The organism is Niastella caeni (assembly GCF_004834005.1).
GTDB classification, from domain to species: Bacteria; Bacteroidota; Bacteroidia; order Chitinophagales; family Chitinophagaceae; genus Niastella; species Niastella caeni.
Map to the genome: position 1 here is coordinate 115,343 of NZ_STFF01000009.1, position 57,671 is coordinate 173,013.

General features: G+C 42.3%; 44 protein-coding genes (2 of these 44 running past the window's edge). 34 read left to right on the forward strand and 10 right to left on the reverse strand.

The window, feature by feature from the left end; translation table 11 throughout:
• On the reverse strand, window positions 1-698 hold the start of the coding sequence (locus FAM09_RS25405) for a M48 family metallopeptidase (RefSeq protein WP_136579978.1). 1,402 nt of this gene lie to the left of the window's left edge; the window shows 698 of its 2,100 coding nt (coding positions 1-698); the start codon lies at window positions 696-698; its stop codon lies beyond the left edge, outside the window.
• Between the two features lie 278 nt (window positions 699-976).
• Here FAM09_RS25405 and FAM09_RS25410 point away from each other — a divergent pair, with 278 nt between their 5' ends.
• Together FAM09_RS25410 and FAM09_RS25415 are read left to right on the forward strand one after the other, a co-directional pair.
• Window positions 977-2,608: a pyruvate dehydrogenase complex dihydrolipoamide acetyltransferase gene (locus tag FAM09_RS25410; RefSeq protein WP_136579979.1), complete on the forward strand. Its 1,632-nt coding sequence runs from the start codon at window positions 977-979 to the stop codon at window positions 2,606-2,608.
• Between the two features lie 259 nt (window positions 2,609-2,867).
• Entirely contained in the window at window positions 2,868-3,728 is an 861-nt protein-coding gene (locus FAM09_RS25415; RefSeq protein ID WP_136579980.1) for a hypothetical protein, read from the forward strand.
• A gap of 13 nt (window positions 3,729-3,741) precedes the next feature.
• Here the strand turns inward: FAM09_RS25415 and FAM09_RS25420 are convergent, their stop codons facing one another.
• Entirely contained in the window at window positions 3,742-5,583 is a 1,842-nt protein-coding gene (locus tag FAM09_RS25420) for an outer membrane protein assembly factor BamB family protein (protein WP_136579981.1), read from the reverse strand.
• Window positions 5,584-5,869: 286 nt separating this feature from the next.
• Between FAM09_RS25420 and FAM09_RS25425 the strand changes: the two genes are divergently transcribed.
• The 15 genes from FAM09_RS25425 to FAM09_RS25495 all read left to right on the forward strand — a co-directional run bounded on the left by FAM09_RS25425 (window position 5,870) and on the right by FAM09_RS25495 (window position 20,354).
• The gene (locus tag FAM09_RS25425) at window positions 5,870-6,478 is read left to right on the forward strand and encodes a hypothetical protein (protein WP_136579982.1); all 609 of its coding nucleotides are present in this window, start codon (window positions 5,870-5,872) and stop codon (window positions 6,476-6,478) included.
• A 33-nt stretch (window positions 6,479-6,511) separates the two neighbouring features.
• Window positions 6,512-8,101: a flotillin family protein gene (locus tag FAM09_RS25430; protein ID WP_136579983.1), complete on the forward strand. Its 1,590-nt coding sequence runs from the start codon at window positions 6,512-6,514 to the stop codon at window positions 8,099-8,101.
• A gap of 147 nt (window positions 8,102-8,248) precedes the next feature.
• Window positions 8,249-9,112 carry a UbiA family prenyltransferase gene (locus tag FAM09_RS25435; RefSeq protein ID WP_136579984.1) on the forward strand — a complete coding sequence of 288 codons (864 nt, stop codon included), beginning with the start codon at window positions 8,249-8,251 and terminating at the stop codon, window positions 9,110-9,112.
• Window positions 9,105-10,205: a type III polyketide synthase gene (locus FAM09_RS25440; protein ID WP_136579985.1), complete on the forward strand. Its 1,101-nt coding sequence runs from the start codon at window positions 9,105-9,107 to the stop codon at window positions 10,203-10,205. Before FAM09_RS25435 ends, FAM09_RS25440 begins: the two co-directional genes overlap by 8 nt.
• A 60-nt stretch (window positions 10,206-10,265) precedes the next feature.
• The gene (locus tag FAM09_RS25445) at window positions 10,266-10,982 is read left to right on the forward strand and encodes a methyltransferase domain-containing protein (RefSeq protein WP_136579986.1); all 717 of its coding nucleotides are present in this window, start codon (window positions 10,266-10,268) and stop codon (window positions 10,980-10,982) included.
• 78 nt (window positions 10,983-11,060) lie between these two features.
• Window positions 11,061-12,200, forward strand: a complete 1,140-nt coding sequence (locus FAM09_RS25450; protein WP_136579987.1) for an NAD(P)/FAD-dependent oxidoreductase — start codon at window positions 11,061-11,063, stop codon at window positions 12,198-12,200.
• Window positions 12,184-13,695 (forward strand): hypothetical protein, encoded by a 1,512-nt coding sequence (locus FAM09_RS25455; RefSeq protein ID WP_136579988.1) that lies wholly within the window; start codon window positions 12,184-12,186, stop codon window positions 13,693-13,695. The genes FAM09_RS25450 and FAM09_RS25455 overlap by 17 nt, the downstream gene beginning before the upstream one ends.
• A 93-nt stretch (window positions 13,696-13,788) precedes the next feature.
• The gene (locus FAM09_RS25460; protein ID WP_136579989.1) at window positions 13,789-14,238 is read left to right on the forward strand and encodes an energy transducer TonB; all 450 of its coding nucleotides are present in this window, start codon (window positions 13,789-13,791) and stop codon (window positions 14,236-14,238) included.
• 61 nt (window positions 14,239-14,299) lie between these two features.
• Complete coding sequence (locus tag FAM09_RS25465) at window positions 14,300-14,749, forward strand: energy transducer TonB (protein WP_136579990.1); 450 nt, start codon at window positions 14,300-14,302, stop codon at window positions 14,747-14,749.
• A 592-nt stretch (window positions 14,750-15,341) separates the two neighbouring features.
• Window positions 15,342-15,848, forward strand: a complete 507-nt coding sequence (locus tag FAM09_RS25470) for a GbsR/MarR family transcriptional regulator (protein ID WP_136579991.1) — start codon at window positions 15,342-15,344, stop codon at window positions 15,846-15,848.
• A 136-nt stretch (window positions 15,849-15,984) separates the two neighbouring features.
• The gene (locus tag FAM09_RS25475; protein WP_136579992.1) at window positions 15,985-16,821 is read left to right on the forward strand and encodes a DCC1-like thiol-disulfide oxidoreductase family protein; all 837 of its coding nucleotides are present in this window, start codon (window positions 15,985-15,987) and stop codon (window positions 16,819-16,821) included.
• A 317-nt stretch (window positions 16,822-17,138) separates the two neighbouring features.
• Window positions 17,139-17,510, forward strand: a complete 372-nt coding sequence (locus tag FAM09_RS25480) for a CoA-binding protein (protein ID WP_136579993.1) — start codon at window positions 17,139-17,141, stop codon at window positions 17,508-17,510.
• A 179-nt stretch (window positions 17,511-17,689) separates the two neighbouring features.
• Window positions 17,690-18,148, forward strand: a complete 459-nt coding sequence (locus FAM09_RS25485) for a hypothetical protein (protein ID WP_136579994.1) — start codon at window positions 17,690-17,692, stop codon at window positions 18,146-18,148.
• Window positions 18,149-18,219: 71 nt separating this feature from the next.
• Window positions 18,220-19,818, forward strand: coding sequence for a T9SS type A sorting domain-containing protein (locus FAM09_RS25490; protein WP_136579995.1), 1,599 nt, complete (start codon window positions 18,220-18,222; stop codon window positions 19,816-19,818).
• Between the two features lie 62 nt (window positions 19,819-19,880).
• The gene (locus tag FAM09_RS25495; protein ID WP_136580082.1) at window positions 19,881-20,354 is read left to right on the forward strand and encodes a ribonuclease H-like YkuK family protein; all 474 of its coding nucleotides are present in this window, start codon (window positions 19,881-19,883) and stop codon (window positions 20,352-20,354) included.
• Window positions 20,355-20,474: 120 nt separating this feature from the next.
• Here the strand turns inward: FAM09_RS25495 and FAM09_RS25500 are convergent, their stop codons facing one another.
• A complete protein-coding gene (locus FAM09_RS25500) occupies window positions 20,475-21,197 on the reverse strand; it encodes a GTP-binding protein (protein ID WP_136579996.1) in 723 nt (240 codons plus the stop codon).
• Window positions 21,198-21,343: 146 nt separating this feature from the next.
• Here FAM09_RS25500 and ubiE point away from each other — a divergent pair, with 146 nt between their 5' ends.
• The 3 genes from ubiE (at window position 21,344) to FAM09_RS25515 (ending at window position 23,113) form a co-directional block, all read left to right on the forward strand.
• Window positions 21,344-22,096 carry a bifunctional demethylmenaquinone methyltransferase/2-methoxy-6-polyprenyl-1,4-benzoquinol methylase UbiE gene (ubiE, locus tag FAM09_RS25505; RefSeq protein ID WP_136579997.1) on the forward strand — a complete coding sequence of 251 codons (753 nt, stop codon included), beginning with the start codon at window positions 21,344-21,346 and terminating at the stop codon, window positions 22,094-22,096.
• A gap of 26 nt (window positions 22,097-22,122) precedes the next feature.
• Window positions 22,123-22,809, forward strand: a complete 687-nt coding sequence (gene porT / locus FAM09_RS25510) for a type IX secretion/gliding motility protein PorT/SprT (protein ID WP_243751780.1) — start codon at window positions 22,123-22,125, stop codon at window positions 22,807-22,809.
• 64 nt (window positions 22,810-22,873) lie between these two features.
• Window positions 22,874-23,113 carry a hypothetical protein gene (locus FAM09_RS25515; RefSeq protein WP_136579999.1) on the forward strand — a complete coding sequence of 80 codons (240 nt, stop codon included), beginning with the start codon at window positions 22,874-22,876 and terminating at the stop codon, window positions 23,111-23,113.
• A 228-nt stretch (window positions 23,114-23,341) separates the two neighbouring features.
• Here FAM09_RS25515 and FAM09_RS25520 read toward each other — a convergent pair whose 3' ends face one another.
• Window positions 23,342-26,455, reverse strand: a complete 3,114-nt coding sequence (locus FAM09_RS25520) for a T9SS type A sorting domain-containing protein (RefSeq protein WP_136580000.1) — start codon at window positions 26,453-26,455, stop codon at window positions 23,342-23,344.
• A gap of 219 nt (window positions 26,456-26,674) precedes the next feature.
• Here FAM09_RS25520 and FAM09_RS25525 point away from each other — a divergent pair, with 219 nt between their 5' ends.
• Together FAM09_RS25525 and FAM09_RS25530 are read left to right on the forward strand one after the other, a co-directional pair.
• On the forward strand, window positions 26,675-28,480 hold the full coding sequence (locus FAM09_RS25525) for a tetratricopeptide repeat-containing sensor histidine kinase (protein ID WP_136580001.1): 1,806 nt from the start codon (window positions 26,675-26,677) through the stop codon (window positions 28,478-28,480).
• A 19-nt stretch (window positions 28,481-28,499) separates the two neighbouring features.
• The gene (locus FAM09_RS25530; RefSeq protein WP_136580002.1) at window positions 28,500-29,288 is read left to right on the forward strand and encodes a LytTR family transcriptional regulator DNA-binding domain-containing protein; all 789 of its coding nucleotides are present in this window, start codon (window positions 28,500-28,502) and stop codon (window positions 29,286-29,288) included.
• A gap of 358 nt (window positions 29,289-29,646) precedes the next feature.
• On the opposite strand, the gene FAM09_RS25535 is transcribed toward FAM09_RS25530, so the two are convergent.
• Window positions 29,647-31,347 (reverse strand): hypothetical protein, encoded by a 1,701-nt coding sequence (locus FAM09_RS25535; RefSeq protein ID WP_136580003.1) that lies wholly within the window; start codon window positions 31,345-31,347, stop codon window positions 29,647-29,649.
• 33 nt (window positions 31,348-31,380) lie between these two features.
• Here FAM09_RS25535 and FAM09_RS25540 point away from each other — a divergent pair, with 33 nt between their 5' ends.
• From FAM09_RS25540 to FAM09_RS25555, 4 genes are all read left to right on the forward strand, one after another.
• The gene (locus tag FAM09_RS25540) at window positions 31,381-32,721 is read left to right on the forward strand and encodes a dihydroorotase (protein ID WP_136580004.1); all 1,341 of its coding nucleotides are present in this window, start codon (window positions 31,381-31,383) and stop codon (window positions 32,719-32,721) included.
• 26 nt (window positions 32,722-32,747) lie between these two features.
• Window positions 32,748-34,061 (forward strand): MutS-related protein, encoded by a 1,314-nt coding sequence (locus FAM09_RS25545; RefSeq protein WP_136580005.1) that lies wholly within the window; start codon window positions 32,748-32,750, stop codon window positions 34,059-34,061.
• A 9-nt stretch (window positions 34,062-34,070) separates the two neighbouring features.
• Window positions 34,071-35,663 (forward strand): M1 family metallopeptidase, encoded by a 1,593-nt coding sequence (locus FAM09_RS25550; protein ID WP_136580006.1) that lies wholly within the window; start codon window positions 34,071-34,073, stop codon window positions 35,661-35,663.
• Between the two features lie 77 nt (window positions 35,664-35,740).
• Window positions 35,741-37,285, forward strand: coding sequence for a YifB family Mg chelatase-like AAA ATPase (locus tag FAM09_RS25555; RefSeq protein ID WP_136580007.1), 1,545 nt, complete (start codon window positions 35,741-35,743; stop codon window positions 37,283-37,285).
• Between the two features lie 76 nt (window positions 37,286-37,361).
• On the opposite strand, the gene FAM09_RS25560 is transcribed toward FAM09_RS25555, so the two are convergent.
• A complete protein-coding gene (locus tag FAM09_RS25560; RefSeq protein ID WP_136580008.1) occupies window positions 37,362-38,120 on the reverse strand; it encodes a sugar transferase in 759 nt (252 codons plus the stop codon).
• A gap of 467 nt (window positions 38,121-38,587) precedes the next feature.
• On the opposite strand from FAM09_RS25560, the gene FAM09_RS25565 reads away from it, so the two are divergent.
• From FAM09_RS25565 to FAM09_RS25585, 5 genes are all read left to right on the forward strand, one after another.
• Window positions 38,588-39,409, forward strand: coding sequence for a glycosyltransferase (locus FAM09_RS25565; protein WP_136580009.1), 822 nt, complete (start codon window positions 38,588-38,590; stop codon window positions 39,407-39,409).
• A 106-nt stretch (window positions 39,410-39,515) separates the two neighbouring features.
• Window positions 39,516-40,652, forward strand: a complete 1,137-nt coding sequence (locus FAM09_RS25570; protein ID WP_136580010.1) for a glycosyltransferase — start codon at window positions 39,516-39,518, stop codon at window positions 40,650-40,652.
• A gap of 16 nt (window positions 40,653-40,668) precedes the next feature.
• Window positions 40,669-41,016 carry a hypothetical protein gene (locus tag FAM09_RS25575; protein WP_136580011.1) on the forward strand — a complete coding sequence of 116 codons (348 nt, stop codon included), beginning with the start codon at window positions 40,669-40,671 and terminating at the stop codon, window positions 41,014-41,016.
• A 100-nt stretch (window positions 41,017-41,116) separates the two neighbouring features.
• Complete coding sequence (locus FAM09_RS25580; RefSeq protein WP_136580012.1) at window positions 41,117-42,106, forward strand: glycosyltransferase family 2 protein; 990 nt, start codon at window positions 41,117-41,119, stop codon at window positions 42,104-42,106.
• Between the two features lie 101 nt (window positions 42,107-42,207).
• Window positions 42,208-44,691, forward strand: coding sequence for a DUF6020 family protein (locus FAM09_RS25585; RefSeq protein ID WP_136580013.1), 2,484 nt, complete (start codon window positions 42,208-42,210; stop codon window positions 44,689-44,691).
• Between the two features lie 63 nt (window positions 44,692-44,754).
• Here FAM09_RS25585 and FAM09_RS25590 read toward each other — a convergent pair whose 3' ends face one another.
• From FAM09_RS25590 to FAM09_RS25605, 4 genes are all read right to left on the reverse strand, one after another.
• Window positions 44,755-45,639 (reverse strand): FkbM family methyltransferase, encoded by an 885-nt coding sequence (locus tag FAM09_RS25590; RefSeq protein WP_166437268.1) that lies wholly within the window; start codon window positions 45,637-45,639, stop codon window positions 44,755-44,757.
• Window positions 45,640-45,878: 239 nt separating this feature from the next.
• The gene (locus FAM09_RS25595) at window positions 45,879-46,616 is read right to left on the reverse strand and encodes a hypothetical protein (RefSeq protein ID WP_136580015.1); all 738 of its coding nucleotides are present in this window, start codon (window positions 46,614-46,616) and stop codon (window positions 45,879-45,881) included.
• Between the two features lie 49 nt (window positions 46,617-46,665).
• Window positions 46,666-50,874: a glycosyltransferase gene (locus FAM09_RS25600; RefSeq protein ID WP_136580016.1), complete on the reverse strand. Its 4,209-nt coding sequence runs from the start codon at window positions 50,872-50,874 to the stop codon at window positions 46,666-46,668.
• A 17-nt stretch (window positions 50,875-50,891) separates the two neighbouring features.
• Window positions 50,892-51,653 (reverse strand): hypothetical protein, encoded by a 762-nt coding sequence (locus FAM09_RS25605; RefSeq protein ID WP_136580017.1) that lies wholly within the window; start codon window positions 51,651-51,653, stop codon window positions 50,892-50,894.
• A gap of 105 nt (window positions 51,654-51,758) precedes the next feature.
• Here FAM09_RS25605 and FAM09_RS25610 point away from each other — a divergent pair, with 105 nt between their 5' ends.
• The 3 genes in view from FAM09_RS25610 to FAM09_RS25620 are tightly spaced (at most 56 nt apart) and all read left to right on the forward strand, a layout consistent with a single transcriptional unit that may run on beyond the window.
• Window positions 51,759-53,657 (forward strand): glycosyltransferase family 4 protein, encoded by a 1,899-nt coding sequence (locus FAM09_RS25610; RefSeq protein WP_136580018.1) that lies wholly within the window; start codon window positions 51,759-51,761, stop codon window positions 53,655-53,657.
• A 56-nt stretch (window positions 53,658-53,713) separates the two neighbouring features.
• A complete protein-coding gene (locus tag FAM09_RS25615; protein WP_136580019.1) occupies window positions 53,714-55,834 on the forward strand; it encodes a glycosyltransferase in 2,121 nt (706 codons plus the stop codon).
• Window positions 55,822-57,671: the 5' portion of a glycosyltransferase gene (locus tag FAM09_RS25620; protein WP_136580020.1), read on the forward strand. Its footprint extends 325 nt past the window's final position; 1,850 of the gene's 2,175 nt are visible here — the first part of the coding sequence; the start codon lies at window positions 55,822-55,824; the stop codon falls past the right edge of the window. Before FAM09_RS25615 ends, FAM09_RS25620 begins: the two co-directional genes overlap by 13 nt.

Consider the following 57,671-nt stretch of genomic DNA (forward strand, 5'->3'; position numbering starts at 1 on the left):
GCGAAATAGTCACTGATGCTGGCCCAGTTTTGCAATGACCGGGAATAGCTGGTATTTTCATACAGCATATTGTAAATTACCCGGTTTACATTGTATACAAAGCTGCCCAGCTTCATGCTACGCTGCGAAAAGTGGCCAAACTCATGCGCCAGAATGGCTTTGAATTCGCTCAGGTTAACAGCATTTACGAGGCCTAAACCAATCTGCAGGTTCTTTTTTACAGGAAAAAACATGCTTAAAAAGCTGGAGTCATAAAAAACACAGGCATTTACCTCGGGCGACAGGTATATACGCTTGGGAAAAGGCGTTTGCGTGTCTTTGGTTAACAGCCTGATGAAAGCAAACAATTTGGGATGGTCTTTTTCTTTGATCTCAACGATGCCCGAACGGTCGTACCGCGCCACCGAAAAAATAAACTTAACCAGGAATATAAATACCATTACACCCAAACCTACCAGGCCAATGCCCAGCATTATGGTTATGAAACGGGGTATGGCCACAATCAGGGCAAAACCAAAATAAACGCAGGCAATAGCCAACAGTACCGACAGGAAGATCAATATAAGATAAACTATAAAAAAAAGGACTATAGATCCCATTACTTTGGATACTTCTTTCTTAAAAGCCGCGGAGGGAGCTGTAACTGTCACCGGAATATTTTCCGGGGTGGCGGGGTACATTAAGGCGTTGATTGACATAAAGGTTTTTGCGAATTCAGGTTATAAAAAACCGAATTATTTTGAATAATTCAAATAGCAGGGCCTATAATTGTGAAATTTGTTGCCGGTTACCGGGTACCAGGCTCCGGTTACCGGGGAATCAAAAACACCAGCGCTAGTTCATTCATCCTCAACAAAGAACCGGGAACTGGCAACCGGTAACTGGTAACTGGCAACCAGTTTTTCCAATTGCTCATTTTGCTGTAATTTCGACCACTCAAATCGAAAAAATCAGAAATATCAAATAAGAAATATTTATGGCTGAAGTGATCTTAATGCCCCGCCTGAGCGATACCATGACAGAAGGCGTGATAGCGGCCTGGCATAAAAAGGTAGGCGACAAAGTTAAGAAAGGCGACTTACTGGCAGAGGTGGAAACCGACAAGGCCACCATGGAACTGGAAAGTTATAAAGATGGCACCCTGCTTCACATTGGTACTGAAAAAGGGGGAAAACTACAGGTAAACGATCTGCTGGCCATTATTGGTAACGCCGGTGAAGACATCAGCTCCCTTATTGGTGGCGGTGGCCAAAAAGCCGCTCCTTCAGCAGCAAAAACGGCAGCACCTGAACCCGCCAAAGCCGAGGCTAAACCCGCCGGCGAATCACTCGACCTGGCCAATATGCAGGAAGTGATCCTGATGCCCCGCTTAAGCGATACCATGACAGAAGGCGTAATTGCCGGCTGGCATAAAAAAGTGGGCGACACTGTGAAAAAAGGCGATCTGCTGGCTGATGTGGAAACCGATAAGGCTACCATGGAGCTGGAAAGCTATAAAGAAGGTAAATTATTATATATAGGCGCGCAGAAAGGTGATAAAGTTCCCGTGAATGCCCTGTTGTGCATCATCGGCGACGAAAAGAAAGTAGATGTTGAAAAGATCGTAGCTGCCGCCAAAGGTGGCGCAACCACTGCAGGCGCTGCTCAAAGCCAGCCTCAGGCCGCTGCTCAAACTGCACAAGCGGGAAGCGCTCAAACCGAAACCGCTGCACCAGCCGCAGCCGGCGGAAATGGTCGCGTAGTCGCTTCTCCCCTGGCCAAAAAATTAGCTTCTGAAAAAGGTATCGATATTTCCAAAGTGGCCGGTTCCGGCGATGGCGGACGTATTATAAAAAGAGATATTGACAATTATGTTCCTGCTGCCGGTGGCGCACAAGCTGCTTCAACAACTGCTCAACCTGGCAAAGCTCCGGCTGTTGCAGGTGAGGTAAGCTTTGAAGAAGTTCCTGTATCGCAAATGCGTAAGGTAATTGCCAAACGTTTATCTGAAAGCAAATTCACCGCTCCTGAATTCTACCTCACCATGGAAATAAACATGGATAAAGCGGTAGAAAGCAGAGCCAAAATAAATGAAATTGCTCCGGTTAAGATCTCGTTCAATGACATGGTGTTGAAAGCCTGTGCCATTGCCCTGAAACAACACCCGAAGGTTAACAGTAGCTGGCTAGGAGATAAGATCCGGGTTAACCATCATGTGAATATTGGTGTAGCCGTTGCCGTTGAAGAAGGCTTACTGGTGCCTGTTGTGCGCTTTGCTGATCTGAAATCATTATCGCAAATTGGAGCTGAAGTAAAAGACTTCGCGAAGAAAGCAAAAGATAAAAAACTGCAGCCAAGCGATTGGGAAGGCAGCACCTTCACCATCAGTAACCTGGGGATGTTTGGCATTGAAGAATTCACCGCCATCATCAACCCACCCGATTCATGTATCCTGGCTGTAGGCGCCATTAACCAGGTTCCTGTTGTAAAGAATGGTCAAATTGTAGTGGGTAACGTCATGAAAGTTACCTTAACCTGCGACCACCGTGTAGTTGACGGCGCAACCGGCGCTGCGTTCCTGCAAACCCTGCAAGGCTTGTTGGAAGAACCACTGCGCATGCTGGTTTAATTTAACAAACTCACTTTACTGTATAAAAATGCCTCACTGTTATGGTGGGGCATTTTGGTGAATGGGCAGTAGTGAGTGGTGAGTGAGTTCCCGAATTTTAAAATTTCTGACCTATAGCGAGGCTCACGAATTTTCGAAACCTTACACTTTTTTGAGGCCCGCTCACAACTCACCATTCACCACTCACCTTGTTTTATTCACCTTTGCCCTTCCCCTCATTTTAACTACTTTTAGTACGAACCCTAAACAACCAATCTCAATGAGGCTTGTATATTTCTTCCTCCTGATGATCACTATGCTTGCATCCTGTGAATCAAAAAATGCAAAAACCGGCCTGCCTTTCACAAAAGACTCCCTCATGGGCAACTGGATGGCCGTTAAAGTAACTGCCTCCCTGAAGATCATGAACAGCACAAGAAGAACAGCATTCGAAGATTACAGGGATTCGGTTATGGAACCCATATACGATAATGTAGAACTTGCCGTTTTTCAATTTCAACCGGGCGGCGTGGTTACGGTCGATGACGGGCATGTTGATAAAATAACAGGTAACTGGTTATATAACGACAAACGGGAACTTCTCCTTCGATATAAATACCTGGTAGAAAAAAACAGGTCCCTGTTCAGTGTTGAACATTACTGGCACGACAGCCTGCAACTGGAAAATGTTATTCCCAGGAACAGGGATACGATGTACGTCACGTACTTCATGCAAAAATTAAGGACCAACGATTCTGTACCCAACCTGTTCGACCCTGCCTTAAACAAATGGCGCGAAAAACCGCTTCATGCCGAAGATCCCGCTGCTATTAAAACCCGGCTTAAGCAGGTGCTTTATTATTACTCCGCTTACTTTGCCAATATTTCAGGGAACAGAATACCTGTCTTCAACATCAGGAAGATCCTTTGCCCCATCCTGTTCTACAACGGCGGCATTGGCTTACAGAAATTCAATAAAAACGATGAATGGAAAAAGGTCTTTTATGACAACAGCGATGCACAAAAAGCACATGCGATGTTAAGCGATGCTTTTTCAAAAATTACCAACTACCCCGACAAAGCCGGCGATTATGTAAAGGAATATGTTGTTGCCCTGAAGTTGGTGGCTGATGCATTATAATTTTTGTAACGAATTACTTCACCTCCAGCAACGCCACTTTCCCATCCATGGTTGATGCAACCAGGTGCTTTTTATCCAGCACCCGAACCGTGTTCACCATGGAATTATCGATCTTATGGGCCCAGGTAATTTTTTGTGTTGCCAGATCGATCGCATACACTACTCCATTACGTGTACCAAAAAATAATTGTCCGTCTTTTTCAATCAACATCGATGGCACATGTTCGTACCCAAACCCTGCATGCATTACCCAGGCCGGTCGTTGCGCCGTGCGACTGGCAGCATACGCCACAACGGTATCCTGCATTGTTTTTCCATAAACAAATTTTCCATCGGCCGACATCCCGATCGACTCCCGTACCCGCGTCTCATTATTTTGCCATAAGGTAGCGCCTGTTATTGCATTAATGGCATACAAGGTACGGTTGGGACAAACCACATATACCACACTATCATGCGCAACCGGAATACAGGCGGCCGGCGAAAAGTTGATCACCGGAAACCCAGGATTCCATTGCCAGACCAATTGCCCATTGCTTCTGCTCACGGCATACAGGTTCTTATCCCAGGCGCCAAAGATCACCATGTTGCCATATATCAACGGGGTGCTCACCACAGGTCCCTGCAGGCCGGCAAACTTCCAAAACACATATCCGTTTGTCAGGCTCAATGCCATAAAGTTGTGATCGCTGCCGCCGATAAAAACCGTATCGCCCACAATTACCGGCGAGCCCAGGACCGATGCGGCTGTTTTTACTTTCCAGTTCAATTGCCCGGTCAACACATTCAAACAATACACATGACCATCACCGGAACCCAGCACCACTTTTCCGGCTCGCACTGCCGGCGAGGAGAAAACAGCGCCATTGGTTTTATAGGTCCATTTCTTTTTCCCATCTTTCAACGATAACGCCATAACAACACCATTCTGGTTTCCCACCACTACCAGGTTGCTGGCAACTGCGGGAGTAGCAATCACATTCGCATCAGAAGAAAATATCCATTTCGGTTTTACATGTGCGTATTGCGTATTGATTGCATACGATGGCCGCTCAAAATGCTTTGCCGAATCAATACGAAGCGGAACAACTTTTGTCCAGGCCGCAAGCGGTTCACCACCCGGCCGCCGTTCTGTATAAATGATCGAATCGCTGTACACATCAACCAGGTTGTAACCACCCAGCGGCGCTTTTGCCCGCAGGTTCGAACGGCCCATCACACCGGGAATACCTTCAAAACTAAATGCTTTGTTGCCGTGACCATGCCCACAAATGATCATCAGGGTGTTGTATTGTTTTAACCGGTCAGTGATCTCGTACCAGTTATCCAGGCTATTATCAATGGGATAATGATTACAAAAAATAACAGGTTGTTGTTTGGGCGTTTTAGCCAGCAAACTATCTAACCATACAATGGCATTACGCGGAATATGTCCGTCGCTCATTCTTACATACGGACCCGAAGCGCAGCCGATAAAACGAATGCCATTATGATCGAACTGAAACTTATCGTACCCGAATGTGCTGGTAAAATGAACGCCGCCGCTTTCACTCCACCCCGTATCGTGGTTACCCGGAATGATATAATATTTCACCTGTAAACTGTCGAGGATCTGTTTGGCCAGCGCCAGTTGTGCATCCGTTCCCAATTCAGTAATGTCGCCGGTGATGATCACAAACGCTACATCATTCAGCTGGTTAATGTCCCGTACCGTCCTGCGCAGGTCCTCTTCTGCGGAGCCGTTGGGCGAACCAATATGAGTATCACTGATATGTATAAAACGAAATGACTTAATCTGTGCGTGCAGTAAACCAGTTGCCAACAGCAACATTGAAATAAAGAAAAACCGTTTCATGGCCGCCAAATTAATCTATTAATAAAGAGGAAATACCAGCAGAAAACGGCAGGCGCATTAAATTAATGTTTATATGCATCTAGCCGTGTTACGGTTCGCTTGATCCGCCAGGGTAACCGTGACACGGCTTCTCGTTCCAAAAAATGTCATTCGCACCTGTAATGTTTATTGCCCGAACCCTACCAATAATGTATAGCAGAAAACAAATAATCAGCCAACTGGTTTCATTATAGTTTCGTAAAATTGATGAACATTTATTTTTTTATCACAAAACCCCTAAACCCTTATGCTGCTCAGTGTTACTTCCTGGTGGCATCACCTGGCAACCTTTGAAAAGATCCTTTGGGGAATTGCCATCGTGTTTTCTGCTATTTACCTGCTTCAAAGTATGTTGTCGCTTTCCGGCGGAGATGTAGATCATACAGACGGCGATGCAGATAGTTACGTCGATCATGACGATGGCATCTCGTACCAGTTCTTTACCATCAAAAACATGATCGCCTTTTTCACCATGTTTGGCTGGGTGGGCATCGCTGCTTATTCCAGTGGCATAGGAAAATTTGCCACTATTCTGCTGGCGTTGGCCGGCGGAACGGCCGTAGTGTTGCTGATGGTCATTGTGTTGAAAAACATGAGCCGGCTTCGCCACAATGGCGCCCTGCAATTAACCAATGCCATCAATCAAACAGGCACCACCTATTTATTTATTCCGGCCAAACGCGGCGGCACCGGAAAAGTGCATATAAAAGTGCAGGGCACCCTGCATGAATTACCTGCCATGACAGATGATGATGAAGAAATTGCAACAGGTAAACTCATCAGGGTGAAAAACATCATCAACGACCGCATTTTACTGGTAACGCTTGCCGATCATAATCTTTCATACAAGATATAAACGCCAATTTCAAACCCTTAAATTAATGACGTTATGGATCAATTTCTGATTGTAGTGGCAGGGGCCGTGTTGTTCCTTTTCATTTTGATCATCTCCATGTTCCGCCGGTACAAGCGGTGTCCCAGCGACCGCGTGCTGGTGGTGTATGGTAAAGTAGGCCGCACCAAAGATGGTACCGACGGCAACCTCAGCGCCAAATGTATACATGGAGGCGCCGCCTTCATCTGGCCTGTTATCCAGGATTATTCATTCCTCGATCTCACGCCCATTTCCATTGAGGTAAATTTAACGAATGCGCTGAGTAAGCAAAACATTCGCGTAGATGTGCCTTCCCGGTTTACCGTTGGTATTTCAACCGAGCAGGGTGTTATGCAGAATGCAGCGGAACGTTTGCTTGGGTTACAACAACCCCAAATTAACGACCTGGCTAAAGACATCATCCTGGGACAAATGCGCCTGGTGGTTGCCATGATGGATATCGAGGAGATCAACAGCAACCGCGATAAATTCCTGGCCAATATAGCTTCCAACGTAGAAGCCGAGTTGGTTAAGATCGGTTTAAAAATGATCAACGTAAACGTAACCGATATTAAAGATGAAAGCGGTTACATTGAAGCGTTGGGTAAAGAAGCATCGGCTAAAGCGATCAACGAAGCGAAGAAAAGCGTTGCAGAGCAGGATAAAATTGGTGAAATTGGTAAAGCCATTGCCGAAAGAGAGCGCGACGTAAGCATGAAGCAAACCCAGAAAGAGCGCGACGTTCAGATTGCCGAAACACAACGCGACCGCGACTCCCTGATCGCTGTTGCCACCAAGGATAAGGAAGTATTGATCGCCGCCGCTAAAAGAGATGAACAGATCGGTAAAGTAGAAGCAGAAAGAGATACCCGTATTAAATCGGCCGAAGCGAACTCTATTGCGGTGCAGGGTGAGAACATGGCGAAAATTCAGATAGCAGATTCAGAAGCATCGAGAAGAGAAAGAGAAGCGGAAGCGTTGAAAAGAGCCATGGCTGCTGAAAAAGTACAGGCTGCCCGGGCGTTGGAAGAAGCTTACCTCGCCGAACAAAAAGCGGAAGCTGCCAGGGCCGATAGAGAACGCGCTTCGCAAAACGCCAATATCGTAGTAACGGCCGAAATACAAAAACAAAAAGCCATTATCGAAGCACAGGCGGAAGCTGAAAAGATCCGCGAAAAAGCAAAGGGTGAAGCCGACGCTATTTACGCCAAACTGGAAGCGGAAGCACGAGGTATGTACGAGATCTTAACCAAGCAGGCTGAAGGTTTAGACAGGATCGTGAAAGCCGCTGGAAATAATCCGAAAGATGCCGTACTGTTGCTTATTTCAGATAAACTGCCCGAGCTGGTGAAAATGCAAACCGAGGCTATCAAGAATATCAAGATCGATAAAGTAACGGTTTGGGAGAACGGACAAAACGGATCGGGCAAAAGCTCTACCGCCAACTTTGTATCTGGCTTGTATAAAGCAGTACCACCGTTAAAAGATATTTTTGATATGGCCGGTATGGACCTTCCTTCTTACCTGGGCAATACGAAGAAAGTAGAAGTTCCCGCCAATGGTGATACCAGTGAAGCCCTTGTCGTGAAAGATGATAAACAGTAATATGGTTTGATGGTTTGATTGTTTGATTGTTGGGGCTCCTCAAATAAGATCGAACTGACCGAATTGCGGGAACCATAACCATTAAACAATCTAACCATCAAACAATAATCATTATCTTTAAAGAGTCCCGGCAAGCCGGGACTCTTTATGTTACAACGATCTACCATACAACTGCTCCGGCTCCATTTTGCTTTTTTCCTGTTACCGGTATACCTGTTCGCATTAAGCCAGGTACCCGTTATCAATACAGGGCATGCCATATTGATCTTTTTCATCCTGCATTTACTCGTGTATCCTTCCAGCAATGGCTATAATTCATACATGGACCGTGATGAATCGTCTATCGGCGGCGTCAAACATCCACTGCAGCCTACACGGCAGCTATTTTACCTCAGTATCATCATGGATGTAGTGGCTGTTCTTTTAAGCCTTTTTATCAGTTATTGGTTTACATTTTGTATAATAGCGTACATAGCCGCATCAAGAGCATACAGTTACCGGGGGATCCGGCTTAAAAAATATCCAATCGGCGGTTATTTGACCGTAATAATTTACCAGGGCGCCGTAACCTGGTTTATGGTATATCACGGAAGCAGCATCGACAAAACAATAGCAGTGCCACCGGCCGGCATGGTAACCGCCAGCTTACTGATAGGCGGTTTTTATCCGCTCACACAGGTATACCAGCACGAGGCCGACCGGAAAGATGGCGTAGTTACCATCAGTGCATTACTGGGCTACAGAGGTACTTTTATTTTTACCGCATTGGTGTACACCGCGGCTATGAGCATCCTGGCCTGGTGGTTCTTTACCCATGGAGAACAAAAAAAGTTCATAGCATTAGCAACTATGATGCTGCCAATTCTCGTATATTTTTTTAGTTGGGCCTTTTTGGTGTGGAAAGATGTACGCACCGCCAATTTTGCCAATGCGATGCGAATGAATATACTGGCGTCCATCTGTACCAACCTGGCTTTTCTTACCATATTAATCTGGAGGGGATTTGAGTAAAATAATTGCAATCGGTACGGCAGTGCCTTCATTCAAACACCGGCAACAGGATATCCTGCAGTTCATGCAGTTGATCTATTCATTTTCCGAAGCGGATAAACGCCGGTTGCGCTTTTTGTATCATCAAAGCCATATTGATACCCGTTATTCAGTGATCCCCGATTACAGCCGAAAATTCCCGGAATGGAAGTTTTACCCGCATACTGAAAACCTGGAACCATTTCCATCGCTTGAACAACGCATGATCTGGTATCACAAATACGCGCCCCAGCTATCAGTAAACGCCATTCGCGATTGCCTCGATGGCAAATTACCCGAATCGGAGATCACCCACCTGATCACTGTTAGCTGCACCGGCATGAGCGCGCCCGGGCTCGACCTGCAGGTAATGGAATTGCTCGATCTTCCCCGGCATACCGCCCGTTCTTCCATAAACTTTATGGGTTGCTACGCCGGTATTCATGCTTTAAAAACAGCCGATGCCATTTGCCAGACTGATAAACTGGCAAAAGTATTGATCGTTTGCACGGAGCTGTGCACGTTACATTTTCAACGCGAGCCAACGATCGACAATATTGCTTCCAGCCTGCTGTTTGCCGATGGCAGCGCCGCCGCCGTGATAACAAGCGATGCACATCCGGCAAAAGGCCTGCGCCTCGATGGTTTTTATTCGGAAGTGATCCCCAAAGGCAAAAAAGACATGGCCTGGGAAATTTCCTCCACCGGTTTCCTCATGACATTGAGCAGCTATATTCCCGATCTGCTGGAAGAAGATTTCAGCCATTTTACCAACAGGGCGTTGGCCAGAACCGGGTTAACCAAACAGGACATTACCCACTGGTGCATTCACCCCGGCGGCAAAAAAATACTGGAGACCATTCACAAAACGCTGTCATTACAAAACGGCGAGCTACAAGCCTCCTACGACATACTGCAGCAGTATGGCAATATGTCGTCGCCCTCTATTCTTTTCGTGCTGAAAAAAATAGCGCCCGCCCTCTGGCATACCCACAACAAGAAAGAAAGAATTTTCGGAGCCGCCTTTGGTCCCGGCCTTACCATGGAAACGTTTGTAGCATCAACGAATTCCTAATGTTTTGTGAGAGCGGATGGCGCGTTTCGCAGGTAGATTAGAAAATCATATATTACAATCGTGAATTTTCGTCACCGATCATATCAACACGAATTGCTCGACCGCCCGGATATTCCTTTTGAGGATATTAAACGGAATATGCAGGAATTGAATTTCATCAACACCTGGTTGGGAGGCCATGCCATTACCATTACCGGCGTGGAAGCATTGGTGAACAAAAATGGTCCGGTTACTATTTGCGAGATCGGGTGTGGCGGTGGCGACAACCTGGCGGCCATTCAAAAGTGGTGCGAAAAAAGAAACATTAAGGCCGCTTTTATTGGTATTGACATCAATCCTCATTGCATTGATGTAGCCGCCAATCGCCAACTTAACAACACGCAACTGATCGCGTCTGATTATAAAGAAGTGCAACTGGAAATGCAACCGGATATTATTTTTTCATCATTATTCTGCCATCACTTCTCCGACCGGGAAATGGTAAAAATATTACAATGGATGAAAACCAATGCCCGGCTGGGGTTCTTTATAAACGATCTGCACCGGCATCGGCTTGCTTATTACTCAATAAAAGTGTTGACCGCTTTGTTTTCGAACAGTTACCTGGTGAAACATGATGCGCCTTTATCTGTAGCCCGTGGATTCACAAAAGATGAATGGTTACAATTTTTCAATATCGCCGGCATCAGCAATTTTTCAATAGAATGGAAATGGGCCTTTCGCTGGCTGATCGTATTCAGGAATACAGAAGCAGGAAGCAGTAAGCCAGAAGTATGAAAACTACACAACCTCCCGCCATTTTCGGGAAGCGGAATCGTATTACAAAACTTGTATGATTACATTGAAAACTGAATTTTGAACCCTCAACCAAAATATGATATAGCCATTGTTGGTGGAGGACTGGCCGGACTTGCGCTGGCCATTCAATGCGCCCGTGCGGGTTATAAAACCGTGTTGTTCGAAAGAGAAAAATATCCGTTTCATAAAGTTTGCGGTGAATATATAAGCCTAGAAAGCTGGAACTTTTTGCAGGACCTCGGCCTTCCGCTCAGCGATATGCAGGTACCTATCATCAACCGCCTGCTCATTACAACGCCCGATGGAAATTATATTGAATCGCCTTTGCCACTGGGTGGTTTTGGCATCAGCCGGTATACGCTCGATCATTTGCTGGCCAACATTGCCAGGCAGGAAGGCGTTACCGTGCTTGAAGAAACCAAAGTGGTAAATGTAGTGTATCGTAACAACGCTTTTCTGGTTTTCACCAATAAAGGCGACACAGAAGCAACCGTGGTTGCCGGCGCTTATGGCAAACGCGGCAACCTGGATATAAAATGGAAAAGGCAATTCACCAAAGTAAAACCCAATAAACTCAACCATTACATTGCCGTAAAGTATCACATTCAAACGCATCATCCTGCCGACCTCATTGCCCTCCACAATTTTGAAAATGGCTATTGTGGAATTTCCCAAATTGAGGAAAATAAATTTTGCCTTTGCTATTTAACTACGGCCGCTAACCTGCGCAAGTGCAGGAATGATATTAGCAGTATGGAAAGAAATATTCTTATGAAAAATCCTTTCCTGGAGAAAATCTTTTCCAATGCTGAAATACTATACGAAGAACCATTGACCATTTCCCGGATCTCCTTCAACCAAAAATCACAAATTGAAAACCATGTTTTAATGATTGGCGATACGGCCGGCCTGATTGCCCCATTATGTGGCAATGGCATGAGCATGGCCCTGCACAGCAGTAAACTGGCTTTTGAAGAGATCAATTCGTTCCTGCAGGGACGAATTAACCGGTATGAAATGGAGATCCAATATACCCAGCAATGGGAAAAACAATTTGGCCGCCGATTACAGGCCGGACGATTGTTACAAAGTTTTTTTGGCAGCAGCTTCCTATCCAACGTACTCATAAAACTGGTAAAACCATTTCCAAAGTTTGTAGCGTTCCTAATACAACAAACGCATGGAAAGCCATTTTAACAAAGGGAAATTTATTTTGCTTGCTTTCTTATTGCTCCTGGTTTACTTACATGGTTATACGCAAAACTATTACGCCATCCAGGGCAGTAACTATGCAGGTAGCCTGGGTATTGGCAATAACCCGGCCTCTATTGTAAATACACCTTACAAATGGGATCTCGATATACTGTCGGTACAGGTGAAGAATGCTACCAATGGCGTTGTCATTGAAAACTATTCCCTGCTCAGCGATCCCGGTAAATCACAATACAGGTTCCGCGAAGGCGATTACCGGCGGTTTGCCTATACCGATTTCAACATCAACCTGTTAAACGCCCGGTATGCGCTCAACCGCCGGCAGGCTATTGGCGCTGGCATCAACCTGCGTAGTTATGCGCAATTAAGTACAGGCCCCATCAACTTTATTGATACGTTAAAAACTACCCGCGACTTTCTTGATCTGGGCAATTATAACCGGAAATTATATGGTGATTTCGTTCATAGCAGTTGGCTTGAATTTTTTGTTACCTGGGCGCAAACCATCTGGGACCGTGCCGACAGACGGCTCAATGCCGGCATCACAGCAAAGATCTCCCGCGGTCTTTCAGGCGCATATATTAACGTATTGAATGGAAGCACAACTCAAACAGTACATGGCAATTCGTATGCCTATACAATGCAGGATGTATATGCAGAATATGGTTACTCGCATAACTATGATACATGGCAGAAGGGAAGAAGCCGCAATCAAAACGTACGTGATTTTTTAAATTATTCCCGGGCCGGCTTATCGCTCGACCTGGGCGTTGAATACCTCATAAAACCCGGAGTGGTCTCTTCTGTTTTTGATGAGGACGACTATTACGATTACGACTGGAAAATTGGTTTGTCATTATTAGATATAGGTTTTAATCAATTCCAGTATGGCCGCAACAGCCGAATTGTTACCGGGTTCCAGGATAATATAATCGATACAGTGCTTGATGTACGATTTACTGATATAAGCAACCTGCAGGAATTTAACGACCGGCTGGAAGGCATAGCAGGGAACATACAACAACCTAACGGCCCGTTTAAGGTGGTAAATCCTGCCCGGTTGGTGTTGAATGTTGACCGTTATTTATTTGGCGCCTGGTACGTGAATGGTAACGCATCGCTCAACCTTTCTTCATTAAGCGGCAGCCAATGGCGGTTAACCGAATTAAATATGTTAACCATTACACCGCGTTGGGAAACCAAACTGTGGGGATTTTATCTTCCGGTACAGTTCAATACAAAAGAACAATTTTGGGTGGGCGGCGCTTTTAAAATTGGACCATTGCTGCTAGGTGTTCATAACTGGGCCAACGTGTTTGCCAAAAACAAAATGCAAAATGGCGGCGGATATATTGCGCTGGTCATACGGCCGGGAAAAAGTACCACCAACCGGCTCGACAAAAGACTGGATTGCCCAAAAGTTGGTACCAAGTTTTCCAAAAATCGTTTGGGCCAGAAGTTAAGTTGCCCGCCTAATTAAGTCAGGTAAACCCCACAGCTTTTGTTTATCGGTAATTATTTTTATTTTACAGGTCTGTAACTGATATAAAAAAATCTCAATCTGACCTGTAAAATGAAAAAATTCACCTTAGCCATCGCGTTATTGTTTTTCATCTACCATAGTTCTGCACAAGCTGACACGTCAAAAAAGATAGGTACTGTTTCTATAGAAAACGCTCAGGTAAATACGGCTGAACCAACAGATTTTGACGACAAGGTCTTCACAAGGACAGAAATTGAACCTTCATTTCCGGGCGGAGCTGATTCATTGAAAAGCTTCCTTGCGAAAAATCTTAAATACCCCCAAAAAACAGCAATAAAAGACTTTCAGGGCGCTGTTTTACTTCAATTCATTGTAGCCCGGGATGGCGCCATACAGGATCTTGAGGCTATCTCCGGACCAGAGGAGTTTCGACAAGCAGCTATTGATGCCATGAAGAACAGTCCCAAATGGGTACCGGCCAGGCAGAATGGCAGAATTGTAAAATGTTACAAGAAGCTGCCTGTTTACTTCAAGCCGTAAATTGTTTTGAAGTATCACTACCGAAAAATCAATAAAAATTTACCCAAACCTGGTTTATAGCATGAAAAAACTAATTTCTGTAATTTCATTATTGCTTTGCATCTTCCAAGCTTCAGCACAAAACGATTCCACAAAAAAGCAAGTCATAACTACTGTTAAAAGTGATACCACCCAGAAAACAAGAAATGCTGAAGGGGCATTATTGAAAGTAGAGGTCGAATCGGAATTCCCGGGCGGAATACAAGGGTGGCAGACCTTCCTGCATAAGAATCTTACCTATCCTAAAACAGCAATCAGTAAACGTATTCAGGGCATGGTCATACTTCGGTTTATTGTATGCACAGATGGAACGGTTTGCGATATAGAAGCGATCAGCGGGCCGGAGGAATTACGACAATCGGCCATTGACGTCTTGAAGAAAACGCCTAACTGGATCCCTGCCATGCAGGATGGCAAACAGGTAAAATCGTATAAAAAGCAAGCTCTATATTATCTCCTTGACGATTTTTAACCTCTACGGCCACGTAAAATCTATACAAAACTAAGTACGGGCGTTGGCGTAGCTAACGCTCTTTTTCATTTTATAAAACGCTCATTCATCTACTAGCCCAGGTGACACTCCTTTTGATTCTACTTAACCCACATTTTTTCAATTGCGTTTTACTAAATCGATTATTATTTTCCAATTGCTTTAATTCTATTTATTTCAAATTATCAAGGTTGTTGCAATCCTAACTTGAAGGCTAAACCGGTTCTTTACTGTATCGATCGTCCTTCTCACATGGACTTCACAGGGACTTAACAGGGACCTCACAGGGACCTCACAGGGACCTTACCCGGATCTTATCCTTGTGACGTCCCTGGAAGGTTCTTGTTATATGCTTTGTATACCCGAACAAAGTGGACAAGATTTTAGGAAAAGCCGCGCCAAAGCCAGATCATATTAGAAATAAATACAATAATACATTTCACACAAGGTTGGAGCATATGACCAATTCATCCTACATCAGCTGTCTCTGGTTACAAAAGCCGCATCATCAAAATTTCACTAATTTTTGAAATTTCAGAAACACGGCCTATCTTTGTGCTGAGGAAGAAAAAATATGCAACTGGAAGAAGCCCAACAACAATTCATTGCCAACTGGGGAGCATTCGGCTCACACTGGGGTATTAACCGCACCATGGCGCAAATTCATGCCCTGCTGCTCATTAGTCCCGATCCATTGAACCAGGACGATATCATGGTGAAACTGAACATCAGTCGCGGTAATGTGAATATGAATATCCGTGACCTCATCGACTGGGGACTGGTGAACCGCATATTGATCCCCGGTGAACGAAAAGAGTTCTTCTCAGCAGAAAAAGATATCTGGAAAGTAGCCACGCAAATAGTGAAAGAACGTAAGAAAAGAGAGCTGGACCCGATGTTGCGCCTGTTAGACCAGTTAGAAGACGTGGAAGGCGATAAAAGTGATAAGCACATTAAACAATTCACAGAAACCGTGGGCAGCATCAGGCGCTTTGGCTTGCAGGCCGATAAAATGCTCGATGGGTTGGTGAAAGCCGAAGAAAACTGGTTTCTGGGCAACCTGATGAAAATGTTCAGGTAAGCCCCCACTTACCTCGTTGCTGGTTGTGTGAGTAACAACAAATATTTCTTGCCTGCTGCCAGACAAGCAGGCTCCAATATATTAACCGGTTTACCGGTTTTTATTTGCCTTCATTATTTCATTAATTTCTGAAATTATGGAAAACACAGACAAAATTCTTGTATACGATGATGAATGCCCACTTTGTGTAGCTTATACCAGCGCCTTTGTTAAAACAGGGTTGCTTACAACCGAAGGACGTAAACCCTTTTCAGCCGCCAGCCCCGAATTGTTACAAGCCATTAACTGGAAACGCAGCAAGGATGAAATTCCCCTGCTCGACCTCAATACCAAACAGGTATGGTATGGCATCGACGCGCTGTTGGAAATTTTAGGGCAAAAAATGCCGCTTATTATACCCATCGGCCGGTGCAAACCGGTGAACTGGTTCCTTAAAAGGCTGTACAGTTTTATTTCCTACAATCGTAAAGTGATTGTAGCTGCTAAATCCTCGCCTTCAAAAATTGATTGCACGCCTTCTTTCAACCTGTTTTACCGGTCGCTTTTTTTGATCATATTCCTTATCGCCAATACCCTTATGTTGTACCCCGTACATCAGCACCTGTTATCGCAAATTCCCGGGTATTCACTAACTACCGGGCAGTTAATGGCACTACATGGCGTTATAGTTGTCATCAATTGCATACTGGCGCTGTTCTTACCAAAACAAACAGCCTTTGAGTACCTGGGTCAGGTAAATATGCTCGCGCTGGTGACCCATTTATTGCTGATCCCCTTACTGATCACTGATGCTTATTTAAATCCTGGCAGTTGGGTAAACTTTATGTACTTATCACTGCTTACCATTGTCATTTTTAAAGAATACTTCAGGCGCATGGATTATGCGAATATCCTTAGCCGGTACCGGCTGATAGTCTCCATTAACCTGGCATGCATTATTGGAATGTGCTTATGCCTGTTTGTGCCTTTTTAAAAAATGAAGTGTTTGTAGCTACTTTTTATTGAAATGAAAAATAGTCATTGCAGGTGGCACTGGTTTTATTGGCCAGGCAATGGCCCGCCATTTTGGAAAAGACAATCATGTAATAACGCATTGGAATAAGCGCTGGCAAACATATTCGTAAAACCCACAGGAAGAAATACCATCTATTCTGTATATATCCGCGCTATGTTGATAGCAGTTACCAGTAGTAAAAACGCCAAAAACGATTGACACCCACTTTTTGTTTACCCGGAAATATTATAGTTTTACCAGGCAACTATTTGGGTAAACAGGTTGTTGTATAGCATATGGAAGCAGGTAATAAAAAAACACTGGTATTAGGCGCTTCGGAAAACCCTTCGCGATATAGTTTTTTGGCTATAAACAAGTTACGCAGGCATCAACACCCCGTTGCCGCTATCGGCCGTAAAACAGGCCGGGTACTGGATGTTGATATTACAACCGAAAAAAAGCCCATAGATACGGTAGATACAGTTACTTTATACCTGAACCCTACCCATCAAAAAGAATACTACGATTATATCCTATCACTGCGACCCAAACGCATTATTTTTAATCCAGGTACAGAAAACGCTGAACTCTACGACCTTGCCAAAAGCAATGGTATTCAACCATTAGAAGCCTGCACGTTAGTGATGTTAAGTACAGGCCAGTACTAAGTGGCGATGGTAAATACCCTTAGTATAAGCCATATTTAAACACTCATAACTTTCGATTATATCCCCACTGTAAAATAACCGCATATCATTTGCGTTTTATCTTTGTATTGAAAACAAGAGAACGTAGTTATACCCTAAGATCCGTACCAACTTAATCCGAATATCAAAAACCGTACATTATGAAAAACCTGAATGCTGCAGGGCTCTTAGTTGCTTGCATTTTTGCATTTCAAACACTATCCGCCCAGCAACAACCAATTACCCAGAAGCCTGCTTTGAATAAGGCTTTGTCGCTTGCACAACTTCCCGAAAAGCTGGAATGTAACCTTCCGGCGTTGAAAAAGATTTCTTCTACCCGTATATCTGAGCATGTAGCGCTGGCGCTCGGCAATTATGAATTTGCCGGTGAAGTTGTTGACAGAACACAACAGTCGGCCGGTGTTATGAGCATGAACATCCGTTCAACCAATATACCCGGTGCTTTTTGCACGGTATCGGTTATTACGGATGCCGACAATACGCAAAAGCTGGTGGGTAGAATTATTAACCCTAAGTCGGACGACGTGCTGGTGCTAACGGAAGAAAACAACCGATATTTCTGGGTAAAGCAGCCAAAACAGTTTTTCATGGTTGAATAACCATTTTGATCGCATAACCTTTTTAACCTTTGAACACTATTTAACTTAACCTTCCAAATCCATCTGATCCAATGAAAACCATTCTATCCGTCCTTTTTGGACTATCTGTTGCGATAGGGACAACTGCCCAGGTTCCCTTATTAAACAGCTACCCATCGGCCAGGGCCACCATTTTCCTGGACTTTGACGGACAATACGTAACCGGTACCTCCTGGAACTGGAGCGGTCCCATTAATGCCCAACCTTCGGGCTTTTCTGTCGATGGAATGACCCAGATCTTTAACCGGGTATCGGAAGACTACCGGATCTTCAACATTAACGTAACCACCGACTCTACCATATATGCAGCAGCGCCTGCAAGGCAACGCATACGGGTGATCATTACCCCAACTTACCAATGGTATGGCAGCGTAGGCGGTATCGCCTTCGTTGGCTCCTTTGCCTGGGGCGATAATACACCATGCTGGGTATTCAGCAGTTTATTAGGTAATAATGCCAAATATGTAGCAGAAGCTGTTTCTCACGAAGCTGGTCATACGCTGGGTTTACAACACCAAAGCGCCTACTCTCCTGCTTGCGCAAAAACAGAATACAACCCCGGGAATGGTACCGGCGAAACCAGTTGGGCGCCTATTATGGGTGTAGGTTATTATAAAAACCTTACTACCTGGCACTATGGCACCAACACGTACGCCTGTAACTATTACCAGGATGACCTGGCCATCATATCTAATGGAACAAATAACTTTGGATACCGTACCGATGATATTGGTGATCTGCATACCAATGCCACTTCCGTTGGCTTTACAACTACCGGCTTTACAACTACCGGCTTAATTAATAGTGGTGCAGACAAAGATGTTTTCAAATTCACCCTTTCCTCACCAACCTACATACACCTGAGCGCTGTTCCGCAAAATGTAGGAACCGTAGGGATCTATAGCAACGCAGGAGCCAACCTGGATATCAAATTGAGTTTACTCGACTATAAAGGAGACACAATTGCTAAATATAGTCCAGACAACATGGTAACTGCAGGGCTCGACAGCAACCTGAACAACGGCACGTATTACGTAGTTGTAGAAGGCACAGCGAATGCTAACCTCGTTGATAACAGCAGTGTGGGATATTATTCAATCGCTGCTTCACCCATAACCACTTTACCTATTCACCGATTGACCTTATCGGGTAAAGCAACTGGCGGCATGCACAACCTGAACTGGGTGTTTGAAGCAGATGAAGATGTTAAACATATTATCATCGAGAGCTCAAATGATGGTGTTCATTTTGAAACCCTGGCCCAGGTAAGTGAAGCAACAAAAACATTCTCGTGGAAGCCATTGACCGATAATGCCCCATTTTATCGCATCAGGGTAGTTACTACTGCCGATGACAGATCTTATTACTCCAATATTATTACCTTACGCGAGCGCGGTGATGCAAATGCCACTGTAAGAGTAATGAACACAATAGTTTCTAACTCAATAGTGGTGAATGCCGATAAAGAATGCAATTACCAGGTTGTGGATGGAACCGGCCGCCTGTTACAACGCGGACAACTGATTTCGGGAACAAATAACATTGATATAACAACTGCACAGAAAGGCCTGATACTGCTACGTGTACAAGGCGTTCAGGAGACTACCACCTGGAAATTAGTAAAACAATAATAACCATATGATTTGGTGAAAAACGGGTTTTTCGGTAAATTCGAAAAACCCGTTTCACTATGATGTTATGGAGAAAATTTAATGGCGACCCGATTGACTTGCCAATTATCGATGCCGTTGAAAATGCTATCAAACGCGAAACTGAAAAGGGATATCACCTTAAAGTTTGCATCGGTACCGATTCTCAGGTAAAGGGTGTTGAAACAGAATTTGCTACCGTAATTGTTTTCCTGCGCGAAGGACATGGTGGTTTTATGTTCATTCACAATGAAAAAACCAGGAAGCAGTACAGTATCAAAGAAAGAATGCTGGTAGAAGTGGCTAAAAGCATCGAGATTGCTTACGACCTCTGTCACCTGTTCAACCTGTATAATGTAGATATGGAGGTTCATGCGGACATTAATACCAATCCGCATTTCAAAAGCAATGATGCCCTTAAAGAAGCCATGGGCTACATTCTGGGGATGGGCTTTGCCTTTAAAGCCAAACCGGAAGCTTTCGCCAGCAGTAGCTGTGCCAACAAAGTAGTAAACTGATAACCCTCACGCTGTAAACGGAGGGTTTTTTAATGTTCAGTTGTGAAGTTTTCACAACTCGAGGATTTGTCGCCTTATGAAGAAAAGCTACAAGCCGCAAGCTTCAAACAGAACCACGAACTAAGAACGTTCTTCTTTCCCTGCCGCATTGAATTCTACATTACATTCATCTATAAACTGCAGCATCTTATCGCGCCCCATTTTTTTAATGGCGCTGGTTACAAAATGTCGCGGTAAGAATTGCCAGGTTTCCCGCATGGCATCTAAGAACGCCTTCACATTCTTGCTCACTTCTTTTTGTGTTTCTTTATCGGCTTTTGTAAACACCAGGCTGAACGGAATTTCCCATTCGCCCAACTGGTTTACAAAATCAAGATCTAATTTTTGCGGACTGTGCCGGCTATCGATCAGCACAAATACAGTTAACAGGTTTTCGCGTTTGCGCAGGTAATCCTCAATCATTTTCTCCCATGATTTTCGCTGCGATTGCGACACTTTGGCGAATCCATAACCTGGCAGGTCTACAAGATACCAGGCATCAACCCGGCCATCCCGATGCGATGGGGGAGAATAAGATCCTTTGCCTCCAGTGGTTGGGGAAGCAGCTTTTCCGCCTTCCGAACCCGGGCTTGGGAGGCTTTTTATATCAAAATGATTGATCATTTGAGTTTTTCCGGGTGATCCCGAAGTTTTTGCCAGCTTATGGTTATCACAAAGCATATTGATCACCGAAGATTTGCCCACATTACTGCGCCCAATAAAAGCATATTCGGGCCGGTCGGGCTTTGGACATTTGGTGTAATCCGGGCTACTGATGAGGTAGGAGGCTGATTGAATGATCATGCTGCAAGATAGAACTAGTTTGTGGTTTGAGGTTTGTGGTTTGTAGTTCTTTAAATTCAGGCTTCCAGACACCATTCGGAGTCGCTGAAAATCCGGAGGCCAACAACAAACCATAAACTACAAACTATAAACTATATTTGCCGCCCATGTCGAAATATTCACACGATGATATAGTGCCGTTCAACGAATCGAACCAGAGCAAAAAAGAGCAGGTAGCGGCCATGTTTGACCAAATTGCCTTCCGGTACGATTTCCTGAATCGCTTTTTGTCAGGCGGTATTGATGTATCCTGGCGCAAGCGGGCTATTGGCGAACTGAAAGAAATTCAACCCCGCATAGTGCTGGATGTGGCTACCGGTACGGCTGATGTTGCCATTATGACATGGAAATACCTTCGTCCGGAGAAGATCATTGGTATAGATATTTCGGAAGGAATGCTCAATTTGGGGCGTCAGAAGATTGATAAATTATTGCTATCTAAGCAAATAGAATTGTTAAAGGGCGATAGCGAGGCAATAAACTTTCCCAACGAAACGTTTGATGCAATTACCGTAGCCTTTGGTGTGCGGAACTTCGAAAACCTCGAAAAGGGACTGTCCGAAATGTTCCGCGTATTAAAGCCTGGCGGCAAAGTAGTGATCCTTGAATTTTCGAAACCCCGTAAAATGGGCTTCAAAAGTTTATATAATCTGTACATGAATATCGTTGCACCGCGTGCGGGGCAATGGCTGTCGAAAAACAAAGACGCGTACAAGTATTTAAATCAATCAGTTAAAGCATTTCCCGAAGGCGAAACATTTTTACATATTTTACAACAAGTTGGGTTTTCACATACCTCACTAAAACGGCTGAGTTTAGGAATATGTACAATTTATTGCGGCAGAAAAAAAGCCAGTTAAAAGTTTGGGCAGCAGGGCTAATGCTTATGGTCGCCTCACAACAGGTAAGCGCTCAATTAAGAGACCAGTTAAATCTTCCTGACCATGATAGTAAAAGATACTATCTGGGCATCGGGCTTATTTATAATAATTCCCGGTTCCAGGTAAGCCAACACAGTTCGTTCTTACAAAACGATAGTGTTATGGTAACAGAACCGGAAAATATCGGCGGGTTTGGTTTGGCAGGGATGCATACCTTACGCATCTCCCCCCGGTTCGAGATCCGGGCCATTTTCCCCCAGTTATTATTTGCGTACAAGAATCTCACCTACCATATAAAATATCCTGATGCGAGCAAGAACGAGCAAACCGTTATGACCAAACGGGTTGAAAGTATTTTACTCGGCCTGCCCGTGCATCTGAAATTCCGCAGCGATCGCATTGGCAATTTCAGGGTATACATGTTCGGTGGCGCCAAGTTCGAATATGACCTGGCTTCCAACTCCACCGCCCGTAAGGCCGAAGACCTGGTAAAGCTGACCAAATACGATTTTGGGGTAGAAGCCGGTATCGGGTTCAATTTTTATTTCCCGGTATTTATTCTGTCGCCAGAGATCAAGGTCAGCAATGGGATCTCGAATATCCACTCACGTGATGTAAATCTTAAATATTCCAGTGCTATTGACAAGCTGAACTCCCGGATGATCGTTTTCTCGCTGATATTTGAAGGTTAATGCAGTGCAGGCTGGGGTAACTTACAGGTTGAAGTAATTCTTCCAACGGAATGGCTTACTATTTATGGAATTTCACATTCCGTTGTATCTTACTATTCTCACAACCCCGTTATATGAAAAAACCCCTGCTCATTATGGCCTGTTGGCAACCCTTATTTATGCCTGTAACCAAAGCGGTAAAACGTTTAATTCCCTGCTCAATACCGGCAAATTACCAACGCAATTATTCAGCATCGACATAACAAAAGACACTACCCTGGTTACAAAGAACGGGGGGCCTGCAACTCAGCGACATTACCTTTAAAGTTGATGATGCCAAAAACGCAACAGAGTTAAGAACAGCCATAAAAGAATTAAAGAACGCAGAGCAGCTTAAACCGAAGAATTGCGATTGTGATTGTTTTACAAAGGAGGCTGAGGATTGGACACAAATAAAGGATAGTATACCCAACCTATACTAAATTTTTTATCCTATAAAGAAGAGGCCATAACTGTTGCTATGGCCTCTTCTTTATGTTTCAGCACTTTACTGTTATTTCGCCTTCTGTATCCGTTGGTTCCATACAACTTCATTACCGGCAATCACCTGCAACAAATACATGCCTTTTGCCAGCGCGGCAGAGGGGTTCAATGAAATCGTATTATTACCGGCAGAAAGTATCCTGTTGGTTTTGTATATCTCCCGGCCTGTCATATCTATCATTCGTATAGCTACTGGCAATACCTTACCGGAATACACCTTTACACGTATAAGACTTTCAAACGGATTAGGTGCTACCGACAACACGCTTACGTTGCCGGTGGTGTTGGCAATACGAATTACATTGCTATATCGCCACTTGCCATCTGTATCAACTGTTCGTAAACGATACCAGACATTATTGACCACAGGGTTATTATCGGTGTAGTTATATTTTATACGCGATGTACTGTTGCCGGTTGCCGCAACAGTGCCTATCTCCCTATACTGTTGTCCATCTTCGCTGCGTTCAATAGCAAAGTGATCAACCTGCTCTTCCATTATGGTTTCCCAGGTAAGCTGCGACTGGCCATCTACATAGCGTCCGGTGAAATACGAAAGCGTAACCGGTAATACTGCACTCACTGTAATGGAAGCCGCCGCGGTTGACAAACAACCTGCACCCGATAAGGAGACCGCTTTAACAAGCACATTATAGGAACCCACCGAATTGAACGTGTTGGTAGGCAATGATAAACTGCTGCCGGTTCCCCATTTAGATACTGCATAGTTAGTGGTGCCGGTGGTAGCATCGGTTAGCGCGTAAATAATGCCCGATTGAGTTGTATTCAAATTATAGGTAACGGTTTGCCCAGTTTGAATAGAAGCTGATGTGGGCGTAATAACCGGTGTGGTTGGCGTTGCGCAACTTAACGTAACACTGGAACTGCAATCGATTTTCTCAGCAGCACTGGTTGCCTGGGAAGTTACTGTTAATACCCCGCCAGCATATAAAGTATTACTATAGGTTGAATTCAATCCGGAAATCGTCCAGGCAGTGGCGCTGGTTACACTGGTAGAGCCAATGCTGGTTCCATCAAGATATAAACGGATAGTACCGGTAAAAGCAACCGGTAACGAACCGGTTACAGAAGTAGCAGCGGCCGTATACGATCCCGTTATAGATGGGCAAACAGTAGTGGCAGCTAATGCAGAAGCCGCTGTAGAAGCAGCGCTGGCTGCACAACTTCCATTCTGCTGGGTAGCTGTATAACTCCTGGTAGCTATGGGCGTATAGGTGATGCTCCACGTGCCGTTCGATTGCACGGTTGTTGTACCAATGCTGACGCCGTTTTCATAAACGGTCACTACGGTACCTGCAGGCTCGCCTGATTTACCGGCGATCGTTGTTGAACCTGTAGACAGGTTGCCATTATTATCGGTAGTGATAACAGGGGGTGTTGTAAAACACATAACTGTGCGGGAAGCCGCCGCACTTACACAACCGCCGCTTGCCTGCGCTACCACATTTACCACATCGCTTAATGACAATACCAGGTTGCTGAAGCTGTAATTACCTGAACCATCGGCCGTGGCTGTGGTTTGCAATTTTGCATTTATATACAATCTTACGGTAGCACCACTGCCGCTGGCCACATTTCCTGAAACGACAGTTGAGCTGCTATATAAATTAGTTTGTGAAATGGCAGGCGTACTGGCCTGTGTAAAGTTAAGGCAACTGAATACCGGACCTGATTCACATTTGCTGGTTTCCTGGGCCGTTACGGCATAACTGCCATCATTGATATCGTTGCTGGCGCTGGTACAGGGATCAACACCACCCCCGTTGGCGCCATCATACCCCCAGGTTGTTGATGTAGGATAAAAGATGCGATAAGTGGTAGAATTATCATCTGCCAATAAAGTAATTCCGGAAGTGGTAACCGTATATAATCTTACGGAAGCATTGGCAGGCCGGGTTCCGCTCACTCCTTTACGGGTAAGACACGTATAGGTTAAAATACCGGTTGAAGTGGTATTGGCGGCAGAGCAACTAACCACCTGCACGCTGTTCGATTGTAAACACATCGATTCACCAGTGGCTTGCGCTTTGGCATACAACACATCGCCATTGCTTACAGTAATCCCATTAATGCTCCAGGTATTACCCGTAGCAACCGTAGTAGTTCCTGCCGATACGCCATTCTTATACAAAGTAATGGTAGCAGTAGATGGTTTTGAAACATCAAGGGATGTCCAGCTACCGGTTACGGTAATGCCGCTACCTGCCTGCACCGGACTGGTTACGGTAGGCGCTGCTGTACAGGTTGCCCCTACCCCGCTGCCACTACTGGCAATATTGGTCAGAGTAATAGAAGGCGTATTATTAATAGCTACTTCCCAGCTTTTCATGGGATCGTTATAAGATGCGTCATTCACGCCATAGATATCCGATTTCGGCCCACCTATCGCGGCCGTGGGCGCCATTACTGTAGTGGCCGTCATCCGTAACGGAGTGGATGCTGTAATGCCTAATGCACTTATGGGTACATAAAAATCATAAAAGTAATCAGGGGTTGAAGATACCGTTGATAATGCCACCGATACCTGTGCATTGGAGTTGATGCCGTAGCTGTTGATCAAAGTGGGCGAACTGGTTCCATCAACATTATAAGCGGCCACGCGAAAATTGGTCTCCAGCACTATTTCCAGTTCAAAACCCGGATTGCCATTCACACCCGTAGTAGCAGCCTGGTAATTGGGATCGGCATAAGCGCCGGTGTTGCCCATTTTACCGTCGGTATCTATCAATACACTATATCCTTTTGAACCGCTCACTATGCTGCCAATCCGCAAGCGGAACAGCAGGTTGGAGCCATCGTTATATACATAAAATCCGCTGCCATCAACCTGGCGAACGAGGTCGCTGTATAATTCAGCAGGCCCGCGCATGAGGTCGGATGTAGGTTCCAAAATAGCGGGGGGAACGGTTTTATACGGAATTTCACTTTCAGTAATATCACTTGTTGCAAAACCGCTGGTGGTAGCCGAGGAAAAACCATCACCATTTGGATTAAGCGGCGTAACACCATTACCGGCCGCCGGCCGCACAATAATACCGGGCGATTGAGCCATACCGGTAATTATAGCCAGGTTGAAAAGCATAATGAGTAATGCTTGTTTCATAGTTTATTGGTTATAAAGGATAAGCGCATTTCCCCGCCAAAATATTCCATGTTTAAGCGTCATTAATACAGGATTAAATGAAATTCCCTATTCAAATACAGACGACTGCTTAATTATTTATTTATATCATATGTGAGTGTGGCAGCGGCTTTTCAGTTACATTTGCGTACAAACCCTCGTGACCTGATTTGTAACCAAACATACCTTGCTATAGTTGGCTTGCTATTGCTATGTAATGTAGGACCTGCCCACACACAGGATCGCCTGGCGAAGCAGGATAGCATAAGAAAACTGCTTGCTACCCACCCCGATGATTCATCAAAGGTGAAACTGCTAAACAGTCTTGCATCAACGTTTTACCAAACCAGTTCAGACTCAATCAGATACTATTCTTCACTGGCTGTTCAATTGGCCCAGCAACTATCCTATCGCCGTGGCGAAGCCGATGCAGAAGCACACCAGGCCGCGTATTACAGAATAAAGGGCGATTATACCACGGCCCTGAATAAGTTACTGCACGGAATAAAAATATATGAAGAGCAGCATGCCATAGCACCGGCTGCCGACAATTACCTTGATATAGCGCAGGTGTATAAAGATATGGGAGGTGATTCCAGAACCATGGAATATATCAACAAAGGGATTGACTACAGCAAGTATGCATACAACCTGTTCAACAGCATTCACGATACAGCGGGCATGGTAGAAAGCCTGAACATGTGCGGCATATTGTACCGTGATATTGGCAAAACAAACAGTCGTAAACACTATTACGATAGTGCTTTTGCCGTATATACTAAAGCGGTTACCATGGTTGAGCTATCGGGAAAAGGGAAGAAAAGCACCAGCAAATTATACAACAACATCAGCCAGGTATATAATGAATACTGGAAAAATTATGATAAGGCGCTAGAATACCTGTTTAAAGCCGAAGCGCTGAATAAACAAAACCACAACCTCTCGAGCCTGTCATATAACTATGGAAATATCTCACTCGCCTATACCCAACTGAATCAGCCAGCCCAGGCACTTGTATTTGCCCGGAAGATGTTGGAAACATCCCGCCAACTGGAGCGGCCGGAAAGAATGCGCAATGCGTATAATTCCATGCACAATGCCTTTGCCGCCGCCGGTCGTTACGACTCTGCCCTGCATTATTACAAACTGGCCGATGTGCTTGACGATTCGCTGAACAATGTGGCAAAGACCAATGAGGTTGTTGACCTGCAAACAAAATATGAAACCGGGAAAAAAAATTCAGAAATACAGCGCCTTTACACTGAAAGCCTTGCAAAAAATAAACAGATCATAATACTGGTTTCGGCCCTGGTGATATTTGCCTTACTTACCGCCTGTATGGTTTGGTTATACCATCGTATAAAGAAACAACGCCAGGAAATTACCAACCAATCGAAGAGGCTGGAAATAATGATGAAAGAACTGCACCACCGGGTAAAGAACAACCTGCAGATCGTAAGCAGTTTGTTAAGCTTGCAAACCTATAAAGTGCAGGATGAAGAAGCCGTGCTGGTTTTGAAAGAAAGCCAGCAACGGGTACAGGCCATGAGCTTTATTCATCAACGCCTGTATAAAACCGAATCGCTGACGGCAGTAAATATGAAAGAATACCTGACCGACCTGGCCGAATCACTGGTATCGTCATACGGCTTTAACCGGGATGATTTCGATCTATACATTACAGTAGAAAAAGAAATGCTTGACATAGACAAGGCATTGCCCATTGGGCTTATCATCAATGAAATTGTGACCAATGCCCTGAAGTATGCTTACAAAGAGATCAACCGCCCGGCATTGCACGTTACGCTCACCGAAGAAGATACAAAACTGGTTTGCGCAATAAAAGACAATGGCATTGGCATTGATGAGCAACAGTGGAAACAAAAGAAAAATTCTTTTGGTAAACAATTGATAACCGCCCTGTGCAAACAGCTTCGGGCGCAGCAAACGCTTGTTGTTAATGAAGGCACACAGTTTACGATCACGATACCAAAACAAGTAGCATAGTGGTGTATAAATAAAAGTTATGGCTGCAGAAAAAGTAAACATATTAATAGTAGAAGATGAAAGCATTGTAGCGCTTGACCTGGCCAATGGCCTGGAGCAGGATGGCTATAACATCGCCGGAATTGCCGATAATGCCGAAGAAGCCCAGCAATTGTTTATCGACAATGAGGTAGATATTATCCTGATGGATGTGAATATTATTGGCAAAAAAGACGGAATAGATACGGCCATCGAGATATTAAAACAAAGAGCGGTGCCCATTATTTACTTAACTGCCTTCACCGATGCAGGCACCATCAACAGAATAAAACAAACCCACCCGGCAGCCTTTTTATCAAAGCCCTACAGCCTTACCAACGTACGCATTGCCATTGACCTGGCAGTGAATAACTTTGCTGTTTCCCGCGAACAACAATCAACCGGAAAGATCATTCCGCTTGATAAAGACAGTAACCGCAACACCACTTCACCCGAGCGGGAAATGATCCTGCGCATGAACGACCACATTTTTGTAAAGAACAATTACACCTTTATAAAACTAAAGCTTTGCGATCTCTTGTATATTGAAGCTGAAAATAATTACGTTTCCATTATCACCACTGATAAAAGGTTTTTATTGCGCTTATCGCTAAACCAGTTGCTGGATAAGATCAATTACAAAGCCCTGGTGCGCATTCATCGCTCCTATGCGGTAAATATCAATGCCATTCAATCCTTTAACGAACAGGAAGTAGAAATTAACGGGAAGCACCTGCCCATCGGAAGAAATTACAAGGAAGAGTTTTTGAAGCAATTTGATTTCAGGTAATTCACCCCTCACAACCGCACTTTCACATACAAAATCGCGTCATTTACATACAAGCGGCCATTTCATGGCCTTTTGAGCAGTAGTTTAGCACCCGTTATTAATCACTGTAGTTAAAAAGGAAAAGCAACATAAACGGGGTTCTAATTTTTTTGTACTAGTAGTTCAAAAGTTTAACAGGAGTTCTAAATAGATGGTTCCAATGGTGATACCCAAAACAGGGTCGGCTTATCACCATGAAAAAAAGCAGGTGACAATTTTGCCGCCTGCTTTTTTATTGGCCTCCCCCGGCCCCCTTCCGGGATGGGAGGAGAAAGCTTTTTGTTCCGCGTTCTGCATCAAGCGTTTTGCGCTAAGCGTTCTAATAATCATATTCCCGCCTGAACATATTCATTCGAATACCGGCTGTAATGATCGAAGAATTTCTATCTGCAATGGTGGGTACACCCGTTTTATAATTGCGAATAAGCGCCGAAGCTTCCAGGAACAGGTTTTCCCTTACTTCATACGATACCAGCAATTGGGCATTTACCCCGGTTCCGCGCGGACCATTGGGTAACTTGTAACCATAATCACCGGAAGAACGACTGGTATTGACCATGAAAATATTAGAGCCTATGTTACTATCAGCTGTATCGGTACCCTGCTTCCAAACAATTAAGCGGGCAGAAGTTGTTAATTTAGGATGTGGTTGATACCTGATAATACCAATGGCCTCCACAAAATTAGCTCCCAATGGATGCGCCATGGGTTGGTTATAATGCGTATAATTAGCCAGGCTATCGTAATGGGAATAGGTAAATGGCCTTACCATGTTGATCTCACCCTGCAGGTCAAGATTTTTAATGCTAAAGGCATTGATGTATTTGGCGCCCATTTGAATGCCGAATTTATTGGCCCACCATCCTTTTCCGCCACGCACTTCTTTCAGTACAAACTCATCGAGCAACCATTGGCCATATAATTGCAAACGTTTCGCTATATTGGCTTTAACATCAATTCCCACAAACGCATTATCCGCGCTGCCATTTTGTTGCTCGGCCAACCGCAGGAAGATCACCGGGTTCAGGTAAGTAAAATCAAAATGATTTTTCCGGTCAAATACAACGGCTTCAAAAACACCCACGTTTAACCAGGGAGTAACGTCCATGCTTAAATGGTGCATGGAAGTATATTTTTTATCGAGTAATTTATTGCCGGAATTGATATTAATGGTTTTCGGTGTTAATTCGGTGAACAGGTTCAGGTAGTTGAACTTCCAAATACGGGTATTGATCTTTAAGAACAGGTAGCTATTGCCAAAGTCGCTCAGGAACAAACTGCGGTAGCCGTTGCCAATAAAATTTTTATCATACCCAAATTGAAAATCCAGGTATTTGGCAGCGGTAAAATTGATAGAACCACGTGCATCAATATAATCGGTACCTGTTTGTTTAAATCTTTTATAAAAGCCATAACCCTGCACAGCATTAAACTGGCTTATTCTATCCTGTACAAAAAGCGGAGCCCTTTCCTGGTTATCGGTTATATAAGCCGAAAAGCCGAGCTTTTTGGAAATTAATCCGCGTACAGTAACGCCTTTTGTATTTAGAAATAACTGATCGCCTGAATTATTGCTTTCAAAGGATAACTGTTGCTGAAGTACGGGGTTAACAGTAAAGAAGAAATCCTTTACATTCACTTCCAGTAAATTGGCCTTTGTTTTATAAAAGGTATTCCAGATGTTTTTCCTGCTATAAAAATCACTGGTATCGCCACTGGTCACCCATTCAGAATTATTCATCAATAAACTGCGCAGATTATATTCATCTACCTTCGACAACAACTGGCCGCTGGATTTTTGTATTGAATCGGCCTGCTCCGCAATGCGTACAGCTATTTTACGGCTCAATGGTTTCACTGTAGAAAGGTTCAGATCATCATTTCTTTGCAACAAGATCTCAAGGCGGTTCAGCAAAGCCTGGTGCTTGGTACCCTGTGGTAAATACGTTGACTGCGCAAACAACCCAAATGGAAATAATAAAAACAATAAGGGGACAATGGTTTTTATAATATATTGCATGGCCAGTATTTAAAAATATTATTTTTTCAAGATATGCAAAATTACCTGATTAAAAATATAATGGTCGTGAATGAAGGTGTTTCGGCCGTGCAGGACGTACTTATTAAAAACGGCCGCATTGAAAAGTTAGGTCGCAGCATTCAACCAGATATTTTAGTTACAGAAATAAACGGCGAGGGTTTGCATTTATTACCCGGCGCCATTGACGACCAGGTGCATTTTCGCGAGCCCGGCCTTACACACAAAGCTACCATTTATACCGAATCGAAAGCTGCGGTAGCCGGAGGCGTTACTTCGTTTATGGAAATGCCCAATACCATGCCGCCGGTATTTACACATGAGTTGCTGGAAGAAAAGTATTCCATCGCCGCCAATAGCGCATTGGCCAATTACTCATTTTACATGGGCACTTCCAATGAAAATGCCGATGAAGCCCTTAAAACAAATATTCGTAAAAAAGATATTTGCGGCATCAAGATCTTCATGGGGTCTTCAACCGGCGGATTGCTGGTTGACAACTACCTTACGCTTGATAAAATTTTCCAGGAAAGCGAGGTGCTTATTGCCACCCATTGTGAAGATGAAAAGATCATTAAAGCCAATTTTGAAAGATTAAAAAAAGAAAAAGGTGTTCTGGAACCCGCCGATCATCCACTAATACGCGATGAACACGGTTGTTTTGAAAGCTCCCTGGCAGCCATTCAGTTTGCCCAGAAGTATAACACCCGGCTTCACATACTGCATATAAGCACAGAAAAAGAACTGGCTTTATTTTCGAATATGAAACCGCTCGGGCAAAAAAATATAACGGCTGAAGTGTGTGTACACCACCTGCATTTCACCAGCAACGATTATGCACGCCTGGGTAATCTTATAAAATGTAACCCCGCCATAAAAGCACCCAATAACCGCGAAGCTTTATGGCAGGCACTGCTCGATGACAGATTGGATGTGATTGCCACAGACCATGCGCCGCATACCTTCGAAGAAAAAGGCGGGGGATATGAAAAATCTCATGCAGGCTTACCCCTGGTTCAGCACAGCCTGTTACTCATGTTGCACTACGTAAAAGAAGGGCGGATCTCGCTGGAAAAAGTGGTAGAAAAAATGAGCCATGCCGTTGCCACCTGTTACCAGGTGGCCGACAGAGGCTACATCAGGGAAGGATACAAGGCAGATCTGGTTATTGTTAATATGAATGCAACCACCACAGCTACAAAAGAAAATATATTGTATAAATGCGGCTGGAGCCCGCTGGAGCAGTTTACCTTCCCGGCGGCCATTACCCACACGTTTGTAAATGGCAATTTGGTTTATGGAAATGGTCAGTGGAATGAATCTAATAAGGGAGAACGATTGTTATTTAATCGGTAACTTACGAAAACATAGGAGAAGGATTCATGGAACTAGACAACACCACCTATAACGACCTTTCAGTATTTCAGCATGAGGAAGAGTTTTCCATTTTTCACCGGCTTTGCTTTACCCGCACTTCGCAGGGCCGGGACTGGCTGTTAAAATATTTCAGCAATCCGTTCAGCGATCTGCGGCCAATATTGGAAACCCAGCAGATCCTTCGGTCGATACTCGTTAGTATTGACCAATGGCCTAATGAAATAAGCAATGGAACATTGATGGTCATTGAAAAGTTCTATGATAGCAATGTAGATGCAATTCCCAATGCGAACCTTTTACATGCCTTTACCTATAAAGTTTTCAATGGCGCCGATTTTTCATTGGTACGCTATTCCATTTCGCATTTCTCAGATTTTTTAAAAGGAATGCATCAGTTGATACAGTTGCTTGATAAAGATGAAGCGCCTTTACTGATCCGCACTTTTCTTCGCCGGGCAGCCGACCTGATGAATAAACCGGTGTTGATTGAACTGAGAGAACGTGAACGCGGCAAAGTATTTAGCTGGACGGAAACCTTGCATTATGGCAGCTACGTAAGGGACCAATTCAGAGTACCCGTTCTGGAATTAATTGGCATATACGGCCGCATCGATGCCTGGTATTCCATGGCCGTGGCCATAAAAAAATTAGGGCTGGCTTTCCCTGAATTTATAGATCAGCCTCAACCATTTATCGACGCAAAGCAATTGTACCATATTCTATTGTCTACCCCTACCCCGTACGATGTACGGTTAAGCCACGACAATAATTTCCTGTTTTTAACCGGCGCCAATATGGCTGGCAAAAGCACTTTCATTAAAGCCGTTGGCAGTACTGTATTTTTGGCGCATTTGGGCATGGGCGTACCGGCCCAGGCTATGCGACTTACCCTATTCGATGGGTTGTTGAGCAATATCAATGTGGTAGATAATATCGTAAAAGGAGAAAGCTATTTCTTCAATGAAGTGCAGCGGATAAAAAAAACCATCACAAAAATTAACGATGGCCGCAAGTGGCTGGTGCTTATTGACGAGCTGTTCAAAGGCACCAATGTGCAGGATGCCATGAAATGCTCTTCTGCTGTAATAAAAGGGTTGATAAAAATAAAAAGCTCGCTGTTCATTTTATCAACCCACCTGTATGAAATTGGGGAAGAGTTGAAACAATATCCCAATATTACATTCCGCTATTTTGAAACGACCGTGCAGGAAGATCAACTACAATTCAGCTACCAGCTCCGGGAAGGCGTCAGCAACGACCGGCTGGGTTACCTGATCCTGAAACGGGAAAAGGTGGTGGATATGCTGGAAAAATTGTAATATGCTTTCATGAAAAAGACATCCCTGCTTTTCATTGCAATAGGTTTTGCAACCCTTGTATGGGGCCAAAAAGCCGACGCTGTAATAGATATACAACATTATGGGTTTTCAATAACGCTTACCGATACAAGCGATCAAATAAAAGGGAAAGCAACGATTGATGTATTGTTTACAAAAGACACCAGCACCATCACGCTCGACCTTATTTCCCAAAACAATAACCGCAAGGGAATGGCGGTATTGCAGGTCACCGAAAATGGAAAACCGCTTGCTTATACGCATATCAACAATCTACTTACTATTTCCTTCGCAACAAATATTAAACGAGGTGAACTTAAAAATATAGAGATCACTTACGAAGGCATTCCTGATGATGGATTGATCATTTCCAAAAACAAATTCAACCACCGCGTTTTTTTCGCCGACAACTGGCCTAACCGCGCCCGTCACTGGTTGCCCTGCGTTGATCATCCGGCCGATAAAGCCCCGCTTGATTTTATTGTAACCGCGCCGGCTCATTACCAGGTCATCTCCAACGGTATTAAAATTGAAGATTCCATCCTAACCAATCAGCAACGACGTACACACTATAAAGAAACCACGCCGCTTTCAACCAAAATAATGGTGATCGGGGTAGCCGGATTTGCCATTCAGGAAGCAGGTAAAGTAAATGATATTCCTGTATCGAGCTGGGTATATCCTGAGGAAAAAGACAAAGGATTTTACGATTATGCCCTGGCAGTTGACATTCTTCCTTACTTCATAAAAAATGTTGGCCCCTATGCCTTTAAAAAATTGGCCAATGTAGAATCGACCACCATGTTTGGCGGTATGGAAAACGCCAGCGCTATTTTTTATTCTGATGAAACATCTATCACCGGCAAACGTAAAAGCGAATCGTTACTGGCGCATGAAATAGCCCACCAGTGGTTTGGCGATATGGCTACAGAAGCAGATTGGAGCCACCTGTGGCTAAGCGAAGGCTTTGCTACTTACATGACTATTTTATATTTCGAGCATAAATATGGCATCGACACGGCGAAGTACATGTTATCAAAGAACCGGCAGATCGTCATTGACTTTGCCAGGAAGAAATTACATCCGGTTGTTGATTCATCCGTTACCAATTATATGGACCTGTTGAATGCCAACTCTTACCAAAAAGGCGGCTGGGTGTTGCACATGTTACGCCGCCAATTGGGCGATTCAACTTTCTGGAAAGGCATTCAAACCTACTATAGCCGGTATGCCGGAAAAAATGCCGTAACCGGCGATCTGCACAAAGTAATGGAAGAAGTATCGGGCCAGCCCCTGAAACAATTCTTTCAACAATGGTTGTTTACGGCCGGGCATCCCAAACTGGATATTAAATGGAAATACAATCCCGCTAAAAAAGAAGTAAACATTACTGTTATACAGCATCAAAATGAGGTGTTTCATTTTCCCCTTGAATTACAAATTGGAAGCACCCTTTCAAAACAGGTAATGATCAAAAACCGGGAAACCCATTTTACCATTCCGGTAACCGCAAAACCCACCACCGTTACTGCCGACCCGCAGGTAAACCTGTTGTTTGAAGGCACTATAAAGGAAGCGAATTAGCAAGCTGCCCCATCAAATAACAATTTTTCATTATCTTTCCACACCGTGTATGCGCGGGATAACCATAAACTTTATTCATGCTTGTCAAAACGTATGGAAGTGCCGTATATGGCGTAGAAGCCATTACGATCACCGTAGAAGTGAATGTAATGCCGGGTAACATTCACTATTACATTGTAGGGCTGCCAGATAATGCGGTAAAAGAAAGCCTGCAACGGGTAGAAAGCGCTATAAAAACAATCGGGTACCAGATGCCTCGCACAAAACTGGTCATTAATTTAGCGCCTGCCGATATAAAAAAAAGTGGTTCCTCATTCGATCTGGCCATTGCCATTGGAATACTCGCAGCGAACAATCAACTGAACAATCCGGATAAGTTAAAAGATTATATGATCATGGGTGAGCTCAACCTCGATGGAACAGTTCACCCGATAAAAGGCGCATTGCCTATTGCTATTACTGCCCGCAAGGAAGGCTTCAAAGGCCTGATAGTTCCCAAACAAAATTGTAGGGAAGCAGGCATGGTGAATAGCTTACCGGTATATGGCATAGAGCAACTTACCGAGTTGATCGGCTTTATGAATGACGATCATAATTTACAACCGGTAGCCGTAAATACCCGTGATGAATTCTTCCAGGCGCAGCATGAATTTGAATTTGATTTCAGTGAAGTAAAAGGACAGGAGAATATTAAACGGGCATTGGAAATTGCAGCAGCCGGCGGCCATAATGCCATCCTAATTGGTCCGCCAGGCGCCGGTAAAACCATGTTGGCTAAACGATTGCCCACTATTCTACCGCCATTATCTTTAAAAGAAGCACTCGAAACCACCAAGATACATTCCGTAGCAGGCAAGCTGCCTGCGCATGCAACACTGATCGCCAAAAGGCCCTTCCGCTCACCGCATCATACCATTAGCGATGTAGCTTTGGTAGGTGGCGGCGGTATTCCCCAGCCCGGAGAAATTTCACTGGCGCATAATGGGGTGCTGTTCCTCGATGAATTACCCGAGTTCAAGCGCAGTGTGCTGGAAGTAATGCGCCAGCCGATGGAAGAGCGTCGGGTAACCATCAGCCGGGCAAAAGTAGCTATCGACTTCCCCGCCAGCTTTATGTTGATATCGTCTATGAATCCCTGCCCCTGCGGCTTCTACAACCATCCCGAAAAAGAATGTACCTGCGCGCCGGGCGCAGTTCATAAATACCTGAATAAAATCTCCGGGCCTTTACTGGATCGTATAGACCTGCATGTAGAAGTAACGCCTGTACCTTTTAACGACCTGAGCATGCAAAACAACGCAGAGCCGTCAGAAGCTATTCGCACAAGAGTTATTAATGCGCGCGCCATACAAACAGAGCGGTATACAAACAACACGGGTATTTACTGCAATGCACAAATGAGCAGTAAACTGCTGAAAGAAGTGTGTGTGCTTGATGCTACGGGCCAAACTTTATTAAAAACAGCTATGCACAAACTTAATTTATCGGCCCGGGCTTATGATCGCATCTTAAAAGTAAGCCGCACTATTGCCGACCTGGCAGCGAGTGAAACCATATCACCGGCACATATTGCGGAAGCCATTACATATAGAAACCTCGATAGAGAAGGTTGGGGAGCATGATGTGGCAATCAGTTAATACGTATGATGGCAAGAGAAAAAATAAAGGTGGCAAGCAGTAAGAACTATTCAACTCTAACTAGTTCTGTATCGTTTTAAGTGAAGGCGTGTTATAACCTTCTGCAGACATTTTTTGCTGGCTTTTGCTTTTAAAGACCCTTGCAATAACTTCTCCAATGATCTGGGCGCCAGTTTTACGCACAATGCGAATATCTAACCAAAAGTTTGCATTACGTACATAAAAAGCATCGAACTGGTAACGGTGGAAAATACTTTCGAAATCTTTTGTAGGACCACGGTAACCTTTGATCTGAGCCAAACCGGTAATACCAGGCTTTACCAGATTCCTGAATTTATATCCGGAAATAGCATTAGCAAACTTATTGCAATCTGCATACATATGTGGGCGGGGGCCAACAATACTCATGTGGCCCAGTAAAACATTAATAAACTGAGGGAACTCATCTAAACCGGTAACCCGTAAAAACTGGCCTATTCTTGTTATGCGGGGGTCATTCTCGCTTGCCTGACGAATATCAGCTTCCCTGTTAATATACATAGTACGCAGCTTATAGCACCAGAATACCCGGCCTAAAAAACCAACGCGTTTTTGCTTAAAGAAAACAGGCCCTCTTGAATCAAGTTTAATAAGCACCATTAAGATGGGTAACAGCCACGATAATACCAATACGATGATCATCAGGGATGTAACGATATCAAAACACCGTTTTGCAATGAAATATCCCTGCTTACGTTCCAAGTATAGCCTGAGAGAAGGGGAATGCTCGGTGAAAAACTTTACTCTTTTATAAACTAAATTTTCAGGTTGCTCGATCATAGCATAGGTATTATGGTTTCTTCCAGGATGCTGTTAACGAATTTAGCACCGTATTAGTACATCGGTATGGCTTTAACTACACTTTTAACATCTAAAACAGCGAAATTCATCTAATTCCCTAACAACTAAATGTTAAAACAACAGGACAAATCCGTAAAAGTACACCATTGACAGTGCAAACTTAAGAAAGGTTGCACCAAAAAAGGTTTAAAAAAAAATTCCTGATTTAATTTCAATGTAAGTCCGTTCACGAATATTCTCTAAAACTGCACACTTATTGCTAAAACAGCACAGTTATTGCCTTATTTAACACACTTTATAAAGTTTTATACTTTTTTTAAAGCAACGTTTTAACCCATTTTTGCACTCCATTAGTACACAAATGTTTAAAAATGCTTTTACATTTGCACTATAATTAAAAACCACTGTCATTGAAGGTTAGATTTCGTATAACCGTTAATTAGATCATGAAATCTTATCCCCAAAAAATTGATTTTTACCTGTTAATACCCTTCTACAATAACCTACCGGGGCTGCTTCATTCGTTACAAAGTGTACAATATGATGCAGATAAGTATACAGTGGTGATTGTCGATGATGGTAGCAGTCAGCCTATTACCCTTGATGATGTATATAAAGGAATTTCACGGGATGTATCTGTTGAAATTCTACAATTGCCTTGTAATAAGGGTATTACAATTGCCTTGAATACCGGGTTACAATGGATCCTGAAGCAAAACAATGCTCCCTTTATAGCACGGCTCGATTGTGGGGATACCTGTACACCTGAACGATTTTATCACCAGGTAACCTTTTTAAAGCAGCATTCGCAAATTAAACTCGTTGGTAGCTGGTGCATCTTTAAAGATAACACCACCAATGCAGCATATCGTTATATAACCCCTACTCAACATAAAAAAATTAAAAGGGGTATGCATTTTCGGAATATTTTCATCCATCCTACTGTTATGTGGCGAATTGATGCGATGAAAGATAATGAGCTATATCCTGACACTTATCCAGATGCCGAAGATTATGGATTCTTTTACCAGCTCATGCAGAAAGGCGAATGCGCCATTATTCCCGAATACCTGGTAACGTGCGAAATAAATCACAAAGGTATTTCGCTGAGTTCCAGGAAAAAGCAACTTAAAAGCCGCATTAAAGTAGTTAAAGAATACGGAAGAAATAGGGTTTTACGTTATTTAGGAGTTTTAAAATTAAGGTTATTATTAATTATTCCATACAACATAGTATTTAGTATTAAAAAATCGTTGTACGGAGTATAAATCATTAAAAACTAAAGCCATATGAATACAACTGGGAACTTATATTAGATAAGTCCCTGAAAACGATTGCACTATCAAAGCTGTTTACCATTAAATCCATTTTATTATGAAAATTGTACATGTGGCAGAGGCATTTGCGGGTGGGATAGTTGTATTTGTTAAATCCTTGGTTGAAAACCTGTCTGATGATGAGCACATTATTGTACATGGCGAAAGAGCACATGTTACAAGGTTCACGGATATTAGAAAACAATTCGCCCGGACCAATGCCCGTTTTGTACGGTGGCATTCGGCCCAGCGAAGCATTCGTATTTCAAAAGATTTTGCGGCCTTTCTTGAATTATACCGCATTTTAAAACGGCTGAAAAAGCAACACCAGATCGATGCTGTTCATTTACATTCCTCAAAAAGTGGATTTATTGGAAGAATAGTATGTAAATTACTGGGAATCAATAATGTTATATATACCCCCAATGGTGCTCCCTTTCTGGTAGGCACCAGCAAGATCTCTAACTATATTTATAAAGTACTAGAACGCCTGGGCAATGGCTTTGGCGGCCAGGTAGTTTGCTGCTCCCCTTCTGAGCAGGCAGAATATAAAAAGGTCGGTATTTCCGCCATTACTATCAATAACGGCATACCATTCGACCGTATCAGCCGTATCAGCGGTTACGATATGGAGCCTTCAAATAAGAAGTTCTGTATTGTTACCAGTGGACGTATCATCAATCAAAAAAATCCCACCCTTTTTAATAATATCGCCCGTTACTTCGAAGAGTTCCAACAATTTGAATTTATATGGATTGGCGATGGGCCCGAAAGAGCATTATTAACTTCTACTAATATAAAAATTACCGGCTGGTTACCAGGCGAAGATGTAGCCCGCTTAATTTCCACAGCCAACGTGTATTTGTCAACCGCCAACTTTGAAGGCTTACCTTATGCAGTTTTGGAAGCCCTGGCACTTAGAAAGCCGGTTCTGCTCACAGACAGTGTAGGTAACCGTGACCTGGTAAAATCATGTTTGAATGGTGACCTTTTTAAGCATCACTCAGAAGCTATTATCAAACTGTTGCAATATTTTAATAATGCCAGCATGCTCAATATTATGGGAGAATATTCTGCCATGCACGGTAAAGAGTCGTTTAATGTAAACCATACCTTTGCCCGGTACAGGCATTTATATGAGGGTAATCATATAGAAAATGATAGTTATTTAAAACCGGCCCTGGTAAATGCTTAATTAAACTTGTACAAAGATGGAGAAACAACTCAACGGGATAATGAGCTATGAGATGATCAGACAAAACCTTGATCAGATAAGAAGTTTTATTGAAATTGAGCTGACGGAAAAAAAAGAAACCATAAAAGAACAGGCTACAGAAATAGAAGAATTAAAAAAAATATTGCAACAGAAAGATTTAGCTATTGGGATGTTTGAAGCTAATACCCGCGAGTTTCTGGAAACTGCAGAAGGCAACAGACAACTGATCAATAAATTATTGGGTGATATCAGTAAGTTACAAAACGAACTTGAGTGGTATAAAAGAACATACGAAACCCGGAGTTTTCTTGGCACCATCAAAGAAAAATTAAAAAGAAAATAAATTAATACCGGTTAAAACCTTACTGCTTTTTAAGGTTTAATTAGTCTTGGTGTTTCTCCTTGTGCTTCAGTATCAAAAACTCCTTTATCAAAAGTTTAAAATGAAAATAGCTGTATTAATACCCTGTTACAACGAAGCTGCAACTATAGGAAAAGTGGTAGAAGACTTCCAAAAAAATATTCCGGAAGCAGACATATACGTATACGATAACAATTCAAGCGATAACACAGCTAAAATTGCCGCAAGTGTGGGGGCTATAGTGGTACAGGAACGTCGCCAGGGTAAAGGAAACGTAGTTCGATCGATGTTTAAAGATATTGATGCTGATATATATGTTATGATAGATGGTGATGACACTTATCCGGTTGAAGCGGTTCATGATGTTATAAAACCGGTGATGTATAACCGGGCTGATATGGTAATCGGGGAAAGAATGACCAACGGGACATACGCAAAAGAAAATTCAAGGGCCATGCATGGCTTCGGTAATAATTTGGTTAAACGACTGATCAATTTCCTTTTTAAATCAAAGCTCACTGATATTATGACGGGATACAGGGCCTTCAGCAGGTACTATGTAAAAACCTATCCGGTATCAAGCAGAGGCTTTGAAATAGAAACAGAAATGACCGTATACGCCCTTCATAACAATTATAATATTGTTGAAGTGCCCATTAATTTTCGCGACCGGCCCGAGGGCAGTTTCTCAAAGCTTAATACATACAGGGATGGATTTAAAGTTCTAAGAATAATATTTTTATTGTTCAAGGATTACCGGCCTCTTTTATTTTTTGGCATATCGAGTTTACTACTGGCCTTTACCGGCCTGTTAATAGGCATTTCACCCATATTAGAATTCATTAAAGAAGGATACGTGCATAAAGTGCCTTCCGCCATATTAGCTTCAGGCTTCGAAATCATTGCCATGCTGTTGTTTGCCTGCGGTCTTATACTGGATACTACAGTAAAACACCAAAAGGCGCTTCATGAACAGCTTTCAAATCTTTTTTTGATTTCTGATAAGAAAAAGGACACAAGCTCTTCGAGCAGAAATACCCGATATGTTAACGCGGCATATCATGCCAAATAAGTCCGGAAATATCTCCTTTATTACAAGGTGATTTCGCCCTGCTACTTTGAATTATTAATAACTGATTTTGAATTGTAAACTATTCTATTTTAAATATTACGATGCTTTCTCCCTTTAAGTCCCTGGCCCATGCCCTGGCATCTGGTCTATTTGCAGCTTATATAACCTTGTTCCTAAAATACAATTTTCAATTATCGATCATACCATTAGTTTTTGCAGCGCTGATTTCCTTTGCAATTATTTTTTATTTTCTGCTATATGCAGTTCGAAAAGCAGAGAATAAATTATTGAACAAACGTGTGTTGCTATTAAGCCTGGGCATCGCCGGCCTCCTAACAATCAGCTTCTCTAAAAAAATTATTCCCGGCGCTGAACCACATCAGCTTGTATCCATAAAAGTTACAGCACTAGGTGAAAAAAATGATAGCGCTCAATCGAGTGAGGTTTGGATAACGAAAATTAATAATGGCGCAAGAGACCTGGATCTGGAATCCATTCCCTTATCAGGAGGCTGGGAAATAAAAAACAATTCAATTGCATCTTATTCGCAACAGCCTGGTACACTTGAAATTTCTGTACGGGAGGCAGAACAACTTCATATTGATTTTACACGCCATTCCTGGTCGGGAAAAGTAAAGATTGAAGACGGAGTAAAAACAAGCATTGTAGATCTATACCATGCTAACACTACAGAATATTATACTTATAACAGTGAATCTGGCGTTATTTCCAATCCACTAACCAACGATCAGAAAGCTGTAGTGGCTGTAATTAGCTTTTTGGTATTAAGCATTTGCTGGTACCTGTTCCTGCTTTTTGCCTGTTCAAAAAACGGTTATTTTCTGCTGACTATCCCGTTATGTCTTCTTATTTTCTTTCTGCCCAATGCTTTACCATTAAATGGTAAAGATAAATTGCTGTTACTGGCGTTAAGCATTTGCAGCTATTACCTAATGAAAACACCCCGGGCTATTGATTATTTAAATAGTTATACCAAAACAGAGAAAGTAATAATTTTTGTAATAACCATTTATGCGGGCTTCGCTTTTATAGGCTATCGTTTATTTCTTTCTGAATTTCCCGTAAGTCACATCATAAGTAAAACAACTTATTTTCTGTTATATTGTTTCTGGCTGCTGTTCATTGCTTTCACATTCCTTTATTTAACTGAATTGTGTAAGCGAAAAGCAACCGAACTAAGCAATGTAAAGAAAACACTAACACACCGTTCATCTTTCAAAATATACATAACCTTTCTCGGAATTATACTGGCTTGCTGGCTGATTTATTTTATAGCTTTTTTCCCGGCGGTAATGTCGTCAGATTCTTTGGGCCAATGGGAACAGGCAACCGGAATGTCAAAGTATAACGACTGGCATCCTGTATTCCATACCTTATTCAATAAATTCTTTATTACCATTTATAAAAGTCCTGCTACAATAGCGTTTGCACAAATCCTCTTCATGGCCATGGTTGCTTCGGGATTCTTTTTATTCCTGTATCAAAAAGGTGTGCCCTTAAAGTGGTTACTTTGGTCGGCCCTGCTTTTTGCGTTAATTCCTGCAAACGGCATTATGTCGGTTACTTTATGGAAGGATGTACCATTTACCGCAGCCATGTTATGGTTAACCCTTGTATTGGCCAAAATTGCTACCGATAATTCTTATTTTGATAGAAAAACTGCTTACGCAGAACTTATACCAGCACTTGTTGCAACAGCATTGTTCAGGCATAATGGTTTAATTGTTTATATACTGGTTGTTGCCGTATTGCTGGTATACTTCTTCAGAACTAAAAAAGCAAGCATTATTGTTTGCATAGCAGTTTCTGTAGGTTTAATAGGTTTTTATAAGGTATATATCTCCGACCCGGCAAGGGTAGAACCCAATCCATCTGCCATTAAATTAATGGCTCCTGTTCATGGAATTGCCGCCGTTCGATATTATAATGGAGAACTTGCAAAGGAAACAGTACAGGCGATGGATAGGATTATACCGGATTCTATCTGGTTAAGTCATTATAGACCTTGCTCTGCCGATGAGTATTTATTCCAAACCAAAAGGCCATTTGTGCAAAACCTGTCTGCGCTATCTACTTCAAAAGCATTACTTCTTTATGGAAACACATTGGTGCATAACCCATATCTTGTAATAAGAGACAGATTAGCAGGAACCGACGTACTATGGGATGTATATCATCACGAATATGCATACAATGCCAGATATAATACCGAGCTGGAAAGTAATAATTCGGGCCTCTCAGCAAAGGATAATAAGCTAAAACAGGCACTGAAATCTTTTCTGGAATTTACAGTTAGCAACGCAGATATTCTAATATGGCGTAGTGGATTTTATAATATATTGTTGCTTTTACTGCTCGTGTGTTTTCTGAAACAAAGGAAAAAGTATTTTTTGATTTTTATTCCATTAATAGGTTGCAATTTGTCATTGGCCATTTCAATGACTTTTCAGGCATTCCGGTATGTTTATTATATACCTATGCTTTTTGGGTTTATATGGCTGCTTTACCTGGCAACCACTATTGCGCCTGCTAAAGTTAATGATGAGTCGACAAAGGTCGGATGATATTAAAAAGGTCGTCCCAAAATTACTTTTGGAGACGACCTTTCAACAAATTTCCTCTTACTATTATTCTGGTTGCTTAAATAAAACAGCGCAAATATGATCTGACGTAGCGCCCAGATAATCATACGTTACGGGGGAGGCGTTTCCATCCCGCCAGTCTAACCGAAACGGCTGCAACTTCTTCCCTTTCAAAAACGCAATTACTTCCGCGGGGCTGGCACCATGCTGCCTGAACTGGTCGTTATTCCATTCTAGCAGCAGATTAATATTGGGATTATTAGTTATAGTATTTTCAGCACCTTTCAACACCTTGAATTCTGCACCTTCCACATCTATTTTTACAAAGTCAACTTTTGTTTCTGCACCAAGTACCTGATCCAGTTTTTTTGTATTTACCGTTAACACTTCAGCGACATTCAAATCCTCAGTGCTTTCATCATAATCAACAATCTGGGAACCTCCAAACCGGTACTTATAACTTTTAAACTGTACAGTACCGTCTTTGTCACTTAATGCAATACAATGTAATGATACCGCATTCCAATCGATCCAGTTAAGGCTTATATTCTTTTCAAGAAAGGCAAAAGCATTTTTATTCGCTTCAAAAGAATATACTTTCCCCCCTTTTCCTGATTCAATTTTTTTGGCAATCATACAGGAATAATATCCAAAGTTTGCCCCTACATCAACAAATACCGAATCGCTTTTTACGTTATTCAGCAGGTATTTGGTTAATTCACTTTCATAAACACCGTGTACAATGAAATGTGGAGCAAGTGTTACATCGAAGCTGCTTACCAGGTATAAAACATCGAAATAGGATCTTGTCAATACAGCTCCTTCTCCCATATATACGGCAAAAGGAATGTGATCATTTTTTTTGTTAACAAGATCCCTGATAGTAGAATTATTATTGCCCACTTCTTCACGAATAATCTTTCTGAGCATTTCTTCTGTTATAAGTGGATTGCAGGTATCAACTGCGGTTCCAGAAGCTATATGAGCGTTTAATTCTTCCCGAATAATGGCTCTAATTCTATCTTCATTCATAAAAAACATAGGTCATGATAATAAGTACGTTATAAATAAGATTTCAATTCTGGCCAAATATAAATCCAGATCAAGCTACTATAAATTAATAGTATAAATCAATAATCGCACAAATTTTATCTCATAACCACCAACGGTTAGGCCCCAACCCTTTGTTTTCCGCCAATTTCAACAAGAAGAAAATAAAATATGACTGAATAGAACAGAAAAGCCAGAATATATCCCATTAAATGATTTGCAGTTGAATCATTTAATGCTACTGCCTGTTTTACGTCAAGTGGATATTTATAATCTTCTTTGGTAGCAGCATACAGGTCAACAACGTCCTGCTGGTTTCCATTAGAAACCTGTACTATACCCGACCAGTCATGTTTTAAAAACAATAGCGAAGGCTTTCTTGAAAGATGATCAAGCCTGATATGCAAAGTAGCGGGAAAGCTTTCTGCCGCATACAGATTGTTGTCTTTCCGCTTCCATCCTCTATCGAGCGGCACTGTACTTAGATCGATTGAACCATTATTATCCACCCCCCTGAGCCAAATTTCAAAACCATGCGATTTTTCGTTCTTCTTTCCCAAAGCCGTTAAGGTTATCTGGGCAACTCTGTTAATTCTGATAACTTCCGGAACCAGGTAAGTGGCGCCAGCCCAAACTATTATAGCTGATAAAACAATACCGGCAATAAGGCCTTTTTTTTTAACAGGCTCTCCTGCATGCTTCTCAGAAAACGTTTTTATATAAAACCGAAAGATGAACAAAAACAAAAAGCCAGGGAAAAGATACCGGAAAGCAGTTGCAGAAAAATATTGACCAATAAAGAGCGATAAATAAAGAGCGCACAGAATTGGAATACCCCAGTTAACTATCAGCCTCATAAAATATTAAAAATAAAATGAAAATGCAATTTATACGACCAGGATATGATTAACCCTTTTTAAAATTATGGAACTTCCCACTTTTGTCTATTATTGGGCCGGACTGCTTTTTATTAAACAAGCCCCACTTCAATCCCTCATAAAACCCTTTTTTTAATAATTGCCTGTACTTTATGTACTCATCTTTAGATATCACATTGTCTTTATAAGCTTTTACAACTTCCTTAAAAAAATGTTTCTTTTTGAAATATCGTATTGCTTTAACAACACGAACTGGTAAAACATCATAGCCGGTTTTCAAAGCATAATACATATCTGAGCGGGCAATAATATCCCACCTGATATCATATGGACTTTTTCTTCTTGTTCCGGGCGCTTTAAAATGTTTTATATGGTTAATGGGATTATTAATGATCACATATCCTTCCCGCGCAAGGCGAATACACATATCGGTTTCATCGAGGTAGTAAATGAACCGCTCATCAAATCCGCCAATTTCATACAAAGCGCTCTTTAATACTATGTTGTTGCCACCAGGAACACCCTGAACCCATCTTTTTCCATCTAGGGTATGGCTTTTCAGCTCTTCTTCCCTGAAGATTTGGAAACCATAATCGGATGTGGCGCCATTTTTAAACTCATAATGCTCGGTATTTTTATGCTTCACCGGGCCGCCAACGGCCCCTATTTTAAGGCTCCTGTTCCAGATAATAAAATAGATAAAGTTCTCAATCCAGTGCTCATCACAAGGCAATGCATCATCGTCGATAAAAGCTACGTAATTTCCTGCAGCCATTTCAATGCCTATATTTCGCGACTGGCTCAGGTTCGCTTCGGGGCAGGACCCAACTTTGATACGCCCCTGATACCCGGCAAGAATTTCCTCTGTTCTGTCTTTTGAAGGACCGTTTACTACTACAATTTCAAACCAGGAATAGGTTTGCGCTTCCAGCGCTTTGAGCAATTTTTCCAAATGCTCATCCCGGTCTAACGTATTTATAATAACGGAAACCTTGTAATTGGCGGCTAACTCTTCTTCAGAGACCTGTACGGGCAGATGTTGCTCAAATAGGGCGCCTTTGAAAAAAACCTCACTTCCTCTCGAAAAAGAATTCCTTCTTGATAACGCTTTTATAGTTACGTGATGAGACTGCTGTTTGAATACTTTTTTTAACCGGAATACTTTCTCTTCGTGCTCTGTATTATATAAATCTATGGTTTCGCGGTACCGGTTATCTACAGTAACTTCAACCATGCCGCTCCAGGCATGGGCAACAAACTTAAAAGCAAGCGATGTAAATTCTTTTTCAAATTCAATACTACCGCCCTGCGTCCCATCGGAAAACTTAAAATGTTCATCTTTTACACTCCATTCGGGAGTATAAACAAACAGGTCATTCAAAACGTCTGCCTCTTCAATGCGCCTTAATATTTTAGGTTCGCCCGATGTGGTTTCTTCACCAGCTATTTCCAGCATGTCATCATCATCCGTTAACGTAGCTTCACTATCTGGTTGCACAACCTGTTTCAATGCTTCGAAAGCAGTCTTATCCGGAACATTAAAAGGCTTCTTTAATTTAATGGAATGCAAAAACACTTCATTACCTTTTGCAAACGAATTGCGCTCACCGGTTTGCCATATTTTAATGGTATGAAGCCCTGTTTCAAGCTCTTCATCAATCGTAATATTCTTTAGTTTTCTGTCAGATGAAAACAGGTCAAATACCACAGGTTGGTGGTCATCTATCTGAACTTTTACTTTGCCGCTCCAGTCGTGCGACAAAAAATTAATTTCAAAAGATGAAAACACTTCTTCCACCGTAATTCCGCTGAGGTGATTAACCAGCATAAGCTGGTCATCTTTTAACTGGACAGGCTCCAGGCTTTTAAGGCGGCTATCGTTATAAAAAATATATTCTTCCAGTAAAAGATCTGTATCCTTCTTTAAAAAGGTGATCCTTTCAAAGTGTTTTTCGTCCAGAAGAACGTGAAGGTCGGCAAAAGCTTTTGCAATACTTTGCTTTGAAAAATGCTCCAGGTGTTTGCATTGCCTGCTTAAAACCTCCTTTCTCCACGGCTCGTCTTTCCTGATTTTTTCTACGATTTCAGTAACTAGCATAACATCTTTTGTACGAAACAAACATCCGTTTTGCCCAACGGTATCGGGCACCGCCGTACAATTAAACGCTACTACCGGTAGATCAAACACCATGGCTTCGGCCAGCGGAACGCCAAATCCCTCGTGTTCGCACATCGACAAATATATATCGGCACTTCGATAATAAGCATACAGGTCATCGTTGCTTACCTTACCTGTAACAGTTACCTTTTTACCAATGCTCAATTCTTTTATCAAAGCAACCAGCTCGTTTACATAGCTCGGTGCTCCACCTCCTATAATGGACAGATGGCTGTCGGCATTGATTTGTTCTGAATAGTATTTAAAAAACTTTACCAGGTCTGTTTGTTTTTTGTGAGGCGCAATGCTACCCACAAAAATTATATGAAACGGGTATTGAGCCCTGATTGACTTAGCTAGTTCCTTATTGAAAGGCCTGTTTAAAATAAGGTCTTTGTCAATATGTGGCGGAATAATATGCGTTGCAATAGGCCTTGCCAATGATTGCCGCAAAATTTCAAGCGAATAAGCAGTATGCCCAATATAAACATCAAAATTATCCAAGGTGCTTAATTGCTTGAACCCCCTGAAAGTGGTATGATACGCTTCGTCATCAACCGAAAAAAAATCGGGTGTAGTGATGTTATGAAAGAAAAAGGCTTTTTTGGGAAATGTAAGCTTGTTGAAATAATCCCCTTTTTCGCAGTAATTCCAATAATGATAAATGATAGCATCCGATTCGGTGAACTGAACACTTTCTATGGGCTTTACCAACTGTTGTACCGCCGGCGAAGGATATGTTCCCAGAATCTGGGTAGCAACGCCTTCTTCCTTCAAAAGTTTATCATAATCAACGGTTGTATTGCTTACACCATCTCTGTCGGTAAGACAGTTCATTATCTGAAATACCCTGCTGGTGTTCTTGAAAACTATTTTCTCAAAGAAAACAGCGCATTCGGCAGCCATCCGCTCAGCGGAGAAGCGGTTAATTAATTTTTGCAATCCGTTCTGCCCTATTTGGTGGCATAAAGCGGGATTATCTTTTAACCGTTGAACGGAATCTATTACTTTGTGTGGCTCTGTAAGAGGAATAACAATAGCATCCTTGCCATCATCAAAAATTTCCGGAACTGCGCCTGTTTCAAATACGATCAATGGTTTTCCTTTTCGCATTGCTTCGAGATACAACAAACCAAATGATTCGTATTTTGATAAAGCAAACACTATATCTGCCTTCTCGTAAAGGGTATCCAGTTTTTCATCGCTTACATACCCATACAGGAAAATCTGTTTATTAAGATATTGCTTAAAATGCTTATGAATGTATTCATGATAGGTAAAGCCTGTTTCCTCTTTAAAACCATCCCATTCACCGCTGTCTTTACCTACCAGGTGAATTTCAATACCCTTAACATTTTCGAGCAGCAAAGGCATTATTTCTTTTACCAGGATATCTGAACCTTTCCTTTTTTCAAGGCGGCCGACCGATAAAATGCGGCAATTGCCGTTAGCAACGGGAACAGGAACTTCTGGAGATTTTATTCCTTTTAAATCAATGCCATGATGAATGACAGCATAAGGTTTTTTTTCAAACCTCACTTTATACAGGCGTTCTGTTTCTTTCAATATCGACCAACTGTCAAAAACATAGCCGTCGGCTATTTCAAGAAAATGGGTCTCAATTTCGTTTAAAACATCTTTTTTAGGCGTTTTACCCGAAAGCACTTCTTTCAACAGCATAGAAGTAGTTTCCAATCGAACAATGAATGGAATTTCGGGCAGTTTCAACCGGGTAATGTAACCCTCAATATCCCATAAAGGAGATTCGATTATATGTATGGGATATAGCTCATTCAACTGCCTGATGCGTTTGTACACCAGGTAACTGTAAGCAAGTTGAAAATGCAGATTACCCGGAGTTTGAAGTTGATAAAAAGCATCCGAGGCTTTCTTTTCCCAGCCTGATATCTGGTGAATATAAATATCATCAATAATCTTTTCACAGGCGTCTCTTCCACAGGTAATAATATGCACTTCATGGCCTAATGCCCTGAATTGCCGGGCATAGTCCCATCTGTTACGGGGTATTCCCTCCGTAGAAGCGGGGGGGAGGTATTTGGTAATAATGCAAATGCGCATTGGTAGGGTTTAATCACTTAATGGTTGTGGTGATAATTATCGCTTAACAAATTGACATTAACGTAGTTACGGTATAGCTTGGCAAAGTATAATTTCCGCGAGCGGTTTTTTGTAAATAAACGATATATGCTGACCAGCATTTTTCTGTAAACCTTTCTTTTGAATCGCGTAAATCCTTTTGAACCATCAGGGGCAAACATTTTATTAAGTACCACATGGTCTAACTGGCGTTCTGATTCTTCAACTGAAAGAAACCCCCGGAAGTACCTGGCATTTATATACTGTTCCATTTCGCGCAAAGAAGTAGCGCTTGCTGATTGTTGCCGGGTATATGGTTCACGGTTGATCCTTTTATTTCCTGTTGCCTGATCTTCCGACTCGAGCTCGCCCACTTTTGAAACAATTTTATCATCGAGCCCCAACAACATCGACACCTCTTCTTTCACTTCCTGTACCATCACCGGGCTAACCGGTAATTGCAACGTTAAACCGGTTCCTCTTGTCAATAAAAAAACTATGGTATTCTCTTCTTTACCTGTGGTATCAAAATTGTATTCAATTTGTGCCGTGATTTCAGACAATTTATATACGTGTTCGTCTTTATTAACGTTTTTATTGTTAATGAACACTTTAAGGATAGGGGAATCATTAGCAGGATTAAGTACGTTAACATGGTAAGCATACTTACCTGATGGTGTTTTTCCTATAGGTACCAGGAAAGGTTCATTTAAACTCAGGGTAATAGGCTTGCCGTGAGTAGGAATACTAGTCAAGTGCATTAAGGGTGGCTATAATTTATTAGGAATCTGGTATTTAAATTACAAACTTATTAAAAATTGACCTTATTTTCGGTCCCCAAATTACAAAATTTGGATCGCCAAATTATGAAAATTTGCTTAATCAGTCGGGAATGCTTTCCTTTTACGCATGGTGGAATAGGTACAGCGTTCTATTCACTGGGGAAAATGCTGGCGAATTTAAATCACGATGTAATACTTTTAACGAGAAAGCCGGCAAACTTCAACGAAGACATCTACAATCAGCACTATACAAATAAATTTAAAACAGAATGGGTTGAGTATACAGAAGGCGCTTTTTCAGTTCATAGTCTGCTCGACTACTCCTTTCAATTAGAAAAACACTTTGATCACTTTAATAATACTTTCCAGGCAAACGTTGCCATGTATGCTGAATTTGACGGAGAGGCATATTTCCTTTTGCGTAACAAGAATAAAGGCTTAAAATACCAAAATACATCTTTTGTAGTTCATTTTTCAGGTCCCCTGTTTGCACTGCTGGAAGCGGAAAAAAGAATTCCCTCGGTGTACGAGCAACTTATTATTAAAATGGAAGCGTATTGCATTCAGGCCAGTTCTTATGCTATAGCGCCTTCTTCATTTATCCTGAATTATCTTAAGCAACAATTTAATCTGCAACACCAGCAGCATTTTGTTATTCCCAACCCAATAAACAATACCATATTTACAGAACCGGTTCCTCCTGCTTCTGTTTATGACAATAAAAAGAATATATTGTTTATCGGGCGCCTGCAAAAAACAAAAGGCGTTGATTATTTACTCAAGGCCTTTCAACAGTTGATTGAATCAGGCAATGAACAGGTACGGTTACAACTTATAGGACGGGATGTTTTCTGGAGCGATTATAATATGACCTTTCAGGAATATTGCAAAGCCAGTTTGCCAGAAAACATATTATCAAAAATTGATTTTATAGGGCACATTTCACAGGCCGACATGTTTGCTTATCACAGGCAGGCATGGATAGCCGTATTCCCTTCACGCTTCGATACATTTGGCAATGTAGCGCTTGAATGTATATATAATGGCACACCGGTTATTGTTAGTAAAAACACCGGTTTACCTGATGTTACCGGGGAAGATTATAACTTTTTCTGGCACGAAGAGAATGGCGTGGGCGCCTTAACAACATTATTACAAAAAGTGCTTGCAGATTCAGCGTTGAGAAACGAATTGGCCTTACAATCGCACAAAAGGGCAACCTACCTGCACACCCATTTACCCGGTCAGTTTGTAAATGCTTTACAGGAAATTATTGCCATCGGCAATGATCAGGCCGTTGAAGTTACAGCTATTGATGAACAGGTATTTTTATTACTGAACCAATACAGTGCCATATGGCAGCAGGAAAAGAATGCAGAAATAAAAGAAGTTTATATACAAAAAGACGAGGAGTTAAAAAAGGCCTGGGAAAGTTATGACAATAAGAATAATGAGCTGGCGGCCTTCTGGCATCAACACGATGAACAGATAAAGGATGTGTGGGTGAAATACGATGAAAAAGATAAACAAATACAGGGCATTTGGAAGCAATACGATGCAAAGGATGCCGTGTTACAGGAATTGCAACAACGCTATGATAAACTGGAACAACAGCAAAACGACCAGCAACAGCAATACAGTGAACTGCAGCAACAATACATTCAGTTTCAGCAATCCAATATAGATTTGTTACAGCGATATAATGAATCACTGAAGGAATACAATGAGTTACAGCAACAATATAACCAATTGCAGCACCAGTATAACGAAATGCTTTCACCATACAATCAGATATTGGTTCAGCATGAAAAACTAAAGCAGCAACTTTCTACTTTAAACAAGGACATCGAAAAATATTTAAACAGCAACTCTTCCAAGCCTTTTAAAGTAGTAGCCCGGGATAATAAAGATTTTTTACCTGAAATAGAGCTTTTATATTATCAGATTGGCTTATTGAAAAAGAAAGGGCGCCGTTTTTTTTAAACACGGAATTACGATACACATAATATTACTACAAAGCCACATTTACTATTTAATTCATGAATGCCGAAACAGGTATAAGCATAGTAACACCGTTTTACAATCAAACCGAAGTATTTTGGGAAACCTATCAGGCTGTTGTTAATCAAACATTCATTAACTGGGAATGGGTTATTGTAAATGATGGAAGCAACCAGAAAGCTTCCCTCAGCGTGTTAAAAAAATTAAACACCTTAAGCAATAAAAAAATCAAAGTAATTACTTTGCCTCAAAACATGGGCTTGCCTGCTGCCAGGAACCATGGAGTAAAGCAGTCGTTATTTGATTTTATCTTTTTTTTAGACTCCGATGATCTCATTGAACCCGACTACCTCGAAAAAGCCTTTATTACACTGCAAATAAACCCTGCTTTCACCTTTGTAAATTCATGGTCAACCGGGTTTGGTGCTAAAAATTATTTATGGCAGGCAGGATTTGATAAAAAAGAAAAATTCCTTCAGCAAAACTGGGTTGCTTTTGCCGGACTTTTCCGCAAAAGCATATTTACCCGGCTTCAATTTAACGAAGTACAAAAAAACGGCCTGGAAGACTGGGAGTTCTGGCTACAGGCTGCCGCTCACAATTACTGGGGATATACTATACCGGAATATCTTTTTCATTACCGCATTCATGATAATCATCAGAACAAGTGGGCCAATTGGGATAATGGGATTGAGCAAAAAAGAATAACCAGGCGATTTCAGGCAAAATACCGCTTATTAAAAAAACAGTTCCCTAATCCTCAAAAGCAACTATACCCATCTTTTGCCAACCTCCCTTCCCTTAGTGGCATGCCGGCGCCCACAGGAAGTAAAAAAACAGTTCTAATTGTATTACCCTGGCTTGAACTGGGAGGCGTAGAGCGGTTTACCCTACACTATATGGCCGCCATGGCGCAGGTGTATGACTTTATCATGGTTACAACCAATGCAGGTGCGCACAGCCATGAAGCCGAATTTAAAAAGTACTGCAAACAAATTTATCATTTTGCCAGTATAGCCGACGGTACCGCTTATCCGATAATCTGGAATTATGTCATCAATACCTGGTCTATTCATTTGCTGGTTATTTCACATTCCCAGCCCGCCTATTATATACTACCTTATCTGAAGGAAACCTATCCCTTGCTGGCGGTTACCGATATATTGCACCTGGTAGAAGAAAACTGGAAGCAGGGGGGCTATCCCAAAATAGCAATTGATTACAGCGTCTATATAAATAAACATATAGTAGCCAACAACCAGATTTATGAATGGATGGCCGACCGGGGCGTTGCAAGCAAAAAACTACAAACCATTTATATTAATGTAGACACAAAAAATATACAGCCCGTTGATGAGGCTGTGAAATTCTCAAAAAAGAAAGCCTTTTTTAAATTACAATCAGACCATCAATTGGTGCTGCTTTTCTCAGGAAGGCTTACTGCTCAGAAAAACACTTTATTATTACCCGATATTGCTGCAATACTTGCTAAAAAAGGTATAAGCTTTATAATGGCTATTGCAGGAGACGGCCCAGAAAGAGAATTGCTGGAAGAAAAGGTTTATCAAAAAAAACTGCACCGTTATTTCAGTTACCTGGGACCTTTGTCACACACGGCTAATATAGAAGCTATACAATTGGCCGATATATTAGTATTACCCTCTGCCTGGGAAGGTATAGCCACTGTAATATACGAAGCAATGGCTGCCGCCACGCCGGTAGTAGCAACCAATGTCGGTGGGCAGCAGGAATTAATTGAACCCGGAACTGGCATAGTAATACCTGTTACGGATGATTTAAGCCAGTTTGTTGAAACTTTTTCCGGAAAGCTGGAGACGCTGGCCGGGGATCCTGTATTAAGAAAGAGAATTGGTGAGGCAAGCAGAGAGCGGGTAGAGAAATATTTTGACATATCCCTTACGCATAGCAACCTGCAAATACTTTTTGAACAACTTCTTTCCCAGCTTGAACCTGGGATTGCACCTTTATCGCAATCCGATACTATTCAAAACTATTATCAAAACATTAGTAGCTGGAAGCAGGAACAATTATTACCTTCCGCCCCTAATTGGAAACAACGGCGGGTGATCAAAATTATTAAGAGAGTTTATAAAGTCTTTACCCGTAAAAGACCGTTGCAGTATGTATGGACCAAATGAAAAAAAAGTATTGGTTAATTACTACCGAGTATCCCCCCATGTATGGTGGAGGCATAGGGACCTATTGCTATCATACCGCAAAAATGTTACACCAGATGAACTGGGATGTAACAGTATTTGTACCTAATCAGTATTCAGATATAAATAAAACTACTATTAGTAATGGCGTTAGAATAATTGAATTTTCACGGCACAAAACTAATGTGGCAGCATATCTGGGCCCTGAAACAGCCATGGCTTTTGAATTTGCCAATATTATTAAAGAATATATTGAAACAGAAGGTTTACCTGAGATACTTGAATCGCAGGAATATGCAGGCATTGCCTATTATATTTTGCAGTATAAGCATTTAAACTATCCGCTTTTTAATAAGCTAAAAGTTGTACTTACTTTACATGCGCCGTCATTTCTGTATTATGAGTATAACAGGGTGCCGGCCATGCAGTTACCCTATTTCTGGATAGGTCAGATGGAACGCTGGTGCATTATGGCTGCGGATAAATTAAATGCTCCAAGTGCATTTATCGTTCAGGCAATAAGGCCATTTATGCCTGAGCTACCGGAAGTAACAGTAGTTCCTTTACCATTTGAACAACCGAAAAAGGTGCAGTTTAATAATGCTACCGATCCCCGTGATAATTGGTTCTTTTTTGGGAAGCTTACACCACAAAAAGGCATACTGCCGCTGCTAAAAAGCTTCAAAACCTTATGGGAAACGGGGTGGACCAGACCTTTGTATCTTATTGGCGGGGGAAACCATTATTACCATCCGGAACGCATGGATATGCAACAATGGGTAAATAAAAAATATGGTACAGAAATTAAAACAGGGAAACTCATACTATTAGGCAGTCTGTCGCCTGCTCAATGGAAAGAAAAAACCCAGAACGGAGCCGTTATATTAATACCCAGTATAGGAGATAATTATCCGTATACCGTTATTGAATCGTTGATCAACGGAAATATTGTACTGGCATCAAAACAGGGCGGGCAAAGCGAAATCATCAACGACGCCCAAAACGGCTTTTTATTCGATCATAGCGAAGAAGACAGTTTAATAAAAAAAGTGCATGTCATTAACAACCTACCTGTTGAGCAAATTCAGCATATTAGAATAAGCGCAATAAATTCGGTTGAAGAAAAACACTGCTACAAAAGTGTATACGCCCAAAAACAGCGTGCAATAGAAAGTACTGAAGCGGTTAATAATAAAACCACGCTATTCCCGTTTCTTACCGGCAGCAAAACGTCTGAGCACCCCTTACAACAGCAATATAAAAAAGACCTCCTTTCGGTGGTGATTCCTTTTTATAACATGGGGCCTTACCTTGAAGAAGCCTTACAGTCTGTTTATACCTCTGATTACAAAAATATTGAGGTAATTGTAGTGAATGACGGATCAGATAAGCGGGAAAGCATTGAAGCCCTGAAGATGCTGCAAAACAAATATAAATTTATATTGATAGAGCAGAGTAATAAAGGACTTTCGGTTGCCCGGAATACAGGAGCTCAGCAGGTTACAGGAGAATTCCTGGCATTTTTAGACCCCGACGATGCTGTTGCACCAAACTATTTCAGTAAAGCCCTGGATATTTTAAAAAGTAAACGAAATGTGCATTTTGTGGGGTGCTGGGCGCAATATTTTGAAGGATCAACAGGCAGTTGGCCTGCATTTACTCCCGAGCCGCCCTATTTGCTTTACCACAATATGATCAACAGTAGTGCGCTTGTATACAGAACAACAGTTTTTACCCAAAGCGGCTGGAATGACCCGGCTTTGGAATACGGACTTGAAGACTGGGAAAGTGTAATTAATTTAACTAAGAACGGTTGGAA

Excerpts from the sequence above, each read along its gene's own strand:
- FAM09_RS25600 (WP_136580016.1), bottom strand. The coding sequence starts at position 50,874 with ATGCGCATTTGCATTATTACCAAATACCTCCCCCCCGCTTCTACGGAG.
- FAM09_RS25570 (WP_136580010.1), top strand. The coding sequence starts at position 39,516 with ATGAAAATTGTACATGTGGCAGAGGCATTTGCGGGTGGGATAGTTGTA.
- FAM09_RS25615 (WP_136580019.1), top strand. The coding sequence starts at position 53,714 with ATGAATGCCGAAACAGGTATAAGCATAGTAACACCGTTTTACAATCAA.
- FAM09_RS25550 (WP_136580006.1), top strand. The coding sequence starts at position 34,071 with ATGAAAAAGACATCCCTGCTTTTCATTGCAATAGGTTTTGCAACCCTT.
- FAM09_RS25435 (WP_136579984.1), top strand. The coding sequence starts at position 8,249 with ATGTTACAACGATCTACCATACAACTGCTCCGGCTCCATTTTGCTTTT.
- FAM09_RS25610 (WP_136580018.1), top strand. The coding sequence starts at position 51,759 with ATGAAAATTTGCTTAATCAGTCGGGAATGCTTTCCTTTTACGCATGGT.
- FAM09_RS25590 (WP_166437268.1), bottom strand. The coding sequence starts at position 45,639 with ATGCTCAGAAAGATTATTCGTGAAGAAGTGGGCAATAATAATTCTACT.
- FAM09_RS25500 (WP_136579996.1), bottom strand. The coding sequence starts at position 21,197 with ATGATCATTCAATCAGCCTCCTACCTCATCAGTAGCCCGGATTACACC.
- FAM09_RS25460 (WP_136579989.1), top strand. The coding sequence starts at position 13,789 with ATGAAAAAATTCACCTTAGCCATCGCGTTATTGTTTTTCATCTACCAT.
- FAM09_RS25480 (WP_136579993.1), top strand. The coding sequence starts at position 17,139 with ATGGAAGCAGGTAATAAAAAAACACTGGTATTAGGCGCTTCGGAAAAC.
- FAM09_RS25455 (WP_136579988.1), top strand. The coding sequence starts at position 12,184 with ATGGAAAGCCATTTTAACAAAGGGAAATTTATTTTGCTTGCTTTCTTA.
- FAM09_RS25540 (WP_136580004.1), top strand. The coding sequence starts at position 31,381 with ATGCAAAATTACCTGATTAAAAATATAATGGTCGTGAATGAAGGTGTT.
- FAM09_RS25520 (WP_136580000.1), bottom strand. The coding sequence starts at position 26,455 with ATGAAACAAGCATTACTCATTATGCTTTTCAACCTGGCTATAATTACC.
- FAM09_RS25555 (WP_136580007.1), top strand. The coding sequence starts at position 35,741 with ATGCTTGTCAAAACGTATGGAAGTGCCGTATATGGCGTAGAAGCCATT.
- FAM09_RS25415 (WP_136579980.1), top strand. The coding sequence starts at position 2,868 with ATGAGGCTTGTATATTTCTTCCTCCTGATGATCACTATGCTTGCATCC.
- FAM09_RS25465 (WP_136579990.1), top strand. The coding sequence starts at position 14,300 with ATGAAAAAACTAATTTCTGTAATTTCATTATTGCTTTGCATCTTCCAA.
- FAM09_RS25410 (WP_136579979.1), top strand. The coding sequence starts at position 977 with ATGGCTGAAGTGATCTTAATGCCCCGCCTGAGCGATACCATGACAGAA.
- ubiE (WP_136579997.1), top strand. The coding sequence starts at position 21,344 with ATGTCGAAATATTCACACGATGATATAGTGCCGTTCAACGAATCGAAC.
- FAM09_RS25420 (WP_136579981.1), bottom strand. The coding sequence starts at position 5,583 with ATGAAACGGTTTTTCTTTATTTCAATGTTGCTGTTGGCAACTGGTTTA.
- FAM09_RS25585 (WP_136580013.1), top strand. The coding sequence starts at position 42,208 with ATGCTTTCTCCCTTTAAGTCCCTGGCCCATGCCCTGGCATCTGGTCTA.
- FAM09_RS25575 (WP_136580011.1), top strand. The coding sequence starts at position 40,669 with ATGGAGAAACAACTCAACGGGATAATGAGCTATGAGATGATCAGACAA.
- FAM09_RS25545 (WP_136580005.1), top strand. The coding sequence starts at position 32,748 with ATGGAACTAGACAACACCACCTATAACGACCTTTCAGTATTTCAGCAT.
- FAM09_RS25560 (WP_136580008.1), bottom strand. The coding sequence starts at position 38,120 with ATGATCGAGCAACCTGAAAATTTAGTTTATAAAAGAGTAAAGTTTTTC.
- FAM09_RS25580 (WP_136580012.1), top strand. The coding sequence starts at position 41,117 with ATGAAAATAGCTGTATTAATACCCTGTTACAACGAAGCTGCAACTATA.
- FAM09_RS25530 (WP_136580002.1), top strand. The coding sequence starts at position 28,500 with ATGGCTGCAGAAAAAGTAAACATATTAATAGTAGAAGATGAAAGCATT.
- FAM09_RS25565 (WP_136580009.1), top strand. The coding sequence starts at position 38,588 with ATGAAATCTTATCCCCAAAAAATTGATTTTTACCTGTTAATACCCTTC.
- FAM09_RS25495 (WP_136580082.1), top strand. The coding sequence starts at position 19,881 with ATGTTATGGAGAAAATTTAATGGCGACCCGATTGACTTGCCAATTATC.
- FAM09_RS25470 (WP_136579991.1), top strand. The coding sequence starts at position 15,342 with ATGCAACTGGAAGAAGCCCAACAACAATTCATTGCCAACTGGGGAGCA.
- FAM09_RS25490 (WP_136579995.1), top strand. The coding sequence starts at position 18,220 with ATGAAAACCATTCTATCCGTCCTTTTTGGACTATCTGTTGCGATAGGG.
- FAM09_RS25595 (WP_136580015.1), bottom strand. The coding sequence starts at position 46,616 with ATGAGGCTGATAGTTAACTGGGGTATTCCAATTCTGTGCGCTCTTTAT.
- FAM09_RS25485 (WP_136579994.1), top strand. The coding sequence starts at position 17,690 with ATGAAAAACCTGAATGCTGCAGGGCTCTTAGTTGCTTGCATTTTTGCA.
- porT (WP_243751780.1), top strand. The coding sequence starts at position 22,123 with ATGGTCGCCTCACAACAGGTAAGCGCTCAATTAAGAGACCAGTTAAAT.
- FAM09_RS25430 (WP_136579983.1), top strand. The coding sequence starts at position 6,512 with ATGGATCAATTTCTGATTGTAGTGGCAGGGGCCGTGTTGTTCCTTTTC.
- FAM09_RS25535 (WP_136580003.1), bottom strand. The coding sequence starts at position 31,347 with ATGCAATATATTATAAAAACCATTGTCCCCTTATTGTTTTTATTATTT.
- FAM09_RS25475 (WP_136579992.1), top strand. The coding sequence starts at position 15,985 with ATGGAAAACACAGACAAAATTCTTGTATACGATGATGAATGCCCACTT.
- FAM09_RS25515 (WP_136579999.1), top strand. The coding sequence starts at position 22,874 with ATGGAATTTCACATTCCGTTGTATCTTACTATTCTCACAACCCCGTTA.
- FAM09_RS25605 (WP_136580017.1), bottom strand. The coding sequence starts at position 51,653 with ATGCACTTGACTAGTATTCCTACTCACGGCAAGCCTATTACCCTGAGT.
- FAM09_RS25425 (WP_136579982.1), top strand. The coding sequence starts at position 5,870 with ATGCTGCTCAGTGTTACTTCCTGGTGGCATCACCTGGCAACCTTTGAA.